This window comes from Lutimonas sp. (assembly GCF_051011215.1).
Classification (GTDB): Bacteria; Bacteroidota; Bacteroidia; order Flavobacteriales; family Flavobacteriaceae; genus Lutimonas.
This window is the reverse complement of the sequence record NZ_JBPCUJ010000019.1, coordinates 1-51,907: the sequence shown is the minus strand read 5'-3', so window position 1 is coordinate 51,907 and position 51,907 is coordinate 1. Positions and strand designations below refer to the sequence as shown.

48 protein-coding genes and 1 other RNA gene are annotated in these 51,907 nt (G+C 37.1%); 13 read left to right on the top strand and 36 right to left on the bottom strand.

All coding sequences use genetic code 11. The features are described 5' to 3' along the window. The 6 genes from ACR2MV_RS02235 to ACR2MV_RS02210 form a co-directional block, all read right to left on the bottom strand. The coding region (locus ACR2MV_RS02235; protein ID WP_434020260.1) for a Gfo/Idh/MocA family protein at positions 1-386 on the bottom strand (386 nt) is incomplete at its 3' end. Positions 387-491: 105 nt separating this feature from the next. Next, positions 492-1,373 carry a hypothetical protein gene (locus ACR2MV_RS02230; protein WP_434020259.1) on the bottom strand — a complete coding sequence of 294 codons (882 nt, stop codon included), beginning with the start codon at positions 1,371-1,373 and terminating at the stop codon, positions 492-494. 107 nt (positions 1,374-1,480) lie between these two features. Further along, positions 1,481-3,277, bottom strand: coding sequence for an acyl-CoA dehydrogenase family protein (locus tag ACR2MV_RS02225; RefSeq protein WP_434020258.1), 1,797 nt, complete (start codon positions 3,275-3,277; stop codon positions 1,481-1,483). A 24-nt stretch (positions 3,278-3,301) separates the two neighbouring features. Beyond that, positions 3,302-4,486 carry an acetyl-CoA C-acyltransferase gene (locus ACR2MV_RS02220; RefSeq protein ID WP_434020257.1) on the bottom strand — a complete coding sequence of 395 codons (1,185 nt, stop codon included), beginning with the start codon at positions 4,484-4,486 and terminating at the stop codon, positions 3,302-3,304. Positions 4,487-4,489: 3 nt separating this feature from the next. Further along, the gene (locus tag ACR2MV_RS02215) at positions 4,490-6,895 is read right to left on the bottom strand and encodes a 3-hydroxyacyl-CoA dehydrogenase NAD-binding domain-containing protein (RefSeq protein WP_434020256.1); all 2,406 of its coding nucleotides are present in this window, start codon (positions 6,893-6,895) and stop codon (positions 4,490-4,492) included. Positions 6,896-6,918: 23 nt separating this feature from the next. Next, entirely contained in the window at positions 6,919-7,359 is a 441-nt protein-coding gene (locus ACR2MV_RS02210; RefSeq protein ID WP_434020255.1) for a MarR family winged helix-turn-helix transcriptional regulator, read from the bottom strand. 121 nt (positions 7,360-7,480) lie between these two features. On the opposite strand from ACR2MV_RS02210, the gene ACR2MV_RS02205 reads away from it, so the two are divergent. From ACR2MV_RS02205 to ACR2MV_RS02190, 4 genes are read left to right on the top strand one after another with little or no spacing between them, the layout of a single operon-like run. Continuing rightward, entirely contained in the window at positions 7,481-8,176 is a 696-nt protein-coding gene (locus tag ACR2MV_RS02205) for a hypothetical protein (RefSeq protein WP_434020254.1), read from the top strand. A gap of 59 nt (positions 8,177-8,235) precedes the next feature. Next, positions 8,236-9,165, top strand: coding sequence for an ABC transporter ATP-binding protein (locus ACR2MV_RS02200; RefSeq protein ID WP_434020253.1), 930 nt, complete (start codon positions 8,236-8,238; stop codon positions 9,163-9,165). Positions 9,166-9,186: 21 nt separating this feature from the next. Next, entirely contained in the window at positions 9,187-10,500 is a 1,314-nt protein-coding gene (locus tag ACR2MV_RS02195; protein ID WP_434020252.1) for an ABC transporter permease, read from the top strand. 25 nt (positions 10,501-10,525) lie between these two features. Beyond that, a complete protein-coding gene (locus ACR2MV_RS02190) occupies positions 10,526-11,689 on the top strand; it encodes a sigma-54-dependent transcriptional regulator (RefSeq protein WP_434020251.1) in 1,164 nt (387 codons plus the stop codon). Positions 11,690-11,706: 17 nt separating this feature from the next. On the opposite strand, the gene ACR2MV_RS02185 is transcribed toward ACR2MV_RS02190, so the two are convergent. From ACR2MV_RS02185 to ACR2MV_RS02165, 5 genes are all read right to left on the bottom strand, one after another. Further along, positions 11,707-12,165: a hypothetical protein gene (locus tag ACR2MV_RS02185; RefSeq protein ID WP_434020250.1), complete on the bottom strand. Its 459-nt coding sequence runs from the start codon at positions 12,163-12,165 to the stop codon at positions 11,707-11,709. Between the two features lie 4 nt (positions 12,166-12,169). Further along, on the bottom strand, positions 12,170-12,736 hold the full coding sequence (locus tag ACR2MV_RS02180; RefSeq protein ID WP_434020249.1) for a hypothetical protein: 567 nt from the start codon (positions 12,734-12,736) through the stop codon (positions 12,170-12,172). A 5-nt stretch (positions 12,737-12,741) separates the two neighbouring features. Further along, entirely contained in the window at positions 12,742-13,281 is a 540-nt protein-coding gene (locus tag ACR2MV_RS02175; RefSeq protein ID WP_434020248.1) for an RNA polymerase sigma factor, read from the bottom strand. Positions 13,282-13,362: 81 nt separating this feature from the next. Continuing rightward, the gene (locus ACR2MV_RS02170; protein ID WP_434020247.1) at positions 13,363-15,819 is read right to left on the bottom strand and encodes a TonB-dependent receptor; all 2,457 of its coding nucleotides are present in this window, start codon (positions 15,817-15,819) and stop codon (positions 13,363-13,365) included. Between the two features lie 14 nt (positions 15,820-15,833). Continuing rightward, positions 15,834-17,531, bottom strand: a complete 1,698-nt coding sequence (locus tag ACR2MV_RS02165; RefSeq protein ID WP_434020246.1) for a M23 family metallopeptidase — start codon at positions 17,529-17,531, stop codon at positions 15,834-15,836. A 161-nt stretch (positions 17,532-17,692) separates the two neighbouring features. On the opposite strand from ACR2MV_RS02165, the gene ACR2MV_RS02160 reads away from it, so the two are divergent. From ACR2MV_RS02160 to rny, 4 genes are all read left to right on the top strand, one after another. Further along, the gene (locus ACR2MV_RS02160) at positions 17,693-17,983 is read left to right on the top strand and encodes a hypothetical protein (protein WP_434020245.1); all 291 of its coding nucleotides are present in this window, start codon (positions 17,693-17,695) and stop codon (positions 17,981-17,983) included. 8 nt (positions 17,984-17,991) lie between these two features. Further along, on the top strand, positions 17,992-18,285 hold the full coding sequence (locus ACR2MV_RS02155; protein ID WP_434020244.1) for a cell division protein ZapA: 294 nt from the start codon (positions 17,992-17,994) through the stop codon (positions 18,283-18,285). Between the two features lie 51 nt (positions 18,286-18,336). After that, positions 18,337-18,463: non-coding RNA, 6S RNA (gene ssrS, locus ACR2MV_RS02150), on the top strand. Between the two features lie 41 nt (positions 18,464-18,504). After that, the gene (gene rny, locus ACR2MV_RS02145) at positions 18,505-20,064 is read left to right on the top strand and encodes a ribonuclease Y (protein WP_434020243.1); all 1,560 of its coding nucleotides are present in this window, start codon (positions 18,505-18,507) and stop codon (positions 20,062-20,064) included. Between the two features lie 12 nt (positions 20,065-20,076). On the opposite strand, the gene ACR2MV_RS02140 is transcribed toward rny, so the two are convergent. The 15 genes from ACR2MV_RS02140 to ACR2MV_RS02070 all read right to left on the bottom strand — a co-directional run bounded on the left by ACR2MV_RS02140 (position 20,077) and on the right by ACR2MV_RS02070 (position 37,014). Next, complete coding sequence (locus tag ACR2MV_RS02140; protein WP_434020263.1) at positions 20,077-21,138, bottom strand: DUF4421 family protein; 1,062 nt, start codon at positions 21,136-21,138, stop codon at positions 20,077-20,079. 55 nt (positions 21,139-21,193) lie between these two features. Then, positions 21,194-22,744, bottom strand: coding sequence for an AlbA family DNA-binding domain-containing protein (locus tag ACR2MV_RS02135; protein WP_434020242.1), 1,551 nt, complete (start codon positions 22,742-22,744; stop codon positions 21,194-21,196). Between the two features lie 114 nt (positions 22,745-22,858). Beyond that, positions 22,859-23,908: a hypothetical protein gene (locus ACR2MV_RS02130; protein WP_434020241.1), complete on the bottom strand. Its 1,050-nt coding sequence runs from the start codon at positions 23,906-23,908 to the stop codon at positions 22,859-22,861. Further along, positions 23,905-24,696 carry a porin family protein gene (locus tag ACR2MV_RS02125; protein WP_434020240.1) on the bottom strand — a complete coding sequence of 264 codons (792 nt, stop codon included), beginning with the start codon at positions 24,694-24,696 and terminating at the stop codon, positions 23,905-23,907. The genes ACR2MV_RS02130 and ACR2MV_RS02125 overlap by 4 nt, the downstream gene beginning before the upstream one ends. Positions 24,697-24,710: 14 nt before the next feature. Then, a complete protein-coding gene (locus tag ACR2MV_RS02120; RefSeq protein ID WP_434020239.1) occupies positions 24,711-25,205 on the bottom strand; it encodes a glycine zipper family protein in 495 nt (164 codons plus the stop codon). Positions 25,206-25,220: 15 nt separating this feature from the next. Next, complete coding sequence (locus ACR2MV_RS02115; RefSeq protein ID WP_434020238.1) at positions 25,221-25,706, bottom strand: nuclear transport factor 2 family protein; 486 nt, start codon at positions 25,704-25,706, stop codon at positions 25,221-25,223. Positions 25,707-25,905: 199 nt separating this feature from the next. Next, positions 25,906-26,541, bottom strand: coding sequence for a porin family protein (locus ACR2MV_RS02110; RefSeq protein WP_434020237.1), 636 nt, complete (start codon positions 26,539-26,541; stop codon positions 25,906-25,908). Between the two features lie 30 nt (positions 26,542-26,571). Beyond that, on the bottom strand, positions 26,572-27,525 hold the full coding sequence (locus tag ACR2MV_RS02105; RefSeq protein WP_434020236.1) for a transketolase family protein: 954 nt from the start codon (positions 27,523-27,525) through the stop codon (positions 26,572-26,574). Between the two features lie 90 nt (positions 27,526-27,615). Further along, positions 27,616-28,197 carry a Maf-like protein gene (locus ACR2MV_RS02100; protein WP_434020235.1) on the bottom strand — a complete coding sequence of 194 codons (582 nt, stop codon included), beginning with the start codon at positions 28,195-28,197 and terminating at the stop codon, positions 27,616-27,618. A 2-nt stretch (positions 28,198-28,199) separates the two neighbouring features. After that, positions 28,200-29,057: a geranylgeranylglycerol-phosphate geranylgeranyltransferase gene (locus tag ACR2MV_RS02095; RefSeq protein WP_434020233.1), complete on the bottom strand. Its 858-nt coding sequence runs from the start codon at positions 29,055-29,057 to the stop codon at positions 28,200-28,202. A 44-nt stretch (positions 29,058-29,101) separates the two neighbouring features. Then, positions 29,102-29,560 carry an SsrA-binding protein SmpB gene (smpB, locus tag ACR2MV_RS02090; protein ID WP_434020232.1) on the bottom strand — a complete coding sequence of 153 codons (459 nt, stop codon included), beginning with the start codon at positions 29,558-29,560 and terminating at the stop codon, positions 29,102-29,104. A gap of 95 nt (positions 29,561-29,655) precedes the next feature. Continuing rightward, the gene (locus tag ACR2MV_RS02085; RefSeq protein ID WP_434020231.1) at positions 29,656-30,048 is read right to left on the bottom strand and encodes a hypothetical protein; all 393 of its coding nucleotides are present in this window, start codon (positions 30,046-30,048) and stop codon (positions 29,656-29,658) included. A 340-nt stretch (positions 30,049-30,388) separates the two neighbouring features. Further along, positions 30,389-32,974, bottom strand: a complete 2,586-nt coding sequence (locus tag ACR2MV_RS02080; protein ID WP_434020230.1) for a phosphoenolpyruvate carboxylase — start codon at positions 32,972-32,974, stop codon at positions 30,389-30,391. Between the two features lie 207 nt (positions 32,975-33,181). Continuing rightward, positions 33,182-35,770, bottom strand: a complete 2,589-nt coding sequence (gene clpB / locus ACR2MV_RS02075; RefSeq protein ID WP_434020229.1) for an ATP-dependent chaperone ClpB — start codon at positions 35,768-35,770, stop codon at positions 33,182-33,184. A gap of 230 nt (positions 35,771-36,000) precedes the next feature. After that, positions 36,001-37,014: a redoxin family protein gene (locus tag ACR2MV_RS02070; protein ID WP_434020228.1), complete on the bottom strand. Its 1,014-nt coding sequence runs from the start codon at positions 37,012-37,014 to the stop codon at positions 36,001-36,003. Positions 37,015-37,319: 305 nt separating this feature from the next. Between ACR2MV_RS02070 and ACR2MV_RS02065 the strand changes: the two genes are divergently transcribed. Next, the gene (locus ACR2MV_RS02065; RefSeq protein ID WP_434020227.1) at positions 37,320-38,165 is read left to right on the top strand and encodes a transketolase; all 846 of its coding nucleotides are present in this window, start codon (positions 37,320-37,322) and stop codon (positions 38,163-38,165) included. On the opposite strand, the gene ACR2MV_RS02060 is transcribed toward ACR2MV_RS02065, so the two are convergent. From ACR2MV_RS02060 to ACR2MV_RS02040, 5 genes are all read right to left on the bottom strand, one after another. Next, positions 38,162-38,776, bottom strand: coding sequence for a trimeric intracellular cation channel family protein (locus tag ACR2MV_RS02060; RefSeq protein ID WP_434020226.1), 615 nt, complete (start codon positions 38,774-38,776; stop codon positions 38,162-38,164). The genes ACR2MV_RS02065 and ACR2MV_RS02060 overlap by 4 nt on opposite strands. A gap of 18 nt (positions 38,777-38,794) precedes the next feature. Continuing rightward, entirely contained in the window at positions 38,795-40,258 is a 1,464-nt protein-coding gene (locus ACR2MV_RS02055; protein ID WP_434020225.1) for a transporter substrate-binding domain-containing protein, read from the bottom strand. 22 nt (positions 40,259-40,280) lie between these two features. Next, the gene (locus ACR2MV_RS02050; RefSeq protein WP_434020223.1) at positions 40,281-40,790 is read right to left on the bottom strand and encodes an SRPBCC family protein; all 510 of its coding nucleotides are present in this window, start codon (positions 40,788-40,790) and stop codon (positions 40,281-40,283) included. Between the two features lie 145 nt (positions 40,791-40,935). Next, positions 40,936-41,934 (bottom strand): glycosyltransferase family 2 protein, encoded by a 999-nt coding sequence (locus tag ACR2MV_RS02045; protein ID WP_434020222.1) that lies wholly within the window; start codon positions 41,932-41,934, stop codon positions 40,936-40,938. A 76-nt stretch (positions 41,935-42,010) separates the two neighbouring features. Further along, on the bottom strand, positions 42,011-42,454 hold the full coding sequence (locus tag ACR2MV_RS02040) for a type I restriction enzyme HsdR N-terminal domain-containing protein (protein WP_434020221.1): 444 nt from the start codon (positions 42,452-42,454) through the stop codon (positions 42,011-42,013). A 30-nt stretch (positions 42,455-42,484) separates the two neighbouring features. Between ACR2MV_RS02040 and holA the strand changes: the two genes are divergently transcribed. Continuing rightward, positions 42,485-43,489 (top strand): DNA polymerase III subunit delta, encoded by a 1,005-nt coding sequence (holA, locus tag ACR2MV_RS02035; protein ID WP_434020220.1) that lies wholly within the window; start codon positions 42,485-42,487, stop codon positions 43,487-43,489. An 8-nt stretch (positions 43,490-43,497) separates the two neighbouring features. Here the strand turns inward: holA and ACR2MV_RS02030 are convergent, their stop codons facing one another. From ACR2MV_RS02030 to ACR2MV_RS02010, 5 genes are all read right to left on the bottom strand, one after another. Further along, positions 43,498-44,160, bottom strand: coding sequence for a YggS family pyridoxal phosphate-dependent enzyme (locus tag ACR2MV_RS02030; RefSeq protein WP_434020219.1), 663 nt, complete (start codon positions 44,158-44,160; stop codon positions 43,498-43,500). Positions 44,161-44,182: 22 nt separating this feature from the next. Next, complete coding sequence (locus tag ACR2MV_RS02025; RefSeq protein ID WP_434020218.1) at positions 44,183-45,418, bottom strand: DUF1015 domain-containing protein; 1,236 nt, start codon at positions 45,416-45,418, stop codon at positions 44,183-44,185. Positions 45,419-45,536: 118 nt separating this feature from the next. Then, positions 45,537-46,487 (bottom strand): D-2-hydroxyacid dehydrogenase, encoded by a 951-nt coding sequence (locus tag ACR2MV_RS02020; protein WP_434020217.1) that lies wholly within the window; start codon positions 46,485-46,487, stop codon positions 45,537-45,539. 24 nt (positions 46,488-46,511) lie between these two features. Beyond that, the gene (serC, locus tag ACR2MV_RS02015) at positions 46,512-47,570 is read right to left on the bottom strand and encodes a 3-phosphoserine/phosphohydroxythreonine transaminase (protein WP_434020216.1); all 1,059 of its coding nucleotides are present in this window, start codon (positions 47,568-47,570) and stop codon (positions 46,512-46,514) included. 197 nt (positions 47,571-47,767) lie between these two features. After that, the gene (locus tag ACR2MV_RS02010; RefSeq protein WP_434020215.1) at positions 47,768-49,315 is read right to left on the bottom strand and encodes a response regulator; all 1,548 of its coding nucleotides are present in this window, start codon (positions 49,313-49,315) and stop codon (positions 47,768-47,770) included. 109 nt (positions 49,316-49,424) lie between these two features. Between ACR2MV_RS02010 and ACR2MV_RS02005 the strand changes: the two genes are divergently transcribed. The 3 genes from ACR2MV_RS02005 to ACR2MV_RS01995 form a co-directional block, all read left to right on the top strand. Beyond that, positions 49,425-50,648 (top strand): HD domain-containing protein, encoded by a 1,224-nt coding sequence (locus ACR2MV_RS02005; RefSeq protein WP_434020262.1) that lies wholly within the window; start codon positions 49,425-49,427, stop codon positions 50,646-50,648. 64 nt (positions 50,649-50,712) lie between these two features. Then, complete coding sequence (gene lpxD / locus ACR2MV_RS02000) at positions 50,713-51,747, top strand: UDP-3-O-(3-hydroxymyristoyl)glucosamine N-acyltransferase (protein WP_434020213.1); 1,035 nt, start codon at positions 50,713-50,715, stop codon at positions 51,745-51,747. 5 nt (positions 51,748-51,752) lie between these two features. After that, positions 51,753-51,907 (top strand): UDP-3-O-acyl-N-acetylglucosamine deacetylase (locus tag ACR2MV_RS01995; protein WP_434020261.1); only part of this gene is annotated, 155 nt, incomplete at its 3' end.

Genomic DNA, 51,907 nt, shown 5'->3' with positions numbered 1-51,907 from the left:
ACCGCAAGAAAAGCAGGGTTGAATCGTTCAACATGTCCTACCTGACCTTTGACCCCGTTGTTCTTTATAAGATCCCTTAATTTCTCTGCTTCGGAAACCGTATTGGTGATTGGTTTCTCAATAAAGATGTGTTTACCGCTGTCTATTGCCAGAGAAGCACATTCAAAATGATTCAAGGTTGGGGTAACAATGTCGACAACATCAACTTCTTGAATAAGTTGTTCAACTGAATCGAAGCTCTTGTATCCAAATTCTTTTGCAACCTGTGTAGCGTGATTTTTGTCTGGGTCATAAAAACCAACTAGATCATAATCATTGGATTCATTCAGTAAACGCAAGTGTATTTTCCCTAAATGTCCTGCTCCAAGTACTCCGGCCCTTAGCATATTGAATTTTTTTCAAAAGTACGAAATAGGGCAAATAATCAAAACGAGAAATCACTATTATTTTCACTAGAAGTCAACAAAATTTACTAGAAATCAACAAAATAATCACTCGCTGACAACTACGGCCAGTTTTTTGCCATCAGGACTAACTGCAAGTCTGCTAAAATCAGTCATAGGTATGTCAGTTTCTATTTTAACCGGGATCCACTCTTTTGATTCTCCAGGAGTGAATTGGAATATGCCTGTTTCATTACCCATTATAATTTTGCCTTTTAGACTCCAGGCAAGATCCTGTGAATTGGGTAAGGGATCTGTTATGTAGACCTGCTCACTGTTCGAAGGGTCTATGGCATAGATTTCAGGAGATCCATGTTCTAAACTTATATAACTCATTTTGTTTGAGAATGAAGAAGAAGATGTCGGAATGTTCTGTAAAGATCTTCCAATGTTCTTAGCGATAGGATATCTTATCTTGAATTTAAAATTGCTTACCTGAAGAGTTTCGATATCATCTATTACAAAAGTAGCCAAGGTTTTTTCGTTGATCCATAAATAATAGCCAACTTTCAAATTCGGAATCAACACCAAAGGTTCTTTGTTTTTGTAGGCGTATTTATACAGATATTGACTGCCATCCTGATTGAGTCTGACACAGGTGAAGTATTTTTTCTTGCCTGGGTAGGAGGTTGGAGAATACTCACTATCAGGCGTATTTGTGACCCAGGATCTATATCCCTCCTGAAAATTATATTTGGCAACGTCTGTTTGCCCATCTCTTTCAGATGTGAAAAAAAGAGAAAGACCATCTTCTGAAAAAGCCGGTTGATTGTCATAGCCGTCATTGTTAGAGACATTGACGGGATTATTCAAAAGTATCAATGAGTCGTTTTCAACCAGATCAAAAACATAGATCTCACTCGGTTCTTGTGCATATAGACATGCACAACAAAACAACATCAAAATTGAGGGGTGAACTTTGAGTGTCATGAACAAATAATTAAGCTATTTCTAATCAAATATAGGTTTTATTGGAATCAAAAAAAAATCTCCAAATCACTTCGAAGATTTTATTTTTGGCAACTGAGCGTAAATTTTTAAAAACAATATTTATTGTTTTCTATAACGATTTTCGCAATTTGTTTTCTCAATTGAATCGGATTTGGCATGTTGGCGTATTTGGTGAATCTCTTCAGACCCATCAGCATCATTCTTTGTTCATCGCCTTCTGCAAAATAAAGAATGGCCTCCTTGCCTTTGTCAGATACAATATTAACCGCATTGTATAAGTTCAATTTAGCCATCGCCAGTTGGCCTGAAGCCTCGCCTTCAGAAGACAAGTCTGCCACTTTTTCGGCTTTGAGCAATGCGCTTTCAGCCATATAGATCTCAATAAGGACTTCCGCTGCAGCAAGTATGAGCTGTTGATGCTTTTCAAGTTCCATACCATAGGTTTCCACGGCTTTTCCAGCAATCATGAGAAATGCTTTTTTTAACTTTTCAAGCAGTTCTTTTTCTTCAGAAAGGAGCTCAGAATAATCCTTTGCTTCAAACGAAGGAATACTCATTAGGCTTTTTCCTACTTCCATAGCAGGGGTCATCAAATCGATTTCTCCTCGCATGGCTTTTTTCAATAACATGCCAATTGTGAGAAGTCGATTAATCTCATTTGTACCCTCGTAGATTCGGGTAATTCTGGCATCTCTCCAGGCAGCTTCCATCGGAGTTTCTTTAGAGAATCCCATGCCGCCAAAAATCTGTATTCCTTCATCCGTAACAAATTGGGAGGTTTCTGAACCATAAACTTTAAGAATAGCTGCTTCAATGGCATATTCGCTAAAGGCTTCCAATTCCGCGTCCTGATGTGTTTTACCAGATTCTAACAAAGCATCAATATAGTTTTGAATGTCTTTAGCTGCTCTGTAGGAACCTGCGTCAATTACAAAGGTTCTGGTGCTCATCTCAGCCAACTTGGCCTGGATGGCTCCAAAGTTTGATATCGGTTGTTTGAATTGAATTCTTTCATTTGCATAACGGGTAGCCTCGGTTAAAGTCCTTCGACTCGCATCCAGACAAGCAGCAGCAAGTTTAATTCGACCGACATTCAATGAATTCAGCGCAATTTTGAACCCTTGACCTCTGTCAGCAAGCATGTTTTCAACAGGTATCACTGTATCATTGAAGAACACCTGACGGGTAGAGGAGGAGGTTATACCTAATTTTTTCTCTTCTTCACCGAAACTTACTCCATTGGGATTGTCTTTGTCGTATTCCAAAAGGAATCCCGTGATATTCTTATCATCTTCAATTCGAGCAAAAACGATGAATATCTCTGCGAAACCGGCATTGGAGATCCACATTTTCTGTCCATTGATCAAATAGTTCTTTCCATCTTCAGATAAAGTGGCCGTGGTCTTACCTGAATTTGCGTCACTACCTGCACCGGGTTCGGTAAGACAATAGGCTCCGAATTTATCACCCGCAGTGAGTATTGGAAGGTGTTTTTCTTTCTGTTCTTCGGTACCGTAAAGAAATATAGGCATTGTACCGATTCCAGTATGAGCTCCATAGGCTGTTGCAAGGGAACCTGTAGCTGCAGATATGTAGTCTGTGACCAGCATAGTTGAAACAAAACCCATTCCAATTCCGCCGTATTTTTCAGGTATGGAAACTCCCAGAAAGCCCATTTCTCCCGCTTTGCGCATTAACTCTTCTGTTAAAGCGTAATCTTTTTCTTCAAAACGCTCTTTAACCGGCCAGACCTCACGATCAATAAATTCAATGACGGCCTCTTTCATCATCTTTTGTTCTTCGGTAAACTCTTCTGTAATAAAGATTTCGTCCTTACTAACGTTTCTAACAAGAAACTCACCTCCTTTTATCGCTTTACTCATAGTATCATTGTTCATTATATTCTATTATTTTAAGAATTCATATACCCCTGCTGCACCTTGTCCGGTACCAACGCACATTGTGACTAAACCATATTTGTTTTTTCTTCTTCTCATTTCATTGAACAGCTGTACCGACAATTTCGCACCGGTGCATCCCAAAGGGTGTCCTAGAGAAATAGCTCCACCATTAACATTAACCCTTTCCGGATCAAGACCTAATTCTCGAATTACTGCAAGGGATTGAGAAGCAAAAGCCTCGTTTAATTCCACCAATTCTATTTCATCGAGTTTCAAACCGGCATGTGACAAAGCTTTTGGCACTGCTTTTACAGGTCCTATACCCATAATGCGCGGATCAACACCTACTGCCGCATAAGAAACCATTCGTGCTATAGGTTCAAGCTTCAATTCTTTTACCATTTCCTCACTCATAACAAGAACGAATGCGGCTCCGTCACTCATTTGTGAGGAATTCCCTGCAGTTACACTGCCTTGATTCGCAAATACCGGTCTTAGTTTTGATAGCGCCTCGACGCTGGTTCCTTTCCTGGGCCCCTCATCAGCATCTACAGTATAATTTTTCGCTTCTCTTTTTCCTTCTGCATTTAGACCGACCTGTTCAACAGTTATAGGAACGATATCATCCTTAAAAAGTCCTTCCTCCTGTGCCTTAAGTGCCTTCATGTGTGAATTGAATGAAAACTCATCCTGGTCACTACGACTTACTTTATATTGTTCAGCCACTGCCTCAGCAGTAAGTCCCATACCCCAGTAGTAATCTTCATGTCCCTCTTTAGAGGCTTTGTAATTAGGCACCGGCCTGTATCCTCCCATAGGAATATAGCTCATGCTTTCTACACCACCTGCTATAATGCAATCGGCCATGCCAGCTGCAATTTTTGCGGATGCAATACTTATGGTTTCAAGCCCTGAGGCACAATATCTGTTAACCGTCATTCCGGCAACAGTGTCTGTTTTCAAGCCCATGAGTGAAATCAATCTACCCATATTCAAGCCTTGTTCTGCTTCAGGCATGGCATTTCCAACGATCACATCATCGATCCTGTTTTTGTCAAACTCAGGAAGACTTTGGAGCAAATAATCAATCGTCTCGGCTGCCAATTCATCCGGTCTTTTGAACCGAAAAGTTCCTCTGGGAGCCTTTCCGACGGCGGTTCTGTATCCTTTAACTATATATGCTGTTCTCATAATTTAATTTCTTAGTGGTTTACCCGTTTTTAGAGTGTGCTCAATTCTTTCTAAAGTTTTCCTTTCAGTCAACAAGGATAAAATGGCTTCTCTTTCCAAATCAAGCAGGTATTGCTCACTTACATAAGTAGGTTCAGAGAGATCGCCTCCCGCCATTATATAGCCAAGTTTGTTGGCTATTTTCTTGTCGTGCTCTGAGGCGTATTTTCCATGATATAAACTATCTGTTCCTACCAGGAACATTCCAAGCGCCTGTTGTCCTACAACTTTTACCTTTTGCGGAGCTGGTTGGGTATACCCATCTTCGAGCATTTGAATGGCATAGCGTTTTGCCGTTGCAATTTGTCTATCAGCATTAACCACGATCAGATCCTTATCTTTTTTAAAGTATCCCATGTCGAAAGCTTCAACGGCCGATGTAGCAACCTTTGCCATGGCGATATTAATAAAGGCATCCCTGAGTCGATTCAGCTGAACATCGTCTTTGACCCAAAGGTCAGAAACTCTTTTTGTCATTTCTTTTGTGCCTGCACCAGCAGGTATGATTCCCACACCAAATTCGACAAGTCCAGTATATGTCTCAGCAGCGGCAATTACTTTGTCAGCGTGCATACTCATTTCGCATGCACCTCCGAATGTCATCCCGCGAGGAGTGATCAGGGTAGGAACAGAGCTGTATCTCAGTCTCATAACCGTATCCTGAAATAATTTAGTGGCCATTGCCAACTCATCGTACTCTTGCTCAATAGCCAGCATGAAGGCCATTGCAAGATTTGCTCCAACTGAAAAATTTGCTGCCTGATTTCCTAGAATCACCGCTTCATATTCCTGTTCGGCAAGGTCAATACCTTTATTTATAGCTTGAAGAACTCCACCTCCAATTGTATTCATTTTAGACTGAAATTCAACGTTTAAGACTCCATCACCTAAATGTTGAATTGAAGCCTCATTGTTGGACCATACCGTTGTCGCTTCTCTTATATTGTCAAGAATAATAAACGCATCCTGGCCAGGTACTTTATGCAGTTTGCCTGATTGCAGGTCATAATAAAACTTAGATCCCTGTTCGATGGAATAAAAGGAGCTATTGCCATTCGCCAACATTTCAGTGACCCATTTATTCGGACTGTAACCAGCTTCTTCCATCATTTTAATACCGGCTTCCACACCGATGGCGTCCCAAATTTGGAAGGGTCCATGTTCCCAGCCGAATCCAGCTTTCATGGCATCGTCAATTCTGAAGAGTTCATCAGATATTTCCGGAATTCTGTTAGAGGCATAGGCAAATATGGCCGAAAGCGATTTTCTGAAAAACTCACCAGCCTTGTCTTTGCCCTTTACCAGTATTTTGAATCGATCGATTACTTTTTCGACAGTTTTGGTATTCCCTAAGGTGGCAAATGAAACTTTATTGGCCTTGCGATACTCCAAGGTATCCAGGTCTAACACAAGAATTTCTTTTTTCCCCTTGCTGTCGACATTTTTCTTGTAGAACCCTTGTTTAGATTTACTTCCCAACCAATTGTTTTCAAGCATGGTGTTTATAAAGTCCGGGATTTGAAAGCTCTCATGCATTTCATCATCAGGAGCATTTTGAGCAACTCCGTTAGCTGTGTGCACCAAGGTATCAAGCCCGACCACATCAATGGTTCTAAAAGTGGCTGATTTAGGACGACCAATCAGCGGCCCTGTCAATTTATCAACTTCTTCTACCGTGAGCCCCATCTCTTTCACAATATGAAAAAGACTCATGATTCCAAATACACCGATACGATTTCCTATAAAGGCAGGGGTATCTTTGGCGAGTACAGCAGTTTTACCCAGGAATTTCTCGCCGTAAACCATCAGAAAGTCTGTAACTTCCTGTGCACAGTTAGGACCTGGCACAACTTCAAATAGCTTCAAATATCTAGGGGGATTGAAAAAATGAGTAACGGCAAAGTGTTTTTGAAAATCTTCACTTCTACCTTCATTCATAAATTTTATAGGAATACCTGAGGTATTCGAAGTAATTAAACTTCCTTTTTTTCGATGTTTTTCAATTTTCTCGAAAACCAGCTTTTTGATATCAAGTCTTTCGACAACAACTTCAATTACCCAGTCAGCATCCTTTATATCTGCAATATTATCGTCTAGATTCCCGGTTGTAATTCGAGAGGCAAAAGCCTGATTATAGATGGGGGACGGTTTGGACTTTAAGGCAGCTTTCAAACTGTCATTTACCAGTCTATTCCGTACTTTCGGACTTTCGAGGGTTAATTTTGCCGCTGTTTCGGCTTTTGTCAATTCGCGAGGTACAATATCGAGCAGTAATACTTCCACTCCGATATTAGCAAAATGACAGGCAATTCCAGAACCCATGATCCCGGAGCCAATCACTGCTACCTTATTAATATGCCTTTTTTTCATTAGATGTAATTATTGCTTAGTTCTTAATCGTTAAATATGGATTTTTGACAAATCAGATCATTGATCAAATCGGTAACTTCAAAAAAATGTTCAATTTTTTCGGGATCAATATGTTCTTTCACCGTCTGATTGAATTTGTAAACCGAGGATTTAGAGATTTCTCTTTTCTCAATACCTAATGGTGTCAGTTTGATAAAAACACCTCGACCATCTTCCGGATTCCTTTCTCTGAATATCAATCCTTTTTCTTCCATACTGTTTAAAGTCCTGGACAAGCTTGTCGCTTCCATACCCATGGACGGACCTAAAGCAGTAGAGGGTGTGCCATTCTCTACATCAATGTAGAGTAGAGCCATTGCCATGGCCATGGTACTCTCATGTTTGGCGGCTTGCTCATTATACGTCTTCGCAACGGCCTGCCAGGTGGCTCTTAATGCATGATCAATCGTTTTTTCTTTTTGCATATGCCAAATATAATAAAAAATACTATGCATGCATAGTATTTAAAAAATAATTTTACTTTTTAAAAATAAATATTGTAAATTGATGACTCAACTACAGAAGAACCATTCAAAACTCATTTTTATGAAAATACGCGAATTAATAGGGAAAATTACACTGCAAGAGAATATCAGTCCGATTGAAAGGAATAAGGTTAGTGGCACTTTTGTTATCCACATTCCAAACCCATTGGCCTCCTATTATAGTCGTTTTACAGAGGTAAACAGACCTAACTCTATTGTGTTGGTAACAAAAAATCCGGTATCGTTTGAAAGTATCTTAAGAGCCTCCAAAATAATCAACGAAAAAGAGAATTTAGGTTTAAACGGTGCCAAATGTGAAGTCGTTATTGGAAGTAAAAAATATTACGGTATTCGTGTTATGGGAATTGATCGTTATACAAATATTGATAAGGTGCAACAGGCTTACAAGGCTCAGGGTTTTGATTTTCATAAAAGCACTCGGCTGGCGAAAGGAACTGATGCCATTATTACCGTCAATAAATTTTTTAATGTCCTGGATATTGAAGATAGCGTTTATCAATCACCAAATAATAAGGATCGGTATTATTTTGAAGTTCCACGATACATGGACTGGGAAGAGTTCAGGAATATAACGTTTGATATCAAAAACAATATTTCCATTACGAATTATGATATTGCGAAAGGAATTCTTTATGAGCAGGATGGAATAACAGATATTCTAAGGGTCTTAAAACCCAATATATCAATTGATATGGTGAAGAAGATTCGTGAAAAATACTTAGATCGACTTAGCTAGATAATTTAATCCTTTTTTCGGCGTTCATTTTACTATATTTGAAATCTTAATTTTCACCTATGGATCAAATTTTAGTGGCCGAAAACATTGAAAAAAATTTCGGGTCCTTTAGAGCTTTGAACAAAATCTCCCTAGAGGTTCCCAAAGGCAGTATCTTCGGTTTATTAGGTCCTAACGGAGCAGGTAAAACCACGTTTATCAGGATTATTAACCAAATTACCATGCCCGATCAGGGTAAAGTATTTTTCGATGGTAATCCCCTGGCTCCTGATGACGTACATCATATTGGATATCTTCCAGAAGAAAGAGGTTTGTACAAAAGAATGAAAATTGGGGAACAGGCACTTTATTTAGCCCAGTTAAAGGGGATGTCTAAGGCAGAAGCCAGAAAAAAACTCAAGTATTGGTTCGAAAAATTTGAAATTGGACCCTGGTGGAATAAAAAAGTAGAAGAGTTGTCTAAAGGGATGGCCCAGAAACTTCAATTTATTATCACCGTCCTTCACGAACCAAAACTTTTAATCTTCGATGAGCCTTTTAGCGGTTTTGATCCGATCAATGCTAATTTGATCAAAGATGAAATACTTCATTTAAGAGATCAGGGAGCCACCATTATTTTTTCCACCCACAGAATGGAATCTGTTGAAGAATTATGCGAATACATCGCTTTAATTCATCAATCGAATAAGGTTTTGGATGGAAAATTGCTGGATATCAAGAAGAAATTCAAAACAAACACCTTTGAAGTAGGACTCTCGACCCTGGATAAGCTATCCTTAGAAGCAGATCTTAAGATGAAATTTAATGTAAGTAAGGCACGTTTTAAAACGCTGGATGATGATCTTAAGTTGAATATTAGATTGAATAATGGCAGCACTTCTTCAGATCTCATTAAATATCTGAATAGCAGAGCTTCGATTACACATTATAAGGAGGTCATTCCAAGTGTGAATGATATTTTTATTGAAACCGTTCATCAGAACTCTTAGTCAAATACGTATAATAAGCGCATGAATAAGTTAAAACTAATCATTGAAAGAGAGTTTCTGGCCAAGGTCAGAAATCGAACTTTTATAGTAATGACATTCCTGAGTCCTCTTCTGATGATTGGAATGATAGCACTGGTAACAATATTGACCAAGAATAGTTTTGATAAAAAAGGTACCGTAGCCTTTGTGGATGCTTCTGGTTTGTTCAGTCCTGAGGATTTTGCCAAAGACAAATCGATTACATTTGAAAATTTGACCGACATTGGTATAGAGAAGGCCAAAATCATCGTGCGGGAATCATCTCAGGAGGGCCTATTATATATACCGGAAGGTAAGGATTTGGATAAGATTGCAAAGAATATCCAATTTTTTTCAGAAGACTCACCAAGTATGATCACCATTTCTTCATTGGAATCTATTTTAGATAAAAAATTAGAGAATGAAAAGATGAAAGAGCTGGGGATTGATCTTCAAAAACTTGAAGAAGCGAAGGTTGATATCGATATTAGAATGTCAAACTTTAGTGGGATTAAATCTTCCAAGTTGATCAACGGAATAAAGATTGGTATCGGTATGGGAGCCGGGTATTTGATTATGATGTTTATCATCATTTACGGAGCCATGGTGATGCGCTCCGTTATAGAAGAAAAAACGAGCAGGATTATTGAGGTGATTATTTCTTCAGTAAAGCCTTTTCAATTGATGCTTGGAAAGATATTGGGTACGGCAGCAGCAGGATTAACTCAGTTTGTTATCTGGGGCTTGCTCATGGTGTTAATTTTTGTGGGAAGTTCCTATTTTTTTGGTGTTGACTTGCATCAAAATGGGGTAGGGCCAAATCAGTTAGGAGTCGAGCAACTCGATCGAATCGCTCAGAACGAAACACAGTTAGTATTTAATGAATTGATGAGCTTACCTCTTGTTAGTACCTTCATTTATTTTATACTCTACTTCTTATTGGGATATTTATTATACAGTTCTTTGTATGCCGCGATCGGAGCTGCCGTTGATAATGAGACAGATACACAACAGTTTATGTTACCAATTATGCTGCCATTGATGCTGGGCGTCTATATTGGCTTTGCTACTGTGATCAATGATCCACACGGTACTGTTGCCACTGTATTTTCTCTGGTGCCTTTTACTTCTCCAATTGTTATGTTAATGAGAATACCTTTTGGTGTTCCTTGGTGGCAGATTTTAATATCTTTGACTTTGTTGGTGTTGAGTTTTCTTGCCGTGGTATGGGTAGCAGCAAAAATCTATCGTGTTGGTATATTGATGTATGGAAAAAAAATAAATTATAAAGAATTAATGAAGTGGATTCGTTATTAACCACTTTTTAAATAAGCGTAGTAAGATGTCTAGAATTTTAATTGTTGAGGATGAAGATGCGATCAGAAGAGTTTTGATCAAGATTATAAAAAATGAAAACACTTCCTTTGTTGTCGAAGAGGCGGCTGATGGGGAAGAGGGGCTGGCTAAGATTGAGGCGGCCGATTTTGACCTTGTACTGTGCGATATAAAAATGCCCAAAATGGATGGGGTGGAAGTGCTGGAGAAAGTACAGGCCATTAAACCAGAAATCCCTTTTATCATGATATCGGGTCATGGAGAACTTGAAACGGCTGTAGAATCAATGCGTCTGGGTGCATTTGATTATATCTCCAAACCACCGGATCTGAATCGTTTATTGAATGCGATCAGAAATGCCTTGGACCGCAAAAAACTGGTGGTTGAAAATAAAAGGTTGAAGAAAAAAGTAGATAAGAATTATGAAATGATCGGGGAAAGTGAAGAGACGACCCGAATTAAAGGAATCATAGAAAAAGTAGCTCCCACTGAAGCCAGAGTTTTAATTACGGGAGAAAATGGAACCGGAAAAGAATTGGTAGCGCATTGGTTACATCAAAAAAGTGAACGTTCCAAAAATCCGATGATAGAAGTGAATTGTGCAGCGATTCCTTCAGAATTAATTGAAAGTGAGCTGTTTGGTCATGTAAAAGGGTCTTTCACCGGAGCGAATAAAGACAGGGCAGGGAAGTTTGAAGCGGCCAATGGAGGCACTATTTTTCTGGATGAGATCGGAGATATGAGTTTATCTGCTCAAGCGAAGGTTTTAAGAGCCCTGCAGGAGAATAAGGTAAGTCGCGTGGGAAGTGACAAAGATATTAAAGTAGATGTCAGAGTAATTGCCGCGACCAATAAAAATTTGAAAAGAGAAATCGCAAAGGGAAGGTTTAGAGAAGATTTATACCACCGTCTGGCGGTGATTTTAATAAATGTACCATCTCTTAATGAAAGGGTAGCCGACATTCCACTATTGATTGAACATTTTACCGAAATTATAGCAGCGCAACAGGGAAATGCGGTTAGAAAGTTTTCGGAAGGAGCGATCAATCTTTTGAAAACGTATAAATGGACCGGTAATATTAGAGAATTAAGAAATGTAATAGAAAGATTGACTATTCTAGGTGAAGAAGAAATCACAGAGAATGATGTCCAGTTATTTGCGAACAAATAAACTGGAACGGTTAATTTTTAATTCATTTTATTTCCAGTCCGTCCTCTTTTGTATTCATGTAAGAGGCGTTTGTTAAAATTCATCTCCGCCTGGTACAGTTTAAATAGTTGCAAGGGATTTAAAATTTCTGAGAGGGCATCGTACATTTCCACTTTGGTTTCAATGGCTTCATTTTCCGCGGTAAGCATGGTTTCCAGGAATTCTGAAGCTTCTTCTTCACTAAGTGCATCAGTTCCACCCAACTCTTTGACCCTAGACCGTTCCTTTTTCATTGTCATCACCTTGAGCTCAAATATTTTCTTGTCATACTTATTATAAACAGGCCAGAAAACCTCCGCTTCCTCACTACTCAAATCGAGTTGTTCGGTGATATAAGCAGTTTTATACGCCTTGATTCTTTCTTTCCCTTTAGCCTGGGCCATGAGTCCTGTTGTAAGGAATAATGCCAAGCATAGTGTTATAAATACCTTATTCATTGCTTTAGTTTTCTAAAATTAAACTCTCAATATCAACAAAATCCAAATAATAATTTACAGCATCTTCTGCATATATATTCTGTTCTAACTCAATATCATCAAATGCTTCGGCAATCTCGTAGGTGTCAAAATAAACCAGATCATCTGCCACCCAATCGGCAATTTCATCATTTTGCAGCGTTACCTGGTCCGGGTAAAGGCTGGTTTCTCCACTATTGAAATACTTGATACCAAAAAAGAGAAGGATAGAGGCCGCAATAGAAAGTGAAATCAGTCTTAATTTCCGCACTTTTGGACTATATGTTTTGGGGTCCTCTTTGTTAAAATTCAAATCAGTGTTTTCAAAATATCCCTCAGGGACTTTGAACCCATGTTCCTTTTTTAGTCCTGATGAGCCTTCATTTCTAAAGATGCTTATATTCTTTAAGTGGGTCGTTTTTTTATCCGTATCTGTATTTGAAATCTTTTCAAACAGCCTTGATTCAAAATTTTCAAAATAGCCATCAGGCACCTTGAAATCAGGAGAATTTGATTTCTTAGTCTTGTCTATATTTTTGTTTCTTTTGTCCATGTTGTTTAGTTCATGAGATACGATTCTATTTTCTTTCTTGCATGATGATAGGACGCCTTTAAGGCCCCTGTTGAGGTGTCAAGAATCTCAGACATATCCTCATATTTCATTTCGTCAAAATACCTCAAATTAAACACTAGTTGTTGTTTTTGAGGCAAGGTGGCTATTGCTTTCTGTAACTTTAATTGAATTTCATCTCCATCAAAAAATGGATCATCCGCCAGGTTTTCAGCTCTTTGCTCACCTAATTCTTGAATATCCAGGCCAACTTGTTTTGCTTTTTTATTTAAGCAATTCATAGATTCATTCGTAGCGATTCGATACATCCAAGAAAACAACTTACTTTCACCCTTAAAACCATCGATATGTTTAAATACTTTTAAGAAGGTGTTTTGTAAAACATCATCTGCATCTTCATGGTTTAATACGATTTTACGAATGTGCCAGTACAAGCGTTCCTTGTGGGTTGACACCAGCTCACGGAATGAAGCCTCTCTCGTAGAGGGATCCTTCAGGTTTACAATAAGAGCTTCTTCGTCCAGCACTCAATATTTATAGATTAAGACCCTAAAATCAGTTAAAGGTTTAAAGTTCAGTAAAAAAAATTAAAAAAAAGTTGAAAAGGCCTAAAATCTCATGGCTACCTTTAGATTGAGTACCCGGCCTGTCAGGTAATTAGGGATGGCAACATACCTGTTGGAAGAAACATCTTTTACCCATGTATTGGAAATGGTGTTTTGATTGTCAAACATGTTGAAAAGCTCTAACCCTGCCGATAATTGTTTGAAACTTCGTTGCCATTTGGCTTTGGGCGGGTTGTTAAAATCGACAAAAACATAGGAAATCCCAATATCAGATCTGAAATATGCGGGCAATCTGTTTTGATAATCATAGGGGTCCGCATAAGAGGGGGAACCTCCTGGTACGCCCGTATTGTAAACAAGGTTCAAGTACATTTTTAAACTTGGTACCGAAGGCACATAATCCTGAAATAGCAACGCAAACTTCAGTCTTTGGTCAGTTGGTCTTGAAATATACCCTCTATTCTCTATATTTTCTTCTGTTTGCAAATACCCAACACTAAACCAGGACTCAGTTCCTGGTACAAATTGCCCATGAAGCCTCAAGTCTACACCTGCTGCATAGGCAACAGCATTATTTTTGGCTCTGTATCGGATTTTAACATTATCAATTGTAAATGGATTTACATCGGTTAAATTCTTATAATAGACTTCACTGATCAATTTAAAAGGCCTGCCCCACATGGCGAAACTATAATCGTGACCTATGACAATATGCACAGACTTTTGAGCTTTTACTTCGGGATGCACTGTTCCTATGGAATCTCTAAGTTCCCTGTAAAACGGAGGTTGGTAGTACAAGCCTCCTGAAACTCTGAACAGCATATCACTATCCCAATCAGGTTTAATGGCGAATTGCCCTCTGGGACTCACAACAGTATGGTTGTCAGATTGAAGTCCGACGCCACTTATTTCCCAATGCTGGGCTCTCACCCCTAAATTGTACCAAACGGTATGGTCTTTAATATTCGATTTCTTGCTCCATTGAGCGAATCCTGACAATCGCTGAATGGTAACGTCATTAGTGGCATTGACGTTAATATAGGGCTCAATTGGTCCTGTAAAAGGTTCATATGGTTCGTCATTACCAGGCAGTAAGTGAGGTGGGCGAAGCGAAAAGCCTGAGGAATCAATGACCTGCCATTCATTGATCCTGTCCTTGATATTTTCATGCTGATACTTGGCTCCAAACTCAAAGAGGTGGCTGCCTTTTCTCCAATCCGCTTTTAAGCGAATATTACTGATCTGAGCTTTTAAATTGTTTCTGGCATGGTCCAACTGTGAGCCTATCGACTGTAAAAAATCAGTATCACCAAAATCTTCAGAGCCAAAATTAGCGTCAACTTCACCCAGACCATAAGAGGAGAGAATATCGTAGTATTCCTGCTCTTTAGTGTTGTAAGAAGATGCCGTTAAAGAAACGGAAAGGTTTTCCGAAAACTGATAATTTCCTTTGAGTGCTGCAAAAAGAGTTTCGTAACGATCCTCCTCTTTGCCCTGATAATTCACCACAAGACTCATAGGGTTGGTTAGGGTACCAAAATTCGTTTGTCTTGAAATAGGGGTGAAGTCATAATTATTGATGGAATAGCTGCCTAGAAAATCTAAAGAAAATTTCTCCGTAAAATCATAGGATAAATAGGTTTGAATATCTGTGAAATTTGGATTGAAATTGGCATTTACATCATTGCTGTTGAGAAAAAGACTGTTATTTCTATAACGGGCTCCCACCAGTGCTTTAAATTTTTCATCCTTAGACAAACCTTCCACAGATAGTGAAGCGCCTAAAAAACTTGCTTCGAAACTAGCGCCAAAACGAGAAGGCTTTCGATAGGTGATGTCCAGCACTGACGAGAGTTTGTCTCCGTACTTGGCTTGGAATCCTCCTGCAGAAAAATCAACATTCTGCGTTAATTCAGGATTTACAAAACTAAGTCCTTCCTGTTGACCTGATCGAACAAGAAAGGGTCTGTAAATCTCTATCCCATTCACATAGACAAGATTCTCCTCAAAACTTCCACCCCTTACATTGTATTGGGTACTCAATTCATTGTTAAAATTCACGCCTGGCAGTGTTTTTAGCACACTTTCAATTCCTTGGTTTGCACTGGGGATAAGTCTGGCAGTTTCACTGCTGACAGTAACAATTCCTTCCGTGCTGGCCCTGGGGTCAATAATAATTACTTCATCAATGGATTCTGTTTTGCGGTATAGCCTTGGAGAAAAATAAAGTGTTTTACCTCTGTTAACCCGAAAAGATTTTGAAAAACTATTATAAGCTACATGGCCGTACCTTACCGTCACATTTTTTCCGGCTGGAATAATTATTTCATAGGCACCTTTTTCATCAGTGACGGTTCCTAAATTCCCTATACTAACCGTGGCATTTTCAATAGGCCTGTTAATGCTATCCAATACCTTACCCTTGATGGTAGCCTTTTGCCCTGTGAGCAACTGTGTCGAAAGACTGAAAAGAAAAATAATTAGAAACTTTGCTTTCAAGGGATTATCAAGGTTTAATTCTTCTTGTTGAATGTGGTTGTAAATGTAGTGGAATTATTTACATTATCAGTGACTACAACTTTTAATTTATGAAGTGTTCCTTCCAGCTTTTTATCACTGAAATCATAGGTTAAAATACCTGTTTTTGGATTAAAGGCCATACGAATCCATGCACCATCTATTTCCCCTCGGTAAGATTTTATGCCGGAGCCCTTGTCATGAATTTTAACCCTCAGTCTTGAAAATTTTGTCAGCCATTGCTCATTTTTAAAGCCCATTGCTTTAATTGTAGGCTTCACATTATCAGACATTAAGGTGTATTCACCTAAATTTTTACTTACTGTATAGAGTAGGTTATCTTTTCGTTTTGTGCTGACATAATAAAGCTTTCCATACCTGTTTTTTTTAGCAATATGCAAGGTTTTTAATTCCTCTTCTGTATAGTTTGATATATCAAAGTTTAGTCTAAAACTTTTATGCACTGGGACGCTGCTATTGTGTAGTTGAACCATCCCATCTTTGTTCGAATAATCAAAATAAAAATCTTCGTAAAAAATATTCTTGGGAAAACTAACGCTCACCAGGGAGTCAGCAATTTTGTTAATCTGGTCTGCTTTAAAAAAATAGGCAGTTTTTTTAATCTCTTTAGGGGTAATAATCGAATCCTTTTTCCCTTTTATTGGAATGATCAGTCTCGTTTTATTGCCTTCAAAATCTTTAGCAATAATGGAAACAGTGTACTCAAGACTGTCTTTAACATTGATATACCCTCTGTTCTCAAGTTTTTTATAAAGACTTAAATTATTCATGTCATGCTCCACATAACACTTCTGAACGCGTTGCTTTAGTTTGCTGAGTCTTTCATAGTCAATATACGAATTGATAAAGCGGGATTCATCGAAGGAAAATTTATTCACCACAAACTGAAAAACATTTTCACCGTTCACATTCATTTCCAAGGAATAGAGACCGTTTCTATTCAAGGCTCCGTCCAAACGATCATAGGCATTAATTCCAAAACCAATTTCGCCATGAGCATAAATCGTATTGGCTAAAAGATCTCCGTCATATTGCCTGCTAAAAACCAATTGTACAATTTTTGAGGACTGATTGACCTGCGAATCAGCATTACGCGAATATGCAAAGGCATTTTGAACAGTTGGATTTTTATGATCAGGAACCGTTATCCCGAATAGCATAGGATTTAAGATATTGGATTTGACATCTCTTATTTCGTAATGGAGATGCGGTCCTCCTGAACTTCCGGAATTTCCGCTGAGCGCAATAAGTTCACCCTGCGAAACTTTCAATTCATCTTTTTTAGGATACAGTCTGATAGAGTAGGATTCTTTTTCATATTGCTTTTTGCGCACATAAGCATCAATTTCAGGAGAGAATTTTTGTAGATGCCCATACACGGTTGTGAATCCATTGGGGTGGGTTATATAGAGCGCGTTCCCATAGCCCCATAGTGACACATTTATTCTCGAAACATATCCATCTGCCGAAGAAACCACTTTATGACCTTCTACTTGTTTAGTTTTAATGTCAAGGCCGGCATGAAAATGATTCGTTCTCAACTCTCCAAATGTACCCGAAAGCACCAGAGGGATTTCCAGTGGATTTGTAAAATAATCATTGGGAAATTCACTTTGAGAATGAATGAGATTTACAAGTCCGAGAAACAAAAAGATGAATAATTTTTTGCGCATAATTGCGCTAAATTAGTAATAAGAGATGATACAAAAAAATGAATATTTTAATTGATTATGATTCAATTATTTGTCTAACTTTTTGGGGATTTATCGCAAAATAGTTGTTTTATAGAAGCAACTATGTTAAATTTGTTGCAATTGTTTGATTCTTTGGGTTGATGAATAAATTATTTGAAATAGTGAACAATTTGGAAGCAAAGCTTTCTAAGATTTTGGGCCAATACACTATCGTTCAACAAGAAAATTTAAAGTTGTTGCAACAAAAAAATAATCTTCAGCAACAGTTGAGTAAGCAACAGGAAGTTATTGATGCATTAGAGAATAAATATGAATCATTACGAGTTGCAAACACCATTGTAGGCAGCAAAGAAGACAAACATGCGACAAAGCTTAAAATAAATACATTGATTCGTGAAATAGATAAATGTATTGTTCAGTTAAGTGATTAGAAAATAGAATGAATAGTAATCTGAAGATAAAAGTTACCGTAGCTGATAGAGTATATCCGCTCACCATTAGGGATGCCAGGGAGGAAGAAGGAATTCGGAAGGCCGTGAAGCAAATCAATGAAATGGTAAAACAATTTGAACAGAATTATGAAGTAAGAGATAAACAAGATGTGTTGGCCATGTGTGCCTTGCAGCTTGCCTCTCAAAAAGAGGTTAAAAATGTTAATGAAAGTCAAGATTCGAAAGAAATCGAGTCCAAATTATTGGAATTGAGTCAGTTATTGGACTCACATCTTGCATAAGTTCTTTTAAAGAAAACAATTTACTGCCTACATTAGTTATTTGTTTGTTAAACTCAACACTATCAATTTAAAAAGGATGAGTTTTTAAAGTGAAAGCGTGCCTAATTAAGTGATTTACTCACTTTAAAATTGGATACTTGACCTTTAAGTTAGTCCTAAACTTGTTAAAATGGAGTTTTAAAAACCGTAACCGATGTAGGCTTTTTTTATATATATATTATGATAGCAACAACAATAAGTATAGCAATTGTGGCCTTGATATTGGGCTATTTTATTGCCAAAGTTTTAGAAAAGAAAAAGGCTTCTTCTACGATTAAAAATGTGAGAGAGCAGTCAGCTACTATTTTAAAGGAGGCTAAAATTGAAGCAGATGGAATTAAAAAAGATAAGATCTTACAGGCAAAGGAAAGATTTATTGAATTGAAATCAGAGCATGAGAAAGTGATCATTTCCAGGGATAAGAAGATCAATGATGCTGAGAAAAGAATTCGAGATAAAGAATCAAAAGTTTCACAGGAATTAGATAAGAATAAGAAAATAAATAGTTCTGTTGAGGAGCGAAATAAACAACTTCAGCACCGCTTGGAACATATTGACAAAAAGAAAACAGAAATTGATAAACTTCATAAAAGGCAGGTAGAACAGTTGGAAACTCTTTCCGGCATGTCAGCTACTGAAGCCAAAAAAGAATTGGTCGAAACCTTAAAAGAAGAAGCAAAAAGTGATGCGATGGCATTTATGCAAAGCACCTTGGAAGAAGCAAAGATGGGAGCGCAGCAAGAGGCTAAGAAGATTGTGCTAAATACGATTCAGCGCATTGGTGTAGAACAAACGATAGATAATTGTGTTTCTGTATTTAACCTGGAGAACGATGATGTTAAAGGAAGAATTATTGGTAGAGAGGGGCGAAATATAAGGGCTATTGAATCGACAACAGGGGTAGAAATCATTGTGGATGATACACCCGAAGCAATTATTTTATCATGCTTTGATCCGGTTAGACGTGAAATTGCAAGACTTTCATTGCATAAGCTTGTTACAGATGGTAGAATACACCCTGCGAGAATTGAAGAAGTAGTTGCAAAAACGACCAAAGAGATCAATGAGGAGATTATTGAAGTTGGTAAGCGTGCTGTTATTGATTTAGGAATTCATGGCTTGCATCCTGAACTTATTAAGACAGTTGGAAGGATGAAGTACCGATCTTCTTATGGTCAAAATTTATTACAACACTCAAGAGAAGTGGCAAATCTTTGTGCCGTGATGGCTTCAGAACTGGGGTTAAACCCGAAGATTGCGAAAAGAGCCGGGTTGTTGCATGACATAGGTAAAGTGCCAGATACCGATACGGAACTTCCACATGCGATTTTAGGAATGCAATGGGCAGAGAAATACAATGAGAAAGCAGATGTTTGCAACGCTATTGGAGCACATCATGACGAAGTTGAAATGAAATCGTTATATGCGCCAATTATCCAGGTATGCGATGCTATTTCTGGTGCGAGACCAGGTGCCAGAAGGCAGGTGGTTGATTCTTACATTCAGAGATTGAAAGAGCTGGAGGATGTTGCATTTTCATTCAATGGAGTTCAAAAAGCTTATGCTATTCAGGCGGGAAGAGAACTTCGTGTGATTGTTGAAAGTGAAAAAGTGGATGATACCAAAGCAGCGGAATTGTCTTTTAATATCACTCAGAAAATTCAGAATGATATGACCTATCCAGGTCAGGTTAAAGTTACTGTAATTAGAGAGACCAGGGTCGTGAATGTAGCCAAATAAGCTTTTTGACTGCTAATGATCGTCTTTTAAAATGGGTACTTTTTCTTCAATTAGGTCTACAGGTTTTGTCACAGTTTTAGGCGCTTTGAATCTGTAGCCGAAATAAACACTGAATTCATGTTTGGTGGGTATAATGTGTAACCTGCTGGATGTGAATTTTTCATTGGTAAACCTATTCTTATAATTGGCTCCAAAAAATATCTTATTTCCGTTATAGCCGCCTCCGAAACCGTAGCTAAAAGTTAAAAATGAATCGCTGTAGCTCCTGTCTGTTTTTCCTTCAGGTGAGTTTATATGGGTCGTGTAAAAATCAACCCCGGCAGCCGGAATCCCGAAGGCATTTGCAAACCAATAGTCTTTTAGAACAAAAGTGTAATAATAGCCTAATTGTAAGGATAAATTGATGCCCTCATATTCGTTGTAATAATCTCGATACGTAATTTCATCATCCCCGTCCAGATTTTTGATTTTATCGGTGCCTGATATAGAATAAAAATTATATGAGATCCCCGGCATGAACGAGCCAGCACTTTTTTTCTGAATTTCTGTTTGAGATTGAATGGCTCTCATGCTATAGTTTTTGTTGAATTTATACACAGAAGATCCAAATAATACATGGGTTGTCAATCCGGGAAACTGGATGTAGTTATTATTCTGATTACCCATATATTGTGTGCTGTTGTCAACATAAAAACCCCGGTAATTATTGTATTCGATTACATGGTTCCAATGGTCAAAAAGCAGCTGTAATTTGAGCCTGAAGGTATCGGTGTCACCTTTCTCTTCTTTTTCAGAATCGGATATTTTTGGTCTGATTCCGATTCTTATCGAAAGAAATTTATAACTAAAAACTACCCCATACCTGAGGTTTAAACTAGGTTTTAGGTTGGCTTCGATACCGTTTTCGATAATATTGAATGAAGCAATTTCATTGCTAACCTCAAGTTTTACATTGAATCGTGTTTTGAAATCAATGATATAGGAATTTGGAATCGTATCATTGGACGTTTCTAATGAATCAACTTTTTCCTGAGCAGATACAGTGTAAATGTTTAATAGCAAGGCGATTGCCACAATTGACAAATGGATAATGTACTTGGTTTTTTTATTGCCTTTCGATTGCAAATTCCTATTTGAATTTTGAATTTATATAGTCATTAATTTCTGCGATGGATTTTATTTCATGAGACGAATTACCGCTTCTGACATAAAACTTTTCTTCTAAATGACCATTTTTGTTTGGGTACTTTAAATATAAAGGCTCTTTTGCTGATATCACTTTAATTTTGCAAATAATTTCACCAGTATGAATAGTTTCGAATTGAGTGCGAATATATTTGCTCACATACTTAACACCCATTAGTTTATGCATTAAGTTTCTGAGATGCACTTCATAATAATCTGCATCCTTTTTCTTTAGTGTCTGAAAATCATTTTCGAGACCTAGGATATTTTTATCATCATCTACACCAATTAATAGAATTCCACCATCCGTATTTCCAAAAGCAGCAATCGTTTTCATAATGACTTTTTCCAATTCAGGATTCACTTTCTCTTGTCTGTAATCCCAGCGTAATGATGATTTGAATTCAAGATATCTGTTCTCTTCTTCTTTTAGTATTTCTTCAACCGAAGGTATTGCAATTCGATTAGGTCGATAGAAAAATCGCTTTCGGATCAATAAGATAATACTGCCAAGCGTGATGAAAGATAATCCGATAAGAAGTAAATATCCCCCATTCATAGTTTCGGTCTGCTGGATTAATTGATCTTCGGGTAGGGTATATAAGTAGTATTGAATGCCACGATCATTGGATAATCTGTTAAAAGAATTCCAGTATGTTTGATTTTTGTATTTAAAGTTGAAGGTTCCTTTGTCAATATTTTTAAAATTGCCAAAATGCCTGTCAATATGAAGTTGAAGACTATCAATCCCTTGAGAGTTTGATGGCTTATCAGAATTTTCACTCTCTGCACTGTTCAAATGTAGTTCCTTACCGGAACTATTCTTAAATGAAAGTCTGGGTTGTAGTTTGTCAGATGAAATTCCGAATTCTTCAAATAGTTCGGCCTTGGAGTATTCTAGAACAACAGCGCTTTGCTTGTTATTTACTAGATATGAATATGCTGCATAAAAAAATGCCTGATCCTCGTCTGGGCTATCCGTATTGACCCGTTCTCTAAGATACCATTTTAACTCGTTATTATGACTTGAAAGATCTTTATACCAATTGGTATTGTAGATAGATTTTTCTATGCTTTCGTACCAGGAACCTATTAATTTATTATTCGCAAAGCGTTGCCATTTCACTACGCCTAATTCAGAAGAGCTATCAATGGCAACTATAAAACTCTTTTCAGTTTTTCTTGCTACCAATTTTGTGTTTCCCTGAAAATAGCCGATTGAATTTAAGGTCTTATTATCTTCAAGAATCTGCAAGAAATAATCTCTGGCCGACACCGAATCTTTTAAACTCAGGGGGTTTTCATAACTTTTTTTTATGCGTGTAATATTATCTTGGATTTTGCGTGTGAAATCATCGAATATTTTATCAAACTTTTCAGATTGATCAGCAAAAGATGCTTCTGCATAGGTCTGATCATTGAAATTGAAAAAATTGAGCGAGACCAGAACTAATCCGCATAAAATCAGAGCTATAGATAAAATGTATTTTCTCATTATAAGTGGGCTGACCGAGTAAATTATTCTTTTAAGAATGCTGATTCAAAAATACATTATTCTTGCAATGAACAGTCAAAAAACGGAAAATTCTATGAGTCTGATGAGCGAACCTTATAACAGGAATCGATAATTCACAGAAACCAAAATTGACTTTCTGTTTCCGATAAGTCCTGCTTCTGATCTAAACATCCAGCGCTTGTTTAATTGAAACTGACCACCAATGGTTCCATTCCATCGTTCTTGAACCTGTTTATCCATACCGTAGCGAATTATGGTACTTCCATCGGCTGCATCGATTCTTTCAACAATAGGAGTTAAAACTTTGTCAGCGACAATCTTCTGCGGAGGGGTAGCTTCATTGTTGTACCAGTCATAATAATTCGTGACCAATTCATCCTTCTTTTCCCAGGTTTCTGGTGGTATGGCATCAATTAATAAAATTTCTCCGCTAGTATCCGAATTCATTTGCATGCTCATTGCGCCACCCCAGATAGCAAAATTTCTTTCTGGTTTATGTTTGAATTTAAATGTATGACCTAGTCTTATTCCCAGCACATTGACTTGTACAGGCTTGTCTAATAAATCAGGCTTGCTCCAGGTAAAGTTCGCATCAACAGAAAACCATACTGGTCCGATTCCTCCAGCTCCCATAATTCCAATACCTGCTGTTCTAAGTCCTTGTTCAACATTTGAATACAGTGGGATCGGCGCTGTAAGATTCACTTCTGTCCGGGATTGGCCACCGCCAAAAATACCATATACATTTAAAAAAGGAAGAATCCAAAGATCCGGTCTTACATTAAATGCATGCGATGTATTGATGTTTTCACCAAATTCAATGAAATCCACATCAGTAAGTGGAATATCTATCTCATCAGTTTTAATTCCTAATTTCATATTATCGAAAATAAGATTCTGTCTTAACCACATATAGTTGGCCATAAGACCAGCAGGATATGGAATATCAAAGCCCTTACGATAAGCTCCTTGACCAAGAATGGGGAAAACATAATTGTATTCAACTTGTTTTAAACTATCAATGTAAGCCTCGTGTTTTGTTTTAATCTTAGTGTTGACATATTGAGCAGACGCCGAAAAATTCCAAAGAATTAAGAATAGGCTCGTTAATAGCACCAATTGGTGTTTCTTGACTAATTTCATAAGTTGTTGTTTTTTTCGGATTCTTTAGCTTCTTTTTTAGCTTCTTTTCTTGCCTCTTTTTTTTCCTTTTTCTGGGCTTTCAAATCTTTTATTTCTTCTTTTTTCTCCTTGCTAAGGCCAATGGGAACATTGAGTTTTAGAAAAAGAGAACTGTTTTTGGTGCCACTTCTATCTTTGTATACGTCAAGGAAGCCATAGTAATACCTAACTCCAATAGTCCACCCTAATCCTTTTAAAAGCCGATAACCTGCGCCAGCAGCTAAACCCATATCGAATCTGTTAATCATATCTCGATTTTCTTCTGAAGCATTAATTTCAATGCCGTCGATATCAGAATAGAATTTAATATGTGCTTTATACGCCAATCCAAATTGAGGACCTATTTCCGCATACATATGATTGTCAAATTTGTATCTTGCTAAGGCAGGAACTAAAAAATAACTTATTGATTGGCTGTATTCACCTTCTTCGTCATGAATGGTAGCTCCCAAGAATTCCAGGTCATCTTCGGTCAATTCATCGAGTCCAAGTTCTGATTTTACCAATACTCCGGTGTTTAAATACCATCGCTCTTTCATTTTTATGTCAAAATAGAATCCTAGATTCCATTTTCTTATATAATCATCAGAATCCATTCCACTGATTTTCGCGTAATTGACACCGCCATCAAGCCCAAATTCAATTTTACCGGAATTTAATTTATCACCTAGCAACAAAGCGATTAAAACTTGGGATTGACTTGTGTAACCTGCGAAAAGAAAAAATAAAAAGAGAATTGCTTTTTTCATTCTATAGGACTGATTTATTTCACAGTATAACCTTTTCCTTCCATACAAGCAGTAAAGGCTTTGTTGTAATCATTGGCAAGTTCTTGTTCTTTGGCTGACGCCGCCTGATCATTGGCTTGTTGCTGTCTTTCGTCTCCAACAACTTTCGAGCGTCTTCCTCTTACACCACCAACAACAGCTCCTATGGCAGCTCCCTTACCTGCATCTCCCGCGATTGCCCCAATGGCAGCACCACCTGCAGCTCCAACTGCAGCGCCTCCTACTGCAGATCCATCGACGGATCGATCTACTTCAGCACCTACAACTTGAGTAGGATTAATGGGATCATAGCCCGTTTGACCTTTGGCCCAATTAAAACAACTCATTTCATCTGCTTCTTGCGTAGCTGCATTTTGATTTTCAGCAGGAAACACATACAATCCTAAACTGCTGCCAATACTTTGAGCTTGTGCTGTTGAAAATCCAATAAATGCAAGAGTCACAAACGCATATATCAATTTATTTTTCATAATAATCTGGTTTTTTTATTTAAGATCTTCAGGGTTGATAAACACATAACCCAACTGTTTCAAGGCATCCGCTTCATTGTAAAAGGTCAGGCTTTTTTTAATCTTGCCATTTTCAATCTGATAGACTGTATTGGCTAAAATGCTGAATGTTTTTTTATCTTTTTTATAGACGATAGTAAGATCCGCCCAGTTTGAAACCCATTCTCCTTCAGGTGTTTTAACGGCAATGTTTTGAGATTTTGAATATGAAATGGTTTCATATAAATTCTCAACGTTGTTTTTCCAATTATCAATTGCCTGAGTCTTCGAAACAGAATCGCCTCTGGAAGGGCCTATACCCAGATATGAATCATCGAGTATGCTGTCCATAGCATCGTAATCCAAGTTCTCAACTGCCTCAATATATTTTTGAATTAAAGCTACATTTTCTTTAGACGGATCATTCGTTCCGCAGGAAGTCATTAATACTCCCAAAGCAATCATTAAAAATAATTTTTTCATTTTGTTTTCTTTAGCATGAAGTCTTAAAAGTACAATTATCTTCAGTAAACTGAAAAAAAAAACAGCTTTATTGTGTGTTCGATCTATGGAGAATCATTTTATCCAAGCTAAAAGAAAACTCACGCACTCTGATAAAATTAAGAAACAGTGACAATCAAAAAAAGCAATCTTTATCAGATGTTTAAATCTGACAGGACTCTTATTTAAACTTATAATAAAAACTCAATATAAACTGAGAGTGGGAAGTATCAGCGTAGCCGAAGTTAATATCAGAATTGTCAGGTACAATGTTTTCTGTAATAAATTCAGCTTGAGAGTCGGTAAAGCCTGTTTCCCAGCGGATGTCGGCTCCAATTTTGCCGAAGTTAAGCCCTAATCCAACCTGGCCTGAAACGGTAAAATCATCGTAATCAACATTTTTGATGCTTTCAGGAGCTGAAAGTTTGGTGTCTATAATATAAGAGAAGTTTGGTCCAAAAAAGAAGCGACCAATTTTTAACACTCTGAAGCCCACTAAAACTGGTAATTCCAGTTTATCCATTTTTAATTTCCCTTTGTCATCACCAAAATCATAACTACTTTCAGTATGTGTATAGATCAACTCGGGTCTGATATATAAAAACAGGGGCAATTTAATTTCTGTAAGTATTCCGAAATGATATCCAACTTCTTCGTTCGAAGAAAAGGTATCAATTATTTCATCACTTGAATCAAGCGCGTAGATATCACCATTTACATTGTAGTTAACACCGCCCTTGATTCCCCAATTTAAAAATTGAGCCTGGGCACTAAAAGACATACAAAAAACAATTACGAGAAGATACAGATTTTTCATAGTGGGGGAATTTAACTGTGAAAATAGAAATTATTTTCTATCTAATACTCTTTTTACAGCGGCAATCACAGCTTTGTCATTGAGATCGTATTTTTCCATAAGTTGAGCCGGTGTACCAGATTCTCCAAAACTATCATTTACTGCCACATATTCCTGAGGAACAGGGTTTTTCAATGATAAGGTACGGGCAACACTTTCACCTAAGCCACCGAGGATATTGTGTTCTTCGGCAGTTACAATACAATTTGTTTTTGCTACAGACTTTAAAATCGCTTCTTCATCCAAAGGCTTGATTGTATGTATATTAATTACTTCGGCACTGATTCCCATGGCCTCTAATTGTTCAGAAGCCTGCAATGCCTCCCAAACCAAGTGACCAGTAGCAACAATGGTTACATCACTTCCTTCTGTTAATTGAATTGCTTTTCCGATTTCAAACTTCTCATCTTCGGGCATAAAAACAGGAACGGCAGGACGACCGAATCTAAGGTAAACAGGTCCTTCATGTTCAGCAATGGCAATGGTGGCAGCTTTTGTCTGATTGTAGTCACATGGATTAATGACCACCATACCGGGTAACATTTTCATCATACCAATGTCTTCCAGGGTCTGGTGTGTGGCACCGTCTTCACCTAAAGTCAAACCAGCATGCGAAGCACAAATTTTTACATTTTTACCAGAATAAGCAATTGATTGTCTGATTTGATCATAGACTCGTGCCGTAGAAAAGTTGGCAAAAGTACCTGTAAATGGAATTTTTCCTCCAATAGTAAGACCAGCTGCAATTCCCATCATATTTGCTTCTGCAATACCAATTTGAAAAAATCTGTCAGGATTTTCCTCAATAAACGTATTCATTTTGAGAGATCCAATAAGATCGGCACAAAGTGCAACTACATTTTCATTGGTTCTTCCTAACTCAGCAAGTCCGGCTCCAAAGCCAGATCTGGTGTCGATTTTTTCTGTAAAAGTATATTTTTTCATTGGTGTTTATGGAAATATCAATTTGTTACAATGCGGCAAAAATAACAATTTAAATTAGTATAAAAATGAATTCATCAGATAATTAAACATTTATATTTTAAGAAGTGCCTCGTAGAACTTTTGCACGGGAAATCCCATGACATTGAAGTAGCTACCGTGAATTTTTTTTATTCCAATATATCCTATCCATTCTTGTATTCCATAACTTCCGGCTTTGTCAAATGGTTCGAAGTTATCAATATAGAAATTGATTTCATCTTGACTCAATTTTTTAAAAATAACCTCGGTGCTATCGGAAAATACGACTTGATTCTTATTTGTTGTCAAGGCTACTGAACTAATAACCTCGTGAACGCTTTCGGAAAGGGAACTCAGCATATGAAAGGCTTCAGCCTTATTTTTTGGTTTTCCAAGTGCCTTGCCATCAAGCCAGACAATGGTGTCCGCCGTAATTAGGATGTCTTTGATTTGAAGGTCGTTTAAAAAAGCAGCGGCTTTTAGCCTGGCCAAGTATTCACTTATTTCTTTTCCTTTTAGTTGAGTTGGGTAAGACTCTTCGATTTCCTTCACGCGAATTTCAAAATCCAATCCTAATTCTTTTAGAAAAAAACTTCTTCTTGGTGATTGAGAGGCGAGAATTAAATTCCTGTTGTGTACTAACTTTTGAAGCATAATTAAACAAGCATAATGGATAACATTCCCAATAGCATGATGATTTTCAATAGACCACTTAATTGGTGATAGTCTTTTTTGGAACTGGCTTTGGTCAGTTTAAAGATAAAATAGAGTAGAGGCAAACATACAAGTAGTAGCAAGTACATGCTTAAATACAAGCTTTTATCAAAAACGAAATAAGATAAATAAGCTAAGGATGCCACAAAGAAAACGGTCACTGAAATGAGAATGGTATTGGTTTTGTCGATTCCCAAAACAATGGGAAATGATTTCGCCTGGATGGCTTTGTCACCCTCAATATCTTCAATATCTTTTACTATCTCGCGTAAAAATGTCAGAAGGAACCCAAACACTCCTATGACCAGGAAAATCCCGAAAACACTTTTTTGTGATTCGAAGTTGTAGTTGTTTGTAGCCGGACCTACATCGAAAACGGCCACCATTAAAATGCAAAACAACACAACTGAAGACACAATAATATTTCCAACTAAAATATTCTTTTTTAAATACTTAGCATATTGATACAAAAGTAAAGATGTAAGTAGGTAAATGATAAAAAAATTAGTGTTTCCTACATGGTAAGACAAATACATTCCTGTAATCAGACCTATAGCATTAAAACCAATAAAGAGGTTTTGCGCCATCATTCTTGTAATTTTTTTATCTACAAATAACTTCTCCGGCTTATTGATGATATCTGCCTTTACATCGTGCATGTCATTCACAATATATCCTGCAATAGCAATAAAACAAGTAGAAATGGCCAGTAAAAAGAAATGAAGATCATCCAGAGCGACCTGAATGTCAAATTGTTCGAAAAGAAAGTACTTAAACAGATACTGTATCAGTAGTATCATTAAAATGTTTTTCCAACGGAAAAATGTGAAGTAATCTTTAAGGGTCATGAATAATTTTTCTTTATTCGGTCGAGTGATTTTTTATTATCTCTATCCTTTAAAACCTGTCTTTTGTCGTAAATTTTCTTTCCTTTGGCAAGCCCTATCTGAAGCTTGGCCCAACCTTTGTCCGTAACAAATAATTTTAAAGGAATGATCGTAAGACCTACGTTTTGAACTTCTTTACGCAATTTTTTCAATTCTTTTTTTTGAAGGAGTAGCTTCCTTTCTCCTTTAGATCGGTGGTTATAAAAACTACCATAACTATATTGCTCAATAAACATATTAATCACGAATAGTTCTCCTTTCTCGTTAAATTCACAAAAACTTTCTGTAATTCTGGCTTTACTTTCTCGAATAGATTTTATTTCTGTACCAGTAAGTTGAATTCCGGCGATATAGGTATCCAAAATTTCATACTCAAATCTTGCTTTTTTATTTTGGATATTGACTTTCTTCTGCATAGGGCAAATCTAAATAAAAAATATGCCAAATTTTAGAAAACAAGCTCAAAATGAATTTTTAAAAAAGGACTTTTGTCGAGATGAATGTGCTTAATTTAATTAAGACCTGTCCATTCAATTTTTATAAAACCCTGTTGCATCAGGCTATTTAACTGCTGATCAGGTAGCTCTCCGGCTTCCACCTCATACATAACAACTAAATTGTTCAATAGTTCAGTTTTCAGCTTCCCTGAATTATCAACTTCAATCTTAGCATTGTAGTCAGATGTTCGGAATAGTGGCACGTGTTCATAAATCATTGGACTGTCAAATTCCGGTCCGGCCATGATGATCGTGGCATCTATATTGTCCGCATTGATATTAAAAACATGGGACCCAATGTCTTTGATGATGATTGTTCCTGAAATTTCTTTAACGTCGTTTGATGTGCAAGAAGAGAATGACAAAATGCAAAGGCATAATGCACAGCTCAAAAAAATCTTTTTCATAACTCCTTATTTTTCGTAGCAATTGTTATTATAGATCTCTATAACGCTAAAGCATAAGGTTTTATTTTATTTAAGTTGATGTTTTTGTTCCAAGTAAAGAATTGTGTTATGGTAGAATGCAATCCTGGCCATCCAGATGCTGCTTTCATTTCAAGGTTCAGTTATTAAATAATCCATAGATTATTATAGCTATCTCAATATGAATGCATTAGGGAGGAGAGTGCTAAAAGACAAGACCTTAATTTAAACCAAAGATGGAATGAGTACGAGAAGTGACTCTTGTATTTTGAAAAGTATGGAAAAGATTGAATCGCAACAATTCAATCTTTTCCTGCTTAATTTATGCTGAATTACGGCTTGCGTTAATATTGCCGAATAAGGATCTGGTAATTATCTTCTCAAACACTTCGAGCGTCTTCTTGTCGGCCTTCGGATCTTTATTGAGTTCCTGAACCTTTTTTAAGGCATATTGCTGTATGGTCAATAACGGAAGGACGATTGATTCACGAACTTCAATAGAGGCCTTGCTTACCGGATAATTTTGCATTAATTCGGATTGATTGCCTAGTTTTAAAACCAATCTTTTAGAAGTGAGGAATTCATCATAGATCAATTTCCAGAAATCGCCAAATTCTGGATCTTTTTCCATGTACCTGGTCAATTCAAAAAATGATTTTTTCATAGACATCATACTATTGTCAATCAGACTTTTAAAGAATTTGGAGTTGTTATAAAAGCTGACAACCTTATCAAAAGACCCGTTATCTTCAAACTTTTGCAAAGCAGTTCCTACCCCGAAAAAGCCAGGAACATTTTGTTTTAACTGACTCCAGGATCCTACAAAAGGAATGGCTCTTAGATCTCCGAAGTTTAATTTGTCAGAATTATTTCTCTTTGATGGTCGGCTGCCAATATTGGTTTTCGCATAATACTTCAGCGTACTCATTTGTTCCAGGTAAGGCAGAAACTTTTCGTGGTTTTTAAACTCACTATAAGCCGAATAACTTAAGTGCGCCAGTTCATCCATGATTTCTTTCTGCTCATCACTTAGCCTGTTTGTCGCACTGTCAAAAAACTCATTACTCACACCAGAACTCATAAGTTGTTCCAGATTGTATTGTGCAGAATCCGTAGTACCAAAATTAGAACTAATGGTTTGTCCTTGAATGGTTAATTGTACCTCTTCATTTTCAATGGTGGGTCCAAGTGATGCATAAAACTGATGGGTTTTTCCACCACCTCTTGCCGGTGGTCCGCCGCGTCCGTCAAAAAATATGGCCTTAATATTATATTTTCTGGATATTTTTGTCAATTCTTCTTTGGCTTTAAAAATGGACCAGTTGGCCATTAAATACCCCCCGTCCTTGGTACCATCAGAAAAACCAAGCATAATGGTTTGCTTGTTATTTCGTTTTTCAAGATGCTTTCTGTATTCTTTATTAGAATACAGTTTTTCCATTACCTCGGCTGAACATAAAAGATCATCTACAGTTTCAAACAAAGGAACAATATCAGCTGTAAGGTCTTCCTGAAATGCGGTTAATTTAAGCATTGCATACACCTGCATCACATTGAGCGCACTTTGATTATTCGATATGATATAGCGATTTGCTCCTTTCTCTCCATTACTGAGCTGGATCTTCTTTAATGCTTCAATAGACCCTAAGGTCTTTACAACCAGTTCATCTTGAAACTGGCTGGAAGTTATACTTCCGGATATGGTAGAAAGAAAGTCAATCTGTTCTGCCTCATTAAGGCTATTATAATTGTCAGGAAAAATTGATGATCCTTCTTTTTCAAGACTGTCAGTAATGTTTGTAAAAACCTGCTGGTGTATTCTGCTGTCCTGTCGAATGTCCAGAGTTGCAAAATAAAAACCAAAAATCCGAATCTTATGAATTAAGTCTTTTAATTCGGTTAGATACAGAGATTGATAATCATTTACAAGAAGGTCTTTAATTTCAAATAGTTTGGTCAGCAACTCATCTTGAGAATAGATGATCTTATCAGGTTCTATAAAACTTCTGTAAAGTTTATCCTCTATCTCTAACACAATATTTGCTACTTTCTTGAAAGTTAATTTCCTTCGAAGTTTTCTAATGTCTCTATAGTAGTTCCTTAAAACGGACTGTCTTAATTTTTTAGCGACCTTTTCTGTAATTTCAGTAGTCACAAAAGGATTCCCATCCCGGTCGCCTCCGGGCCAAAATCCCAGACTAATGAATTCATTCTTAATATCTTTTCCTTCGTAGATGTTACTCTCAATATAATTATAAATAGAACCAGCTGCGTGGTAGAAAATATTTTCTAAATACCAAATCAGATTCGTGGCCTCATCAAGCGGAGTTGGTTTTTCAGCTTTTAAAAAGGGAGTGACACCCAGTTGTGCCAGTAATTTTTTAATGTTCACCAAGTCATTTCTTTCGATGGCATTGGTCAGATCCGTAATGATTCCCAGCACCGAGCCAGGGTAAAACTGAGTAGGGTGGGCGGTTAAAACTAATCTAACTTTAAAGGCCTCCAGGTAATTTTGAAGAGCTTCTTTTTTGTTTTGAGAAAAGGCCTCTTCTTTGGTGTTTCTCAGTGTACCGATACCATCCAGGTTATGGATGACCGGAAATGCCGCATCTTCAATGGCATCGAACAATACAACCTGTCTTTCAATATACTGAATGAACTTAAACAGCAGGTCAATTTTCTCTTTTTCTGAGGCATTGTCCTGGTACTTGTAAAAAAACTTATCAATGATTTCCAAAGGAGTTAGACCCTTAGCAAAGCCCTTTTCACATTCGCTTTTTAGCAAGGGCATTAAAACTCCGGTATTGCTGATGTTGTCAAATGGCAAGGTGATAAATATACTGTTGTAAATCTGATATTTAGTAAGTATATTTTGATTGAACCGTTTTGTTTTAGGTTGTATATTCATAGGTTTTCACTAAGTTTTATGCAAATTTAATAAGAATAGGAGGATAATACTATTTTAGGTGGAGAATTACTGACTTGTTAATTTCGAATTTGATAATTTAATGAAATCGAAATATTTTGAATGAATACTATGAATTTAACACAAATGTGAATCAGGAAAACAAAAAAGGCCACTTAATAGTGGCCTTTTTTCTTGTGTAAATGGCTGTTATTTGTTTCTAAACACAAGCTGATCATCAAAAGAATCAAGTAATATGTCACTCTGAGCAGTAATTTTTCCTGCCAGAATTTCCTTCGACAATTCATTGAGAACTTCTTTTTGGATCACTCTTTTAATGGGCCTTGCACCAAATTGAGGATTGAATCCTTTGGTTGACAGACTCGCTATGGCTTCTTCAGTTGCACGTAAGAGAATATTTTTGTCTTTGAGCATTTTTGATAAAGCATTTATCTGCAGTCGAACGATCTGGGTTACCTCTTCCTGATTCAACGGAGTAAACATGATTACTTCATCAATACGGTTTAAAAACTCAGGTCGTATCGTCTTTTTAAGCAAACCTAACACATCCACTTTTGTGGTTTCAATGATCGCATCTCTGGCAGCCATATCCATGTTTTCAAAATTCTCCTGAATGATGTGGGCTCCCATATTGGAGGTCATGATAATGATACTGTTTCTAAAGTCAGCGACACGTCCTTTATTATCTGTCAATCGTCCCTCATCCAATACCTGTAGCAAAATATTAAAAGTGTCAGGATGAGCCTTTTCAATTTCATCCAGTAAAATTACCGAATATGGTTTGCGCCTTACAGCCTCCGTCAACTGACCACCTTCATCATATCCTACATAGCCCGGAGGAGCACCAATTAACCTGCTAACCGCATGTCTCTCCTGGTATTCGCTCATATCGATGCGCGTCATGGCAGATTCATCGTCAAACAGATAGTCTGCCAAAGCTTTTGCCAATTCTGTTTTTCCTACTCCGGTTGTACCGAGAAATAGAAATGAACCAATGGGTTTCTTTGAATCCTGAAGCCCCGCTCTGGATCTTCTAACAGCATCAGCTACGGCTTCGATAGCTTCATCCTGTCCTATCACACGGTTGTGTAGTTCTGATTCCAGCGAAAGTAATTTTTCTTTATCGCTTTGAAGCATCTTTTGAACGGGAATACCTGTCCATTTTGCAACCACTTCTGCAATGTCTTCACTGGTAACTTCTTCTTTTATCAAAGAGTTTTCCTGATTTTGTTCCAGCTCTTGCTGGTACTCCACAAGATTTTCTTCTTCTACTTTTATTTTGCCGTACCTGATTTCTGCCACCAGGCCATAGTTTCCTTCGCGCTCAGCTCTTTCGGCATCAAGTTTGTATTTTTCAATTTGCTCTTTGGTGCTTTGAACTCGGTCTACAATCTCTTTTTCACTGGTCCATTTGGCATTGATCTCATTTCTTTTTTCCTTGAAATTAGCCAATTCTTCTTTGAGGAATTTTAATTTTTTCTTATCATTCTCTCTCTTAATGGCTTCAATTTCAATTTCCAGTTGCATGACCTTTCTGTCCAACACATCCAGTTCTTCAGGTTTTGAATTAATTTCCATTCTTAACTTGGCAGCGGCCTCATCCATTAGGTCAATCGCCTTATCCGGTAAAAACCTGTCTGCAATATAGCGCTGAGATAATTCAACGGCGGCAATAATGGCGCTGTCTTTTATCTCCACCTTATGGTGGGTCTCATACTTGTCTTTAATACCTCTTAAAATGGAGATGGCGCTCTCGGTATCGGGCTCATGCACCACTACTTTTTGAAACCTACGTTCCAGGGCTTTGTCTTTTTCAAAATGTTTCTGGTATTCATCTAAGGTGGTTGCACCGATGGCTCTTAACTCACCTCGGGCCAATGCAGGTTTCAAGATGTTCGCTGCATCCATAGCGCCTTCGCCGCCGCCTGCACCCACAAGGGTGTGAATCTCATCAATAAATAAGACAATTTCTCCCTCTGATGAAATTACCTCTTTTACAACAGATTTCAATCTTTCTTCAAATTCACCCTTGAATTTGGCTCCTGCAATTAAGGCACCCATATCAAGAGAGAAAATGGTTTTGTTTTGAAGATTCTCTGGAACATCTCCTTTTACAATTCGATGTGCTAAGCCCTCAGCGATGGCTGTTTTACCTGTTCCTGGCTCACCGATTAAAATGGGATTATTTTTTGTTCTTCTAGAGAGGATCTGTAATATTCTTCTTATTTCTTCATCGCGACCAATAACAGGGTCCAGTTTGCCGTCATTTGCCAACTGGTTCAGGTTTTTGGCATATTTACTCAAGGAGTTATATGTTTCTTCGGCACTTTGTGAAGTCACTCGGTCACCTTTTCTCAGCTCATCAATTGTACTTCGAAGATCTTTTTCATTAATGCCATTATCCTTTAATAATTGGCTGGCATCACCTTTGGAATTTAATATGGCCAACAACAAATGCTCCAATGAAACATATTCATCCTTCATTTTTTTTGCAATATTACTTGCATCGATCAGCATTTTATTGGCGTTTTTCGATAACATTAATTCTCCACCTTCAACGGTAGGGAAGCTTTGTATGATCGTGTCAAGGGTTTTGTTGAATAATTCAACATTAACACCTAGTTTTTTTAGGATAAACGGAGTCACATTTTCATCTGTTTCCATGATCCCTTTTAGAACATGAGCATTTTCTATCTGCTGATGTTCAGAGCCTTGCGCTATTTGCTGCGCTTTTTGAACGGCCTCTTGTGATTTTATAGTGAAATTATTAAAATTCATATCTTATTATTTTAGTTGTACTGAGTATGAATCAAAACATGTTCCATTCGTAGCAGCTCCAAAAATTTGTGTCAAATTGTCTGAATTAGAGTATTTTAGCTGACGTATTGACTTGTTTTATGTCAAGGCTGTCGTTTGCTTTTCTTGCAAGACCTGAACTAAAAGAAATAGACGGGTACAAAAAAAGCCTCTGAGAAATCAGAGGCTTACAATTTTTTAAGTGTTCGCTCTTAAAGGGCTAGACCATTTAAAACTTCTTTTAAATACGGGTCAGACGGTCTGGGTGCATTTGAATCGACAATATTACCTTCGGTATCAATCAAAATAAACCTTGGAATACCTTGAATTTTATAAGCTGTTACAAAATCAGAACTCCAATCGTTGTCAGCCATTATCTGAATGCCTTTTAAGTCTTCATCCTTAATCATTTGCAACCATTTTTCCTTGTGTTCCATTTTATCGATGGATAAACTCACAAATGCAATATTCTTTCCTTTGTATTCCTCATCCATCTCTTTGAGAAAAGGAATTTCTTTTTTACAAGGACCACACCAGGTTGCCCAGACATCAACGTATACATACTTTCCTTTTAAATCATCCAGAGAAACATTTTTTCCATTTTGATCAGGATAATTAAATTTAGGAGAAGGGTCTCCTTTTTTCAGACCAATATAATTGGCATGCTCATTTTCATAATTAGATTCAAAAAAATTAATGAGTTTGTCATTCGATTCTTTTTCTAATTTGATGACTTCTTCTTCCAATCCTTTCGTTTTTGCAAGCATTGCCTCAAGATCGCTTTTTAAGGTTGCTACCTTCGCATCAAATTCAGGTTTTTCTAAAGCAAAGAAGGAGGCGTAATCAGTCAGTTTTTCTTCCTTAATAAACTGAATTTTTTCCCCTAAATAATTGTTTGTGACCGAACCTTCGCCTTTAAAGATAACAGACTCCGGAAAACTATTCATGTCCATAAGGATCACCATGTCATACCCATTTCTTAAGTATAGGAATCCTTGTTGTTTTCCATCGGTGATTCCGTGAAAGCCATCAACAACCTTTAAGGTATCTTTAAAAGTTCCATCTTCAGTTACCTTGATACTTTTCTTAAAATTTTTACCCATAATAAAGATACTATCCATTTCGGCATTGGTGATAGCTCCTTCAAGGGTCACATAAGGATTGTTTGATTTTTCGCTACAGGCAATGAAAGTAACGGCTGCCAATAGCATGATAATATATTTCATGTTGCGGTTTTTTTAAGCTTACAAATGTATGTTTTTCAGATTAACTTTCTTTTGATCAATTGTTAAACATAATGTAAATTTTGCATAGTAATTTGAATCGAATGATGCTGAAAGTCAAGACTGATCAGGGTCAATTCATTTTTTTAAGCGGTAAATATCGTCGTGTCAATAGCTGACCTAAACACTTTCTTATTCACGCTGACATCATGGTATTATTTCTTATCCTAACAGGCTGATAAATAATTATTTTTTTAATTAATATATTGATTTGAGTTTAGTATTTTTGCGAACCTAAAACACATGAGATGCCTACAATAAATGAGTTAAAAGATTTTTCTACACAGGTTAGAAGAGATATTGTAAGAATGGTAAACGCAGTTAATTCAGGTCATCCTGGAGGATCATTGGGGTGTACCGAATTTATGACTGCTTTATATCAGGAAGTGATGGATTATTCTTCGGACTTCAATATGGATGGTAAAGAAGAAGATCTGTTCTTTTTATCCAATGGCCATATTTCTCCGGTGCTGTATAGTGTTTTAGCGAGAAGCGGGTTTTTTCCTGTTTCCGAACTGGCTACTTTCAGAAAAATAAATACGAGACTTCAGGGACATCCGACAACACATGAAGGTTTGCCAGGTGTAAGAATGGCCGCAGGATCTTTGGGGCAGGGACTTTCTGTTGCTTTAGGAGCTGCAAACGCAAAGAAACTAAATGGTGATAAGCATTTGGTATACACTCTTCATGGAGATGGTGAATTGCAGGAAGGTCAAATTTGGGAAGCAGCTATGTATGCCGCCGGAAAGAAGGTGGACAATTTAATAGCCACCATCGATTACAATCTAAAGCAAATTGACGGGGCCACAGATGATGTGATGCCATTAGGTGATGTAAGGGCAAAGTTTGAAGCCTTTGGTTGGAATGTATTGGAAGTTACCAATGGGAATGATATCGAAAGTATTCTTGCCGGATTAAAGGAAGCTAAGGCTGCCACGGGCAAAGGCCAGCCAGTTTGCATATTAATGCACACTGAAATGGGCAACGGGGTGGACTTTATGATGGGAACTCATGCCTGGCATGGAAAAGCACCAAATGCAGCGCAATTAGAAAGTGCACTTGCTCAGAATCCGGAAACTTTAGGTGACTACTAAACTTCGCTTTGATAAAAGGTAGGAAGTTTTAACTTGAATTTTACTGCTATCAATCGCACAACAATCACCATGATCGTTGTGAGTATTTGTATGAGATTTTGGTCGATATGGAATTCATTGAGCACAAGATAGGTGCTTGCACCTATAATGCAGGCGGTAGCATAGATCTCTTTTTGAAAAATCAGAGGAATTTCGTTGCTCAGTGTATCTCTGATAACCCCTCCAAAAGTAGCCGTAATCATTCCTAAGGCAACACATATCAAAGGATGAAAATCGTATTGTAGTCCTATCTCTGTGCCGATGATCGTAAAGATGCCCAGGCCAATAGTATCAAATAAGAAGAGAGATTTGCTCAGATAACCAATATTTTTCCTGAAAATAATGGCAAAAAAGACAGAGACAAAAATCACATAGATATAATTAAGGTCTCTCATCCAGGTGATAGAATCGGCTCCGATGAGCATATCTCTTAAGGTTCCGCCACCAACAGCGGTAACAAAGGCGATGATCAATACACCAAAGGTGTCCATTCTTTTTTTGATGGCAAAAAGAGCGCCTGAAATGGCGAAGGCCGCTGTTCCTAAAAGATCAAGAAAATCAATGATGCTCATGACTACGAATTGCTTATGTTATTGATTCGCGAAGGTCTTGTAATTTTTATATCTTTCAAAAATATCTTTCACATATTCGTAGGGTTCGTTTCCACGGGCATAGCCATAATCCACAACAGGATCATTATAGTATTTGGGTTTTGAGAGGTTCAATACAAATTGGTCTACTCCCTCGTCCCAAGTCATTGAATCTTTGCCATATTTCATCGCTAGTTTTTGAGCATCTTTAATATGTCCATATCCACAGTTATAGGAGGCCATTGCAAACTTGATTCTTTGAATGGAATCAGGAATTTGATCCCAATAGGAATGCATTCTTGCCAGGTACTTGCTTCCCGCTTTGATATTTTGTTCCGGATCGTGAACGTTAGAAACACCCATTTCTTTTGCCGTTGCAGGCATTAGTTGCATGAGTCCGCTGGCACCTACCCAGGATTTGTTATTGGCATTAAACATCGATTCCTGGTAAATCAAAGATTTCACCAAGATCCAGTCCCATCCTAATTCAGCAGAGTATTTCTTGACCATTTGATCATATTTACTGAATTTACCGGTACTTCCGGTATAATACTCACTGTCTAATCTTTTGTGAAATTGCCTTTTATTCTCAAAATATTTTTCATAGATCATATTGTAATCAGGCTTTCTTTTAATAACAACGAGGCCTTGATTGATAATAGCAAGTAGGTCTGGAGATGTCTGCCGGACCGCCCATGCAATTCGTTGGGATAAACTAACCGGTGTTTCGACATCAATATTCGGGAAATAACTCTTGTGAATGGCGGCCTTATGATGGTCTATGATAGAATATTTGATCTCACCGTTGGCAACCATTTTGATAATTTGTTCATCAGAAGTTTCTCCTGGTAAAATATCGATATAAATGCTGTCTCCCAGTTCATTACTCATTTCTTTGAGGCGCAAATAATAGGAGGAATTTTGCCTTACAGAAACTGTGTCATTGATCAATTCCACGATGTCAGTCGCTAAAGCTTCTTTGATATTATCCCGGGTCATTTTTCTCCAGTTATCTGGTTTTTTTTGAATCAAAGATTGATGCGTAATCATATAGGGGTCTGTAAAACTGACAGCTTCTTTTCTGTCCGAAGTAATTGTATAGCCAAGGGCTATGATATCTCCATCGCCTCGATTTAACATAGGAATCACTGAATCTACATTTTTGGCCAGTACAATCTCAAGGCTTATATTTAAATGATCCGCCAGTCGTTTAAACATTTCGTATTCAAAACCCATGGTTTCTCCTTTGTATAGAAAATAACCCGTTGGAGAATAGCTGGTGATAACACGTAATACACCTGATTCGACGATGTCATCCAGGTCATAATCTATCGGTGATATTTTTTCTGACTTGGCAGCAATTTCCTTCTTTTTTCTCTTTTCAGATCCACAGGACATGACAAGGCTACCCAAAAGGCAGACCAAGATGATGCCGCGGATCATTTTATTTTGATTCTTTTTCATAACATTAAGTTCATGCGATAAATTACATGTTTACAAACTGAAAACTCGACATATCAATATTGGTTAGGTCAATTTCAGTTTCATTTAATAGGATGCCATGCTCAACATAGGCTTTTAAATTTGTCAGCCAGAAGGACCAGCCGTTGCTGCATCCATTATAAATTTCCATTTTGCTTTTTTCATCAATAGCGATGTTGTTCTGTTCCAGGCAAACCAAAATTCTGTCTTTCTCTTCCTTTAGCTGAATGCTGACCAATCCATCAGCAAAAGTGAATGCCAAGCGATCTTTTCCATTTGCTTCAACGATTTCTCCGGTCTCTTTTCCGTCCCAATTGTGCCATTTCCATTCAAACTGATCTCCGACCTGAACAAAAGCATCTTCTTCAATACAACCCGAATTACGTGTATAAATTGCATGGCTGAGAAACCAGGAACAAATTCCTTTGGAAGTTGTCCATAGGCCATAGAGGTCATCTAAACGACCCTTAACATAGATCTTTTTGGTAAATGAGGTCCAGTTTTCTTTTTGCATGATTTATATCTCTGGATTGCAATTCTGGAATAACCTTATCAATGATAGGGTCGACAGAAAACAATGCGATGCAGTCAAATATAGGAAAATAAAAAAAAACCTGCTTGGGTTGAATAATCGGAATGAATTCAAGGTGCAAGACCTGTTAAATCTGGGAAAATTTCTTTTTTCTTTTGATAAAGTGTTCCCAGACAATGCTAAAACAATAAAAATAATTCGTTTGCTTAAAGGAAAGTGCTCTTCTTTTTTTCAGCATTTTTCGAAGATGCCAATAAAAACTGATATGTGCCTTGATAATGGCCCAGGTATGCACAGGTCGTAATTCAATAATGAATTTTATACCTGCAACCCCATCGAGAAGCAATCGGAAAAAGATGACGATAAAAACAAAACGCTTAGGGACGTTTTTGGCAATTGTAAATAAACTATTTCTAAAGTTTAAATATGTTTTGTGAGGATTTGATTCTTTTAAGGTAGCTCCGCCGACATGATACACTTCAGATCTTCCAACATATTTGATGTGATGGCCTTCATTTTGAACCCTCCAGCAAAGGTCTATTTCTTCCTGGTGGGCAAAATATTCTTCGTCAAAACCTCCCAATTCATGGTAAATATCCGATTTGATGAAAAAGCAAGCCCCAGAGGCCCAGAAAATATCAGCAACATCATTGAATTGTTCCTGATCAGTTTCCAGGTCCATAAAAACCCGTCCTCTGCAAAAAGGGTAGCCCATAAAATCAACAAAACCCCCGCCAGCACCGGCATATTCAAATTTTGATTTGTCTTTAAAATCCAGTAGTTTGGGTTGAATAATCGCTGTAGATGTATTTGCTTCAAAGACTGCTTTGATTGGTTTGAGCCAGTCTTTTGTCACTTCAATATCAGAGTTTACCAAGGCATACACATCAGCATTGATATGCTGTAATGCATCATTATAGCCTTTTGCATATCCTCCGTTGATTTTGTTTTGTACAATTTTAACCTGTGGAAAATGCTCCTTTAGAAAGGAAACAGAATCATCTGAAGAATTATTATCAGCTACGTATACTTCTGCATCGTCAAGACTGTATTTTACAACAGATGGGAGAAATTTTTCCAGTAAATCGCGTCCGTTCCAGTTTAAAATTACAATAGCTATTTTCAAGGCAAGTAGAAATAATTATTTAAAGGAGTGCAAACATAGCTCTTTTCATGAATCAAAACTATTAAACCATTTATTTTTAAGAATAATTTGGTATTTCTCTTAAAAAGGTATATTTCTTGGCCTCATGGTCCATTTGACAATAGAAGTGATCGAGGCCGTTTGTCACGATTAAATAGGTGGCATTTAGTTGCATGTTATATCTCGCTATTTGATCAAAGGTTTCTTGGTTAATCTTTATATGGCTGGCCTTGCATTCAACAATAATAAAAGGAGCTCCGTTTTTGTCAAAAACCAGTATATCCGTCCGTTTAATAGTGTCATTGACCATACATTGCTTTTCTACAGCCATTAAAGACAAGGGATATTTTTTTTCTTGATGCAGAAATGAAACGAAGTTTTGACGAACCCATTCTTCATCTGTTAAAACGAGGTCTTTTTTTCTGATCTGGTCAAAAATATAAAGCTTATTTTCTTTATTTTTGATGCGAAACGAATACTTTGGCAGATTAAGGATTGTCATGGGGTAAAAGTAAGGAACTTCTTATAATTTATGAATAGAATCACACAGATCGTCGATGATATAAAATCGAAAAACACCAAGCCTATCTATTTTCTAATGGGAGAGGAGTCTTATTATATTGATAAGATCTCTGACTATATTGAGCATCATATCCTGGCTGAAGAGGAAAAGGGTTTTAATCAAATGGTTTTATATGGAAGAGATGTCACTATTGAAGATATTGTAGCCAATGCAAAACGGTTTCCAATGATGGCTGAAAAACAAGTGGTCATTGTAAAAGAAGCCCAGGACCTTTCCAGAACTATTGAGAAATTGGCAGCCTATGCAGAGAATCCGCAACCGACAACTGTGCTGGTCATCTGTTATAAATATAAAACTATTGACAAACGCAAGAAATTAGCAAAAACGGTGGCTGAAATTGGTTGTTTATTTGAGAGTAAACGTCTGTATGACAATCAGGTAAGTGATTGGATTAGCAGTATCTTAAAGGAGAAAGGATTTCAGATTGAACCCAAAGCTGCGCACATGCTGGTTGAGTTTCTGGGTACGAATCTTTCAAAAATTGATAATGAATTAGATAAGCTGGCGGTAATTTTAGAGCCGGGATCTGTAATTACAGCATCTCATATTGAGAAAAATATAGGGATCAGCAAGGATTTTAATAATTTTGAATTGCGAAAGGCGATTGGAGATAAAGAACTTTTAAAGGCAAATCAGATTATCCAGTATTTTGCACAAAACCCAAAGAGCAATCCTTTGGTAATGACCATTTCTTTATTGAACAGTTTTTTTACCCAGCTGTTGCTCTATCATGGATTAAAGGATAAGGGGAAGATAAATGTGGCTAAAATGTTGCGAATCAATCCGTATTTTGTCAATGAATACCAAAGGGCAGCGAGAAATTATCCCATGAGAAAAGTAGCTCAGGTAATAGCCAGGCTTCGGGAGGCAGATTTGAAAAGCAAAGGAGTAGGAGCCTCAAATTTACCGCAGGGAGACATTTTAAAAGAGTTGTTATTTAAAATAATGCACTAGTGGCATGCCTAGGTGAGGTAGTTTCTGGCTCCGAAAATGGCACTTCCTACACGGATCATGTTACTGCCATTTTCAATGGCGATTTTGTAATCACCACTCATCCCCATGGAAAGAATGCTAAAATCAGCTCCGCCATCATTTAATTTGTCATAGAACGTTTTTAAGCTTTTAAATTCATCAGATACTTCCTCCGCATCAGAACTAAAACTGGCCATTCCCATTAAGCCAACAATTTTAATATGTTTTAGTTCGGTAAGCTCATCCATCGCCAGAATTTCTTCGATAGCGCTAAACTGCAATCCAAACTTTGTATCTTCCTTAGCAATTCGGGCCTGTAATAAGCATTTGATGACGCGATCGTGTTTTTTCGCCTGTTTATTAATTTCTTTTAAGGTCTTAAAACTGTCCACACCGTGAATTAGGTCGACAAAATGGGCCATATACTTTACCTTATTGCTTTGTAAATGACCAATCATGTGCCACTGTATATCTTTTGGTAACGCCTCATATTTATTGACCATTTCCTGAATTTTGTTTTCACCGAAAATTCGATGGCCGGCCTCATAGGCTTCCAAGATATCTGCATTGGGTTTTGTTTTTGAAACAGCCACAAGAGTTACTCCTGTGTCTAGATGCGATAAAAATTCTTTTAAATTTTGTTTTACAAGCATTTACGTTTGTTTATTTCTAATATCACTTTAATTCATAAATTGTCAATCCGCTCCGTAGTTTTGGTTCAACATAACTACTCTTGGGAGGCATGGTCAGGCCATTATCTGCCACTGTTTTAAGCTGTTTTACCGATATGGGAAAGAGGCCAAACCCAACTTTATATTCCCCCGAATCCACCAGTTGTTGCAATTGCATTTCATTCCCTGTTTCCGGTAAATAATGAATGTTTGTATCCGTCGATGGATTTTTAATACCTAATATCGGTTCCAGTATCAATTTGAACAGTATCTGAGAATCCAAATGATCGAGCACTGTTTCGGGGCTAAAGTTTGATTTCCTTAAATATAATTTATAATACTCACCGTCCAGATACATGGAAAAGTGATGCATTTTAGATGGTTGGTAGTATCTTTTTCCTAATTTCTGAATTCTGAAATTCTCATCCAGCGCCATGAGAAACTCCTTTTTGTGCAAGCCGTTTAGATCATTGATAAAACGGTAAAAGGAGGTGATTCTCATACTTGATTCCGGAATGAAATAGGCCATAAAATGCTCGCTTAATTCCCGAGCCTTCTGATCAGTTCCTTCCTTCAGTTTTTCATATAAGAAATTAGAAGAAGCAGTTCGGTGATGGCCATCAGCAATATAAAGTGAGGGCATGTTTGAAAATGCTTCAGAAATTTGAGCTACTTCATCCTCCTGATCGATCAGCCACATAAGATGTGTTCTGTTTTTGTTTGTAGTAAATTCGTATTCTGCTCTGAGCGTTCTGTACTTTTCAATAAGGGAAGTCAAAAATGTGTTGTCAGGATAGGTAATCAATACCGGTTCCGCATTAAAACCAGTGACTTCAAGATAGTTTCCAAATAAAGCTTCTCTTTCACTCAGGGTGTTTTCATGCTTCTTAATAATATTATTCTGATAATCCTCCAGAGAGGCGAGGCCAATAATTCCCCAGAAAACGTCTCCATTAAAAGATTTTTGATGCAAATAATAAGTTGGCTTGGCATCATTTTGAAAGATCCCGTTTTCTTTGAATTCATTATACCGGTTGTGAACCATTTTAAAACGTTTGGTTCCGTGCACCGTTTTATGAAATTTAAAGCCTGGACGAAGAATGTGCAAAAATGAAAAAGGATTTAACCTGAGAATATCATTCAGTTCCTTTTTCTTATAAATATCATAGGAGCGTGTAGTTACTAAAGCAACTTTGTCTCTTGTTGATCGAACAGCGCGAAATGGATTTACTTTGGCCATAGAATAGATTTACACCAACACGATGATACTTTATAGAAACCAATGTTGATTAAAACAAAAATAGAGATTTATTATGGATATAATAAACCTCTATTTCTTTAAAAATCTAAAAATTAACCTATGATAAAATTTCAATAATCTGTGTGGCTAATTCTTCTCCGATTCGGTTTTGAGCTTCCTGTGTAGCTGCACCAATATGCGGTGTCAAGGAAATATTTCTGTTCATCAATAATTGAATCTCAGGATTTGGTTCATTTTCGAATACATCCAGGGCAGCATTTGAAATACCTCCCTTTTCAATGGCTTCAATTAATGCCAGTTCATCAATAACACCTCCTCTTGCCGCATTTACAATCCCGGCACCTTGCTTCATAATTTTAAATTCTTTCTTTCCAATAACATAATCCTCCTGAGCTGGAACATGTAAAGAAATAAAGTCAGCTTGTTCCAATACAGCTTCTTTTGAAATTGTATCAATGGTGAAGTTTACATTCTGTCCGTCAAAAAAATCTAACTGAACATTTGCTGTATCAATAAACGGATCAAAGGCAACAACTTTCATTCCAACGCCCAAACCTATTTTTGCAGTAGCTTGACCTATTCTTCCGAAACCGAGTATTCCTAAAGTTTTACCTTTCAATTCGACACCTTTTGCATAGGCTTTTTTTAGCTCTTTAAATTTTGAATCTCCTTCAAGAGGCATGTTTTGATTCGAATCATGTAAAAAACGAACCATTCCAAACAAGTGAGCAAATACAAGCTCTGCCACTGAATGCGAAGAGGCTGCCGGCGTATTAATTACTTTTAAACCTTTATTTCGGGCATAGTCTACATCGATATTATCCATACCAACACCACCACGACCGATAATTTTTAAAGAAGGGCAGGCGTCAATTAAAGCCTCTCTTACCGTTGTTGCGCTTCTTACCAAAAGCACATCTATTTCATTTTTATTGATAAAATCTGCCAATTGTTCCTGAGCAACTGTCTTTAAAATTACCTCAAAACCTGCATTTTCCAAGGCTACAACTCCAGAAGTTGCAATACCGTCATTTGCTAATACTTTCATATGTTATATTTTTTTATTCTTTTATTAAAGGGCTTTCATCACATCAACCAACACTGCAACACTTTCAATAGGCATGGCATTGTAAATGCTGGCTCTGTAGCCACCCACTGATCTGTGACCATTGATTCCGCTAATTCCGGCTTCTTTCCACATACTGTTAAATTGTTCTTTTTTCGATTCATCTGTTAAGACGAAAGTAACATTCATGTTTGAGCGATCTTCTTTATCGGCAACACCTTCAAACAATGGATTGTTGTCAATTTCATTGTAAAGCAAAGCCGCTTTTTCTTCATTCAGTTTTTCAATTCCTTCAATGCCACCCAGTCCTTTTAACCATTCAAGCGTTAGCATAGAAACATATACCGGAAAAACAGCAGGTGTATTGAACATACTATCCTTTGAAATATGCACCTGATAGTCTAACATGGAAGGGATTTTTCTTCCTGTTTTACCAAGAATTTCATCTTTAACCACCACCAAGGTTGTCCCGGCCGGGCCCATATTTTTTTGAGCACCTGCATAGATTAAATCAAACTGACTAAAATCTAATTTTCTCGAGAATATATCAGAACTCATATCACAAACCAATAATTTATCGGTTTTTGGAAACTCTTTCATTTGAGTTCCGAAAATGGTATTGTTGCTTGTGCAATGCACATAGGTTGAATCAGCAGGTATTGAATAGTCTTTAGGAATATAATTAAAGTTACGATCCTTGGAAGACGCGATCACCTCAACTTCACCCAATAATCCTGCTTCTTTAATAGCTTTAGAACTCCAGGTTCCGGTATTGATATAGCTGGCTTTACCACCTTCTGGCAATAAATTATAAGGAACCATCAAAAATTCCAGACTGGCTCCACCTTGAAGAAAGAGGGCTGAATATCCTTTTCCTTTTAAATCTAACAATTCAAGAACAAGGTCTTTTGCATGTTCCATTACCTCAACAAAATCAGCACTTCTATGAGATATTTCGATCAAAGACAGATCTAAATTATTAAAGTTAAGAACTGCTTCTGATGCCTTCTTTAACACTTCCTGAGGAAGAATACACGGGCCTGCACTAAAATTATGTTTTTTCATCAAATGATTGTTTAATTGATTCAATTCGAATTAATTTTGCAAAATTGATAAATTTCTATGAAAAACAGGCTATTAAATTCTTAAAAATTCAAGGTCTTTATTACGTATAATTGAATAAGGATCTAACTTATTTATAAGAGATAACAGACAGCCAAGAGATTGCTTGAAAAAAACAAGACTTAAATAACGACACGTTACTATTTAGGTTGAAATGTCATGCAGGGAATAATCATTTCTTCTAACGAAATTCCACCATGCTGGTAAGTGTTTTTATAATACTTTACGTAATGATTATAATTATTAGGGTATGCAAAGAAAAAGTCTTCTTTGGCAAAAATAAAAGAACTACTCATATGTAAAGAAGGAAGAAATATTTCCTTAGGATCCTTTACTTCATACACTTCTTTTTCATTATAACTTAAGCTTTTACCTGTTTTGTAACGCAGATTTGAACTAATGTTCTTGTCACCAACCACCTTTGATGGCTTGGAAGTGTTGATTGTTCCATGATCAGTGGTGATGATTAATTTCAAGCCCATTTTTTGAGCATTTTGTATGATTTCCAGCAAAGGAGAGTTTTTAAACCAGCTTAAGGTCAGGGAGCGATATGCCTTATCATCACTTGCAAGTTCCTTGATCATGTCCATTTCCGTACGTGAATGCGAAAGCATGTCTACAAAATTATAGACAATTACTGTGAGGTCATTCTTTTTGGTCTTGGCAAAATTCGATGCCAATTCACGACCTTGATTGACAGAAGTGATTTTGTAATATTCATGAACTAAATTCAACCCCAGTCTTTTTAATTGTTCAGAAAGAAACTCGTTTTCATGCATGTTTTTCCCACCTTCATCCGTGTCATTTTTCCAGTACTGCGGATATTTTTTTTCCATATCCAACGGTGTCAGACCTGAGAATATAGCATTTCTGGCATACTGTGTAGCAGTAGGTAAAATACTAAAGAATGATTTTTCTTCAGTGGATTTATAATATTCGCTGATAATAGGTTCCAGAACGCGTAATTGATCATATCTTAAATTATCGATCACCACTACCAGGGTACCTGGATCTTTTTCAATTTGAGGAGCAATTACTTCCTTAAACAAGGTGTGTGATAAAATAGGTCGGTCATTTCCATGAAACCAATCACTGTAATTGTTCTTGATAAATTTATAAAACTGAGAATTTGCTTCTTCTTTTTGACTTTCAAGAATCTCAATCATTCCTATATCTGCGATGGATTCCAGTTGAATTTCCCAGTGAACCAGTTTTTTATACAGTTCAACCCAATCCTCATAAGTATTCACCATGGCAAGATCCAGGGCGATTTTTCTAAATTCCTGTTGGTAATTTGAAGTAGTCTTTTCTGATACCAGTCTTGAGTTATCGAGGTTTTTCTTTAAACTCAACAAAATTTGATTCGGATTGACCGGTTTAATCAGGTAATCGGCAATTTTTGAACCAATTGCTTCTTCCATGATATATTCTTCTTCACTCTTGGTGATCATGATCACAGGCAGGTTCGGAAGTTTTTCTTTGATTTGAGACAGGGTTTCCAAACCCGACAGACCGGGCATGTTCTCATCGAGTAAGACGATGTCAAATTGCTCTTCACTCACACTTTCAACAGCATCCGCTCCATTGGTACATGGAACAACTTCGTAATTCTTTTTTTCCAAAAATAACATGTGTGGTTTTAGAAGTTGGATCTCGTCATCAACCCAAAGTATTTTTCCTGAACTCATTCTAAATGTATTAACTATGATTAATTAAATTAAACCTTTATTTTTGCTGATATTCTTGTGGCGCAAGGAACGCAATTAATTCTGAAAAGTACAAAAAATCAACGTTAATATTTTGAGAAAACTAAAAATTTTTAATGACCCAATTTACGGATTTATTGCAGTGCGAAACCCATTGATTTATAAGATTATAGAACATCCATATTTTCAAAGACTGCGAAGGGTTTCTCAAATGGGCTTGTCTTATTTAGTCTATCCTGGGGCCCATCATACACGGTTTCATCATGTGCTTGGTTGTACTTATTTGATGGAGCAGGCCATAGATACCCTGAGGATGAAAAATATTGAGATCAGTGAAGAAGAGGCACAGGCTTTAAAAGTTGCGATTCTAATGCATGATATGGGGCATGGTCCGTTTTCTCATGCCTTGGAGCATACCTTAATAAAAGGCATAAGTCATGAGTTTGTTTCTCTAAAATTTATGGAGTTGCTCAATGACGAATTTGAAGGTGAACTGGATCTTGCCATTGAAATATTTAAGGGTGATTATCATCGGGCTTTTATGAATCAATTGATTTCCGGTCAGTTGGATATGGACAGGCTTGATTATTTAAAAAGAGATAGTTTTTACAGTGGTGTTGCAGAGGGAAATATTAATGTAGAAAGATTGATCACAATGCTGAATGTAAAAAATGATCAATTGGTGGTTGAATTCAAAGGGATTTATTCAGTTGAAAAATTCATCATGGCGAGAAGGTTCATGTATTGGCAGGTTTACCTTCATAAAACAGGCATTGTCGCCGAAAAAGTGCTGGTTAAAATTATTGAAAGAGCAAGAGAACTGATGTTGGCGGGTGTTGAAGTAAATTGCAGTCATACATTAAAGATTTTTCTGAGCCAGCATATTGATCAAAGTAATTTTGATCAAAGTAAAATGGAGGCATTCAGTCGCTTGGATGATTATGATGTTATGTCGGCTATAAAAGATTGGTGTTCACATCAAGATAAAATTCTTTCATATCTATGTACATCGGTTGTCAACCGAAGGTTGCCAAAAATTGAAATGAAAAATGAGCCCTTTGAGCCCGGTAAATTAGACAGCATTAGAGAAAAGGTTCAGGAAAAACTGAATTTGACGGATGAACAAGTGGCCTATTACGTCTATCAGGGGAAAGTAAGTAACAAAGCCTATAATTCTGAAGGAGAACAAATTGAAATACTTTACAAAGATGGTAGTCAAAAGGACATCATCAATGCTTCGGATAGCGCCAGTATTAAGGCTTTGTCCATGACTGTTAGTAAGTATTTCATATGTTATCCAAAGAAATTGCTATAATTCATGTGGATTGCTAAATTTTAGTATTTTTGCAATCATCAACTATCATATTAAAACGCATCGTTTGAAATTTACAGCTGAACAAATCTCTGAAATCCTGAATGGAGAAGTATATGGGAACCCACATGAAGAGGTATCCAAGCTCTCAAAAATTGAGGAAGGTGAAAAAGGTTCATTGACTTTTTTGTCAAATCCAAAATACAATTCATGGCTCTATGTTACTGCAGCTTCGGTTGTGATTGTAGATGAAAAATTTGTACCTGAAAAAGAAGTGTCCAGCACCATGATAAAGGTAGAGGACCCTTACATGGCATTTACCAAACTACTTGAATATTATAATAATATTCAATTGCATAAATCAGGAATTGAACAACCGGTTTTTATTCATGAAACGGCGAAATATGGTGACGAGCTTTACTTGGGGTCATTCAGTTACGTAAGTAAAAATGTGCGCTTGGGAAAAAACGTAAAAATCTATCCAAATGTATTTATAGGTGATAATGTGGTCATTGGAAATGATACCACCTTGTTTGCAGGTGCCAAAGTATATTCAGACTGTCATATCGGAAGTAACTGTACCATACATTCAGGATGTATCATAGGGAGTGATGGCTTTGGTTTTGCACCCGATAAGAACGGCGGATACAGTAAAATTCCTCAAATCGGAAATGTGATTATTGAAGATAATGTAGATATCGGATCGGGGACCACTATAGACCGGGCTACCTTAGGATCAACCATTATCAGGGATGGTGTTAAACTGGATAATTTAATTCATGTAGCACATAATGTGGAGATTGGCAGAAATACAGTCATTGCCGCACAGACAGGAATTGCAGGTTCTACCAAAATAGGTAAGGAGTGTAAAATTGGCGGCCAGGTTGGAATCGTAGGACATCTTACCATTGGCGATAATGTAAGAATACAGGCACAGTCAGGTATTGGAAAGTCTATTGGAGATAATGAAATTGTGCAGGGAAGCCCTGCCATGCCTTACAATGATTTTAATAAATCATATGTACATTTTAGAAATTTACCAAAATTGAGTGCAAAGTTAGACGCGCTTGAAAAACAAAAGGATAATCATAATATTAAATAGGAGGTATGAACCAAAAAACAATTGGAAGCGAGGTTTCTTTAGAAGGAATAGGTTTACATACAGGGAACAAGGTTTCTTTGACTTTTAAACCCGCAGCAGTAAATTCTGGTTTTACTTTTATAAGAACTGATTTAGAAGGACAGCCGGCCATTGAAGCGCT

Bases quoted from the DNA above. Each gene is read 5' to 3' on its own strand.
- ACR2MV_RS02230 (WP_434020259.1), bottom strand. From the start codon at position 1,373: ATGACACTCAAAGTTCACCCCTCAATTTTGATGTTGTTTTGTTGTGCA.
- ACR2MV_RS02225 (WP_434020258.1), bottom strand. From the start codon at position 3,277: ATGAGTAAAGCGATAAAAGGAGGTGAGTTTCTTGTTAGAAACGTTAGT.
- ACR2MV_RS02220 (WP_434020257.1), bottom strand. From the start codon at position 4,486: ATGAGAACAGCATATATAGTTAAAGGATACAGAACCGCCGTCGGAAAG.
- ACR2MV_RS02215 (WP_434020256.1), bottom strand. From the start codon at position 6,895: ATGAAAAAAAGGCATATTAATAAGGTAGCAGTGATTGGCTCCGGGATC.
- ACR2MV_RS02210 (WP_434020255.1), bottom strand. From the start codon at position 7,359: ATGCAAAAAGAAAAAACGATTGATCATGCATTAAGAGCCACCTGGCAG.
- ACR2MV_RS02205 (WP_434020254.1), top strand. From the start codon at position 7,481: ATGAAAATACGCGAATTAATAGGGAAAATTACACTGCAAGAGAATATC.
- ACR2MV_RS02200 (WP_434020253.1), top strand. From the start codon at position 8,236: ATGGATCAAATTTTAGTGGCCGAAAACATTGAAAAAAATTTCGGGTCC.
- ACR2MV_RS02195 (WP_434020252.1), top strand. From the start codon at position 9,187: ATGAATAAGTTAAAACTAATCATTGAAAGAGAGTTTCTGGCCAAGGTC.
- ACR2MV_RS02190 (WP_434020251.1), top strand. From the start codon at position 10,526: ATGTCTAGAATTTTAATTGTTGAGGATGAAGATGCGATCAGAAGAGTT.
- ACR2MV_RS02185 (WP_434020250.1), bottom strand. From the start codon at position 12,165: ATGAATAAGGTATTTATAACACTATGCTTGGCATTATTCCTTACAACA.
- ACR2MV_RS02180 (WP_434020249.1), bottom strand. From the start codon at position 12,736: ATGGACAAAAGAAACAAAAATATAGACAAGACTAAGAAATCAAATTCT.
- ACR2MV_RS02165 (WP_434020246.1), bottom strand. From the start codon at position 17,531: ATGCGCAAAAAATTATTCATCTTTTTGTTTCTCGGACTTGTAAATCTC.
- ACR2MV_RS02160 (WP_434020245.1), top strand. From the start codon at position 17,693: ATGAATAAATTATTTGAAATAGTGAACAATTTGGAAGCAAAGCTTTCT.
- ACR2MV_RS02155 (WP_434020244.1), top strand. From the start codon at position 17,992: ATGAATAGTAATCTGAAGATAAAAGTTACCGTAGCTGATAGAGTATAT.
- rny (WP_434020243.1), top strand. From the start codon at position 18,505: ATGATAGCAACAACAATAAGTATAGCAATTGTGGCCTTGATATTGGGC.
- ACR2MV_RS02135 (WP_434020242.1), bottom strand. From the start codon at position 22,744: ATGAGAAAATACATTTTATCTATAGCTCTGATTTTATGCGGATTAGTT.
- ACR2MV_RS02130 (WP_434020241.1), bottom strand. From the start codon at position 23,908: ATGAAATTAGTCAAGAAACACCAATTGGTGCTATTAACGAGCCTATTC.
- ACR2MV_RS02125 (WP_434020240.1), bottom strand. From the start codon at position 24,696: ATGAAAAAAGCAATTCTCTTTTTATTTTTTCTTTTCGCAGGTTACACA.
- ACR2MV_RS02120 (WP_434020239.1), bottom strand. From the start codon at position 25,205: ATGAAAAATAAATTGATATATGCGTTTGTGACTCTTGCATTTATTGGA.
- ACR2MV_RS02115 (WP_434020238.1), bottom strand. From the start codon at position 25,706: ATGAAAAAATTATTTTTAATGATTGCTTTGGGAGTATTAATGACTTCC.
- ACR2MV_RS02110 (WP_434020237.1), bottom strand. From the start codon at position 26,541: ATGAAAAATCTGTATCTTCTCGTAATTGTTTTTTGTATGTCTTTTAGT.
- ACR2MV_RS02105 (WP_434020236.1), bottom strand. From the start codon at position 27,525: ATGAAAAAATATACTTTTACAGAAAAAATCGACACCAGATCTGGCTTT.
- ACR2MV_RS02100 (WP_434020235.1), bottom strand. From the start codon at position 28,197: ATGCTTCAAAAGTTAGTACACAACAGGAATTTAATTCTCGCCTCTCAA.
- ACR2MV_RS02095 (WP_434020233.1), bottom strand. From the start codon at position 29,057: ATGATACTACTGATACAGTATCTGTTTAAGTACTTTCTTTTCGAACAA.
- smpB (WP_434020232.1), bottom strand. From the start codon at position 29,560: ATGCAGAAGAAAGTCAATATCCAAAATAAAAAAGCAAGATTTGAGTAT.
- ACR2MV_RS02085 (WP_434020231.1), bottom strand. From the start codon at position 30,048: ATGAAAAAGATTTTTTTGAGCTGTGCATTATGCCTTTGCATTTTGTCA.
- ACR2MV_RS02080 (WP_434020230.1), bottom strand. From the start codon at position 32,974: ATGAATATACAACCTAAAACAAAACGGTTCAATCAAAATATACTTACT.
- clpB (WP_434020229.1), bottom strand. From the start codon at position 35,770: ATGAATTTTAATAATTTCACTATAAAATCACAAGAGGCCGTTCAAAAA.
- ACR2MV_RS02070 (WP_434020228.1), bottom strand. From the start codon at position 37,014: ATGAAATATATTATCATGCTATTGGCAGCCGTTACTTTCATTGCCTGT.
- ACR2MV_RS02065 (WP_434020227.1), top strand. From the start codon at position 37,320: ATGCCTACAATAAATGAGTTAAAAGATTTTTCTACACAGGTTAGAAGA.
- ACR2MV_RS02060 (WP_434020226.1), bottom strand. From the start codon at position 38,776: ATGAGCATCATTGATTTTCTTGATCTTTTAGGAACAGCGGCCTTCGCC.
- ACR2MV_RS02055 (WP_434020225.1), bottom strand. From the start codon at position 40,258: ATGAAAAAGAATCAAAATAAAATGATCCGCGGCATCATCTTGGTCTGC.
- ACR2MV_RS02050 (WP_434020223.1), bottom strand. From the start codon at position 40,790: ATGCAAAAAGAAAACTGGACCTCATTTACCAAAAAGATCTATGTTAAG.
- ACR2MV_RS02040 (WP_434020221.1), bottom strand. From the start codon at position 42,454: ATGACAATCCTTAATCTGCCAAAGTATTCGTTTCGCATCAAAAATAAA.
- holA (WP_434020220.1), top strand. From the start codon at position 42,485: ATGAATAGAATCACACAGATCGTCGATGATATAAAATCGAAAAACACC.
- ACR2MV_RS02030 (WP_434020219.1), bottom strand. From the start codon at position 44,160: ATGCTTGTAAAACAAAATTTAAAAGAATTTTTATCGCATCTAGACACA.
- ACR2MV_RS02025 (WP_434020218.1), bottom strand. From the start codon at position 45,418: ATGGCCAAAGTAAATCCATTTCGCGCTGTTCGATCAACAAGAGACAAA.
- ACR2MV_RS02020 (WP_434020217.1), bottom strand. From the start codon at position 46,487: ATGAAAGTATTAGCAAATGACGGTATTGCAACTTCTGGAGTTGTAGCC.
- serC (WP_434020216.1), bottom strand. From the start codon at position 47,570: ATGAAAAAACATAATTTTAGTGCAGGCCCGTGTATTCTTCCTCAGGAA.
- ACR2MV_RS02010 (WP_434020215.1), bottom strand. From the start codon at position 49,315: ATGAGTTCAGGAAAAATACTTTGGGTTGATGACGAGATCCAACTTCTA.